The organism is Neisseria mucosa, from assembly GCF_003044445.1.
Lineage (GTDB): Bacteria > Pseudomonadota > Gammaproteobacteria > Burkholderiales > Neisseriaceae > Neisseria > Neisseria mucosa_A.
Map to the genome: position 1 here is coordinate 1 of NZ_POWX01000013.1, position 57,671 is coordinate 57,671.

The 57,671-nt window shown below is 50.3% G+C and carries 45 protein-coding genes, 8 tRNA genes, 1 other RNA gene and 2 pseudogenes (1 of these 56 running past the window's edge); 22 read left to right on the forward strand and 34 right to left on the reverse strand.

Annotated features, from left to right (window positions below; all coding sequences use genetic code 11):
- Positions 1-243 precede the first annotated feature (243 nt).
- From DBY90_RS08140 to ccoG, 11 genes are all read right to left on the reverse strand, one after another.
- Positions 244-333: transfer RNA gene (locus DBY90_RS08140), tRNA-Leu, on the reverse strand.
- Between the two features lie 23 nt (positions 334-356).
- Positions 357-434, reverse strand: a tRNA-Cys gene (locus DBY90_RS12885).
- A 10-nt stretch (positions 435-444) separates the two neighbouring features.
- Positions 445-518 (reverse strand) — tRNA-Cys (locus DBY90_RS08145).
- 27 nt (positions 519-545) lie between these two features.
- Positions 546-621: transfer RNA gene (locus DBY90_RS08150), tRNA-Gly, on the reverse strand.
- 22 nt (positions 622-643) lie between these two features.
- Positions 644-719, reverse strand: a tRNA-Gly gene (locus DBY90_RS08155).
- A gap of 26 nt (positions 720-745) precedes the next feature.
- Positions 746-821: transfer RNA gene (locus tag DBY90_RS08160), tRNA-Gly, on the reverse strand.
- 39 nt (positions 822-860) lie between these two features.
- Positions 861-936: transfer RNA gene (locus DBY90_RS08165), tRNA-Gly, on the reverse strand.
- 85 nt (positions 937-1,021) lie between these two features.
- Positions 1,022-1,582, reverse strand: a complete 561-nt coding sequence (gene pgsA / locus DBY90_RS08170) for a CDP-diacylglycerol--glycerol-3-phosphate 3-phosphatidyltransferase (RefSeq protein WP_019270169.1) — start codon at positions 1,580-1,582, stop codon at positions 1,022-1,024.
- Between the two features lie 104 nt (positions 1,583-1,686).
- The gene (locus tag DBY90_RS08175) at positions 1,687-2,232 is read right to left on the reverse strand and encodes a type IV secretion protein Rhs (RefSeq protein ID WP_107986972.1); all 546 of its coding nucleotides are present in this window, start codon (positions 2,230-2,232) and stop codon (positions 1,687-1,689) included.
- A gap of 351 nt (positions 2,233-2,583) precedes the next feature.
- Positions 2,584-3,153: a FixH family protein gene (locus DBY90_RS08185; RefSeq protein ID WP_070492374.1), complete on the reverse strand. Its 570-nt coding sequence runs from the start codon at positions 3,151-3,153 to the stop codon at positions 2,584-2,586.
- Positions 3,154-3,156: 3 nt separating this feature from the next.
- Complete coding sequence (gene ccoG / locus DBY90_RS08190; protein WP_070492375.1) at positions 3,157-4,677, reverse strand: cytochrome c oxidase accessory protein CcoG; 1,521 nt, start codon at positions 4,675-4,677, stop codon at positions 3,157-3,159.
- Positions 4,678-5,271: 594 nt separating this feature from the next.
- On the opposite strand from ccoG, the gene tkt reads away from it, so the two are divergent.
- From tkt to DBY90_RS08280, 13 genes are all read left to right on the forward strand, one after another.
- Positions 5,272-7,251, forward strand: a complete 1,980-nt coding sequence (gene tkt / locus DBY90_RS08200; RefSeq protein WP_070491408.1) for a transketolase — start codon at positions 5,272-5,274, stop codon at positions 7,249-7,251.
- 292 nt (positions 7,252-7,543) lie between these two features.
- Complete coding sequence (locus DBY90_RS08205; RefSeq protein ID WP_070491409.1) at positions 7,544-9,556, forward strand: LTA synthase family protein; 2,013 nt, start codon at positions 7,544-7,546, stop codon at positions 9,554-9,556.
- A gap of 158 nt (positions 9,557-9,714) precedes the next feature.
- Complete coding sequence (gene yaaA, locus DBY90_RS08210) at positions 9,715-10,494, forward strand: peroxide stress protein YaaA (protein WP_070491411.1); 780 nt, start codon at positions 9,715-9,717, stop codon at positions 10,492-10,494.
- Between the two features lie 80 nt (positions 10,495-10,574).
- A tRNA-Ser gene (locus tag DBY90_RS08215) sits at positions 10,575-10,665 on the forward strand.
- Positions 10,666-11,456: 791 nt separating this feature from the next.
- A complete protein-coding gene (locus DBY90_RS08225; RefSeq protein WP_107986976.1) occupies positions 11,457-12,821 on the forward strand; it encodes a replication initiation factor domain-containing protein in 1,365 nt (454 codons plus the stop codon).
- Positions 12,822-12,835: 14 nt separating this feature from the next.
- Positions 12,836-13,153: a hypothetical protein gene (locus DBY90_RS08230; RefSeq protein ID WP_107986978.1), complete on the forward strand. Its 318-nt coding sequence runs from the start codon at positions 12,836-12,838 to the stop codon at positions 13,151-13,153.
- 3 nt (positions 13,154-13,156) lie between these two features.
- A complete protein-coding gene (locus tag DBY90_RS08235; protein WP_070492800.1) occupies positions 13,157-13,357 on the forward strand; it encodes a hypothetical protein in 201 nt (66 codons plus the stop codon).
- Between the two features lie 225 nt (positions 13,358-13,582).
- Positions 13,583-13,813: a hypothetical protein gene (locus DBY90_RS08240; RefSeq protein WP_107986980.1), complete on the forward strand. Its 231-nt coding sequence runs from the start codon at positions 13,583-13,585 to the stop codon at positions 13,811-13,813.
- Positions 13,814-13,832: 19 nt separating this feature from the next.
- The gene (locus tag DBY90_RS08245) at positions 13,833-14,138 is read left to right on the forward strand and encodes a hypothetical protein (RefSeq protein ID WP_070492798.1); all 306 of its coding nucleotides are present in this window, start codon (positions 13,833-13,835) and stop codon (positions 14,136-14,138) included.
- A 411-nt stretch (positions 14,139-14,549) separates the two neighbouring features.
- Positions 14,550-16,271: an IgG-binding virulence factor TspB family protein gene (locus tag DBY90_RS08255; RefSeq protein WP_185952199.1), complete on the forward strand. Its 1,722-nt coding sequence runs from the start codon at positions 14,550-14,552 to the stop codon at positions 16,269-16,271.
- Between the two features lie 465 nt (positions 16,272-16,736).
- Positions 16,737-17,021: a DUF2523 domain-containing protein gene (locus DBY90_RS08265; protein ID WP_070491351.1), complete on the forward strand. Its 285-nt coding sequence runs from the start codon at positions 16,737-16,739 to the stop codon at positions 17,019-17,021.
- Entirely contained in the window at positions 17,021-18,229 is a 1,209-nt protein-coding gene (locus tag DBY90_RS08270) for a zonular occludens toxin family protein (protein ID WP_107986982.1), read from the forward strand. The genes DBY90_RS08265 and DBY90_RS08270 overlap by 1 nt, the downstream gene beginning before the upstream one ends.
- A gap of 317 nt (positions 18,230-18,546) precedes the next feature.
- A complete protein-coding gene (locus tag DBY90_RS08280) occupies positions 18,547-19,503 on the forward strand; it encodes an IS110 family RNA-guided transposase (RefSeq protein WP_107986986.1) in 957 nt (318 codons plus the stop codon).
- Between the two features lie 165 nt (positions 19,504-19,668).
- Here DBY90_RS08280 and DBY90_RS08285 read toward each other — a convergent pair whose 3' ends face one another.
- The 5 genes from DBY90_RS08285 to ffs all read right to left on the reverse strand — a co-directional run bounded on the left by DBY90_RS08285 (position 19,669) and on the right by ffs (position 23,917).
- On the reverse strand, positions 19,669-19,839 hold the full coding sequence (locus DBY90_RS08285) for a rubredoxin (RefSeq protein ID WP_003744701.1): 171 nt from the start codon (positions 19,837-19,839) through the stop codon (positions 19,669-19,671).
- A gap of 87 nt (positions 19,840-19,926) precedes the next feature.
- Positions 19,927-21,015 carry an acyl-CoA dehydrogenase family protein gene (locus DBY90_RS08290; RefSeq protein WP_070491413.1) on the reverse strand — a complete coding sequence of 363 codons (1,089 nt, stop codon included), beginning with the start codon at positions 21,013-21,015 and terminating at the stop codon, positions 19,927-19,929.
- Between the two features lie 153 nt (positions 21,016-21,168).
- Positions 21,169-21,717 carry a carboxymuconolactone decarboxylase family protein gene (locus DBY90_RS08295; protein ID WP_070491415.1) on the reverse strand — a complete coding sequence of 183 codons (549 nt, stop codon included), beginning with the start codon at positions 21,715-21,717 and terminating at the stop codon, positions 21,169-21,171.
- A gap of 182 nt (positions 21,718-21,899) precedes the next feature.
- The gene (gene dld / locus DBY90_RS08300) at positions 21,900-23,591 is read right to left on the reverse strand and encodes a D-lactate dehydrogenase (RefSeq protein WP_070491417.1); all 1,692 of its coding nucleotides are present in this window, start codon (positions 23,589-23,591) and stop codon (positions 21,900-21,902) included.
- Between the two features lie 229 nt (positions 23,592-23,820).
- Positions 23,821-23,917: signal recognition particle sRNA small type (gene ffs / locus DBY90_RS08305), an RNA gene on the reverse strand.
- Between the two features lie 332 nt (positions 23,918-24,249).
- On the opposite strand from ffs, the gene DBY90_RS08310 reads away from it, so the two are divergent.
- Positions 24,250-28,083 (forward strand): DUF3683 domain-containing protein, encoded by a 3,834-nt coding sequence (locus tag DBY90_RS08310; protein WP_107986988.1) that lies wholly within the window; start codon positions 24,250-24,252, stop codon positions 28,081-28,083.
- Between the two features lie 310 nt (positions 28,084-28,393).
- On the opposite strand, the gene DBY90_RS08315 is transcribed toward DBY90_RS08310, so the two are convergent.
- The 3 genes from DBY90_RS08315 to DBY90_RS08325 all read right to left on the reverse strand — a co-directional run bounded on the left by DBY90_RS08315 (position 28,394) and on the right by DBY90_RS08325 (position 32,485).
- Positions 28,394-30,055 carry an electron transfer flavoprotein-ubiquinone oxidoreductase gene (locus DBY90_RS08315; protein ID WP_070492408.1) on the reverse strand — a complete coding sequence of 554 codons (1,662 nt, stop codon included), beginning with the start codon at positions 30,053-30,055 and terminating at the stop codon, positions 28,394-28,396.
- 152 nt (positions 30,056-30,207) lie between these two features.
- The gene (locus DBY90_RS08320; RefSeq protein ID WP_070492407.1) at positions 30,208-31,113 is read right to left on the reverse strand and encodes a metal ABC transporter solute-binding protein, Zn/Mn family; all 906 of its coding nucleotides are present in this window, start codon (positions 31,111-31,113) and stop codon (positions 30,208-30,210) included.
- A gap of 643 nt (positions 31,114-31,756) precedes the next feature.
- Positions 31,757-32,485, reverse strand: coding sequence for a YebC/PmpR family DNA-binding transcriptional regulator (locus DBY90_RS08325; protein WP_003744719.1), 729 nt, complete (start codon positions 32,483-32,485; stop codon positions 31,757-31,759).
- A gap of 368 nt (positions 32,486-32,853) precedes the next feature.
- Here DBY90_RS08325 and DBY90_RS08330 point away from each other — a divergent pair, with 368 nt between their 5' ends.
- Positions 32,854-34,272, forward strand: a complete 1,419-nt coding sequence (locus tag DBY90_RS08330) for an alanine/glycine:cation symporter family protein (RefSeq protein ID WP_070492406.1) — start codon at positions 32,854-32,856, stop codon at positions 34,270-34,272.
- Positions 34,273-34,332: 60 nt separating this feature from the next.
- Here the strand turns inward: DBY90_RS08330 and DBY90_RS08335 are convergent, their stop codons facing one another.
- Together DBY90_RS08335 and DBY90_RS08340 are read right to left on the reverse strand one after the other, a co-directional pair.
- Positions 34,333-34,818, reverse strand: a complete 486-nt coding sequence (locus tag DBY90_RS08335; RefSeq protein WP_070492405.1) for a disulfide bond formation protein B — start codon at positions 34,816-34,818, stop codon at positions 34,333-34,335.
- A 229-nt stretch (positions 34,819-35,047) separates the two neighbouring features.
- A pseudogene (locus DBY90_RS08340) lies at positions 35,048-35,158 on the reverse strand (IS5/IS1182 family transposase); the annotation flags it as partial.
- A gap of 242 nt (positions 35,159-35,400) precedes the next feature.
- Between DBY90_RS08340 and rpsO the strand changes: the two are divergent.
- Positions 35,401-35,670, forward strand: a complete 270-nt coding sequence (gene rpsO / locus DBY90_RS08345; RefSeq protein ID WP_016687799.1) for a 30S ribosomal protein S15 — start codon at positions 35,401-35,403, stop codon at positions 35,668-35,670.
- A 113-nt stretch (positions 35,671-35,783) separates the two neighbouring features.
- Here rpsO and greB read toward each other — a convergent pair whose 3' ends face one another.
- Positions 35,784-36,275 (reverse strand): transcription elongation factor GreB, encoded by a 492-nt coding sequence (gene greB, locus DBY90_RS08350; RefSeq protein ID WP_039407314.1) that lies wholly within the window; start codon positions 36,273-36,275, stop codon positions 35,784-35,786.
- A gap of 226 nt (positions 36,276-36,501) precedes the next feature.
- A complete protein-coding gene (locus DBY90_RS08355) occupies positions 36,502-38,043 on the reverse strand; it encodes a surface lipoprotein assembly modifier (RefSeq protein WP_070492404.1) in 1,542 nt (513 codons plus the stop codon).
- Positions 38,044-38,604: 561 nt separating this feature from the next.
- On the opposite strand from DBY90_RS08355, the gene DBY90_RS08360 reads away from it, so the two are divergent.
- The 4 genes from DBY90_RS08360 (at position 38,605) to DBY90_RS13370 (ending at position 43,450) form a co-directional block, all read left to right on the forward strand.
- The gene (locus tag DBY90_RS08360; RefSeq protein WP_107986990.1) at positions 38,605-39,603 is read left to right on the forward strand and encodes a Slam-dependent surface lipoprotein; all 999 of its coding nucleotides are present in this window, start codon (positions 38,605-38,607) and stop codon (positions 39,601-39,603) included.
- A gap of 234 nt (positions 39,604-39,837) precedes the next feature.
- Positions 39,838-42,075: a TonB-dependent hemoglobin/transferrin/lactoferrin family receptor gene (locus tag DBY90_RS08365; RefSeq protein WP_411713478.1), complete on the forward strand. Its 2,238-nt coding sequence runs from the start codon at positions 39,838-39,840 to the stop codon at positions 42,073-42,075.
- A gap of 115 nt (positions 42,076-42,190) precedes the next feature.
- Positions 42,191-42,364 carry a hypothetical protein gene (locus DBY90_RS13360; RefSeq protein ID WP_234405122.1) on the forward strand — a complete coding sequence of 58 codons (174 nt, stop codon included), beginning with the start codon at positions 42,191-42,193 and terminating at the stop codon, positions 42,362-42,364.
- A gap of 105 nt (positions 42,365-42,469) precedes the next feature.
- Positions 42,470-43,450 carry a PBECR3 domain-containing polyvalent protein gene (locus DBY90_RS13370; protein ID WP_267894291.1) on the forward strand — a complete coding sequence of 327 codons (981 nt, stop codon included), beginning with the start codon at positions 42,470-42,472 and terminating at the stop codon, positions 43,448-43,450.
- 127 nt (positions 43,451-43,577) lie between these two features.
- Here the strand turns inward: DBY90_RS13370 and DBY90_RS08375 are convergent, their stop codons facing one another.
- Positions 43,578-45,833 carry a nitric-oxide reductase large subunit gene (locus tag DBY90_RS08375; RefSeq protein WP_070490832.1) on the reverse strand — a complete coding sequence of 752 codons (2,256 nt, stop codon included), beginning with the start codon at positions 45,831-45,833 and terminating at the stop codon, positions 43,578-43,580.
- Positions 45,834-46,307: 474 nt separating this feature from the next.
- On the opposite strand from DBY90_RS08375, the gene nirK reads away from it, so the two are divergent.
- Positions 46,308-47,510, forward strand: a complete 1,203-nt coding sequence (gene nirK / locus DBY90_RS08380) for a copper-containing nitrite reductase (protein ID WP_070490834.1) — start codon at positions 46,308-46,310, stop codon at positions 47,508-47,510.
- A gap of 420 nt (positions 47,511-47,930) precedes the next feature.
- Positions 47,931-48,683: a formylglycine-generating enzyme family protein gene (locus DBY90_RS08390; protein ID WP_070492721.1), complete on the forward strand. Its 753-nt coding sequence runs from the start codon at positions 47,931-47,933 to the stop codon at positions 48,681-48,683.
- Between the two features lie 188 nt (positions 48,684-48,871).
- Here the strand turns inward: DBY90_RS08390 and DBY90_RS13175 are convergent.
- From DBY90_RS13175 to cmk, 10 genes and pseudogenes are all read right to left on the reverse strand, one after another.
- Positions 48,872-48,979: pseudogene (locus tag DBY90_RS13175) on the reverse strand (IS5/IS1182 family transposase); the annotation flags it as partial.
- Between the two features lie 61 nt (positions 48,980-49,040).
- Positions 49,041-50,306 (reverse strand): flavodoxin-dependent (E)-4-hydroxy-3-methylbut-2-enyl-diphosphate synthase, encoded by a 1,266-nt coding sequence (gene ispG, locus DBY90_RS08395; protein ID WP_070492709.1) that lies wholly within the window; start codon positions 50,304-50,306, stop codon positions 49,041-49,043.
- A 2-nt stretch (positions 50,307-50,308) separates the two neighbouring features.
- Positions 50,309-51,181, reverse strand: coding sequence for a helix-turn-helix domain-containing protein (locus DBY90_RS08400; protein WP_070492708.1), 873 nt, complete (start codon positions 51,179-51,181; stop codon positions 50,309-50,311).
- Positions 51,182-51,185: 4 nt separating this feature from the next.
- Positions 51,186-51,941, reverse strand: a complete 756-nt coding sequence (gene pilW / locus DBY90_RS08405; RefSeq protein ID WP_070492707.1) for a type IV pilus biogenesis/stability protein PilW — start codon at positions 51,939-51,941, stop codon at positions 51,186-51,188.
- Between the two features lie 2 nt (positions 51,942-51,943).
- Entirely contained in the window at positions 51,944-53,038 is a 1,095-nt protein-coding gene (gene rlmN / locus DBY90_RS08410; RefSeq protein WP_070492706.1) for a dual-specificity RNA methyltransferase RlmN, read from the reverse strand.
- 267 nt (positions 53,039-53,305) lie between these two features.
- The gene (gene ndk, locus DBY90_RS08415) at positions 53,306-53,731 is read right to left on the reverse strand and encodes a nucleoside-diphosphate kinase (protein WP_003744626.1); all 426 of its coding nucleotides are present in this window, start codon (positions 53,729-53,731) and stop codon (positions 53,306-53,308) included.
- 118 nt (positions 53,732-53,849) lie between these two features.
- Positions 53,850-54,986 carry a cell division protein ZapE gene (gene zapE, locus DBY90_RS08420; protein ID WP_107986992.1) on the reverse strand — a complete coding sequence of 379 codons (1,137 nt, stop codon included), beginning with the start codon at positions 54,984-54,986 and terminating at the stop codon, positions 53,850-53,852.
- Between the two features lie 306 nt (positions 54,987-55,292).
- Positions 55,293-55,607 (reverse strand): integration host factor subunit beta, encoded by a 315-nt coding sequence (locus tag DBY90_RS08425; RefSeq protein ID WP_003744632.1) that lies wholly within the window; start codon positions 55,605-55,607, stop codon positions 55,293-55,295.
- A gap of 10 nt (positions 55,608-55,617) precedes the next feature.
- Complete coding sequence (gene rpsA, locus DBY90_RS08430; RefSeq protein ID WP_003744633.1) at positions 55,618-57,303, reverse strand: 30S ribosomal protein S1; 1,686 nt, start codon at positions 57,301-57,303, stop codon at positions 55,618-55,620.
- A gap of 155 nt (positions 57,304-57,458) precedes the next feature.
- Positions 57,459-57,671 carry the 3' end of a (d)CMP kinase gene (gene cmk / locus DBY90_RS08440; protein WP_107986994.1) on the reverse strand. It continues 447 nt past the right edge of the window, so the window shows 213 of its 660 coding nt (coding positions 448-660); the start codon falls outside the window, past its right edge; its stop codon occupies positions 57,459-57,461.

Below are 57,671 nucleotides of genomic sequence, written 5' to 3' on the forward strand. Positions count from 1 at the left end.
TTTTCCCTGTTTCGGCGGGCTTGGCGTTTTTGATTTGTCAGTCGTTCAGCTTCATTTTTACGGTATTTTTTCGAGGTATTTTTCAGATACCGCAAAAGATACCGTAAATTTTAGGTTACTTCAATTAGGCTGAATTAGATGATAAATAGATGCCAAAACCAGCGGAAAGCCTTGTATTTCTTGGCTTTGGTTTACAGCATTAGACTGCGATAGACAAAAAAATAACCGCTCTAAAAGCGGTTGTGGTGCCCGGAGCCGGAATCGAACCGGCACGGCCGGTTTAGGGCCGACGGATTTTAAGTCCGTTGTGTCTACCTATTTCACCACCCGGGCGCAGACTGTTTTATATTGAAATTTGGAGGCGGGGGCGCGGATTTGAACCGGCCTGTATAAGGGTTGCACCCCTTATAGCATAAACACTCTGCCACCCCGCCATGAAATGAGTGGAGGCGAGAGTCGGAATCGAACCGGCGTAGACGGATTTGCAATCCGCTGCATAACCACTTTGCTATCTCGCCAAACAAACTACCAAGTAGTGTTCAAACTGGAGCGGGAAACGAGTCTCGAACTCGCGACCTCAACCTTGGCAAGGTTGCGCTCTACCAACTGAGCTATTCCCGCATATCCAAATGTGCCTGAAGTATGGAGCGGGAAACGAGTCTCGAACTCGCGACCTCAACCTTGGCAAGGTTGCGCTCTACCAACTGAGCTATTCCCGCATGGGACACATCTGAAAATTAAACTGTGGAGCGGGAAACGAGTCTCGAACTCGCGACCTCAACCTTGGCAAGGTTGCGCTCTACCAACTGAGCTATTCCCGCATCGGAGAAACTTTATAGCAACTTAAGACAGGATTCGTTTGGAGCGGGAAACGAGTCTCGAACTCGCGACCTCAACCTTGGCAAGGTTGCGCTCTACCAACTGAGCTATTCCCGCCGAACGTCTGTTTTTACTGCTGTTTCCGAAGAAGACGCAATTATTATGGATTTGAAACTTGTCGTCAAGGGGTTTGTTTTATTTTTTATTTAATTTCCTGCCACGCCATTTTCAGATAATAGAACATTGACCAGAGGGTTAATACAGATGCGATAAACATCAATATGTTACCTGTCAGGTAAAAAATATTGTCAAACTGATTGGAGGCTAAGAGCAATAAAAATATGGCGACCATTTGCGCGGCGGTTTTAAATTTGCCGATGGTGGCAACGGCAACGCTGCTGCGTCTGCCCATTTGCGCCATCCATTCCCTCAAAGCGGAAATGGTGATTTCCCTGCCGATGATGATGATGGCGAAAATAACATAAGTACGGCCAAGGCTGACCAGCAGCAATAATGCGGTCGCTACCATCAATTTATCCGCAACGGGATCGAGGAATGCGCCGAAATCGGAGGTTTGCTTCCAAAGCCTTGCCAAAAAACCGTCAAACCAATCGGTTACAGCGGCGAGTGCAAAGATGATAGCGGCGGTCCAATTGACGGTTTCCGGTGCAATCCACCCTTTGGGTAGGAAAAACAGCAACGTAAAGACCGGAATCAGCAAAACGCGCATCCAAGTCAGAAAAATCGGTATGTTCCAAGGCATGATTTACCTTTGATGTGTTTATGATAGTTAATTTGCCTATTATAACGGACTTGCTTGTCTGTCTGAAAGCTTGTATTCGAACCATCTTCAGCCAATAAAATCTCTCAAGTCTGTTTGTTTTTTCGATAAAACCTGCATTGAGGCAGCCATTCTTTTTGGCACGGGTCGTCAATAAATGACTTTAAAACGCTTTGAAAGGTTTGATTTTTGGCGTTGTATATGTTGCCTTTTAGATAACACGACGCGTAATAATGCGCCAACAAATCCGCCTGCTGCTCCATATTCAGCATACTGAAATGACAAATATCGGACAGCTTGGGATAGAGATAGGCACGACGCCGGCGATAGCCTCCGCTGACAAACAAAAACAATCCGCCCAACCAAGTTTTAAAGCCTTGCTGATACTGCCAAACATGGGTCAATTCATGAATCATCCATATTTGATAGGAAGCAGAAGCGAGGGCGAAGTCGTCAGGGCAGTTATTACGCGGGAAATAGATGTTTCCATTGGGTGAAACGGCAACCTGCATGGTTGGCAGACAAGGAATGCCGCGATAGATTTTGACGCGCGCGTAATCGATACTGTCGGCAAAAATCAGCTTTGCCATTTTGATTTCGTTGTCCGTCAGCCTGCGCCAGCGTTTGCTCATATCTTGTCCTTGTTTCTTTCATGACGACAGAGGTTGTCTGAAAACGATTGTTCTGCCTTAACAGTCATTCAGCTACGTTTACAACCGATACTGCCATATCCCCTACCCGCTTTATAGTGGATTAAATTTAAATCAGGACAAGGCGACGAAGCCGCAGACAGTACAAATAGTACGGAACCGATTCACTTGGTGCTTCAGCACCTTAGAGAATCGTTCTCTTTGAGCTAAGGTGAGGCAACGCCGTACTGGTTTAAAGTTAATCCACTATATTTGCGCCAACATCATCACAAACCTTACAGCATGAAGGTCGTCTGAAATTTTTCAGACGACCTTTTGAACGTGTCAAACAAACTATTGTCCTGAATCTTTCGGTTTCTGATCGGCATTACCAAACAATTTGTCCATAGGGGTCAAATTGATCGCATTGCCTTGGCTGACGATCCATTTGTCTTCCACCCGCCAAACACCTGAACTGTCTTCCACGCGCAGATACCAATGGTTGGTCGGTGTCAGGGGTTTGAAAGTTGCTTCATACTCCATACGGCCGTTTTGGGCTTCCGTACTGACGGCGCGCAGTTTGACGGTTTGGTCTTCCGATTTTTTAGTCGGGTGCATCAAGAGAAGATTCAAAGGCTGCTTGGAATCGAATTCTCCGCTGACGAACACTTTGGCAGCATCCTTATCCGGACTGATCAGCACTTGCACCTGTATATGACGCTTCACCGCTTCTTCATCGCGGTGAAGCTGGATGTCGATGTGTTTGCCGTCTTTGTAATAGTCGTCCGTTACCAAGTCGGTTGTATGCTCTTTGGCAACAAAGAACATGGAGACACTGGCAATCACGACAAAAATAGGACCCGCCATCAATACCCACGGCCAAATGTGTTTGTACCAAGGTTTGACTTGTTTTTGCTCGGACACGTTTTATTCTCCGATAAAGGTTGCTTCTTCTTCCAAGATGATGGGTTCACCATCTGCTTTGCCGGTTTCGCGATAAGTGAAGGTAAACTCAATTGGATGGCTGCCCTTGTTTGCATATTCAGGAATAGTGGAAACTTGGACGGGAATGGTCAACGTTTCGCGCGGTGCGATTTTTACGCCACCTTCCGGCAGTCCGGTCAGGGCAATTTCTTCAAAGCCTTTGACTGCCGCAGTCATCACTTGTTCGTTTTCGCTATTGTTGATAATGCGCAGGTTGTAAGCGTTTTCCAGCCAACCTTTGCTGTTTTCGCGCACCATCACGCCGCGGTCTTTCAAAATATCGACTTCGACCATTTTACGGGTCGAAAGTCCGACCAAGAAAGCGATGATGACCACCAACAAAACAGCACCGTATCCCGCTACACGCGGACGTTTCAAGCGTTTTTTGATGTCGCTTTCAGGATATTCGTGTTCCAACGCGCCTTCGGTCGTATAGCGTATCAAACCGCGCGGATAACCCATTTTATCCATGATTTCGTCACAGGCATCGATACACGCCGCACAGCCGATACATTGGTATTGCAAGCCGTTACGGATGTCGATACCGACCGGGCAGACTTGGACGCACATGGCACAGTTAATACAATCGCCCAACCCGCTTTCTTCTTTATTGACGGTTTTCTTGCGTGCGCCGCGCGGTTCGCCGCGTTCGGCATCGTAAGAAATAATCAGCGTGTCTTTATCGAACATCGCACTTTGGAAGCGTGCATACGGACACATATGCAGACACACTTTCTCACGCATGATGTGGGCAAAGAAGAAAGTGACGAAGCCGTAGAACGCTGCGGCAAACATCGCTCCGCCACCTGCCATCCCGGTAAACAAGTCGGGAACAAACTGGCGGATCGGAACGAACCAACCGACAAAGGTAATACCTGTCCACGCGCAAAAGAGGAAAATCAGCAGGGCTTTAGTGGCTTTGATGCGGATTTTAGTGAAATTCCACGGCGATTTTTCCAGCTTCAGGCGTTTGTTGCGGTCGCCTTCAACCAAGTTGTCGATCCACAGCATGATTTCGGTGTAAACCGTCTGCGGGCAGGAATAGCCGCACCACAAACGTCCGGCAATCGTCGTCCACCAAAACAGCCCGAAAGCGCAAATCATCAGCAACAGGGCGAGGTAAATCAAGTCGCCCATACCCAGCGACAATCCGAAAATGAAGAAATGTCGGTCCGGAATATTGAAAAGCACCGCCTGACGGCCGCTCCAGTTGAACCACGGAATCACATAAAACACAAACTGGGTCGCCAATACGGCGGCAATACGCAATTTGGCGAACCGCCCTTCCGCTTTTTTCGGATGGATGCGCTCGCCTTCCGGATGGATTTGAATCACGCTGGCTCTGGGATTAATCGGCTTGGGAGGCGCCATTTTCGCAGGTTTTGCCGGTTTTTCAGACGGCTCTTTGGGCGCAGCCGGCGTTTCTTCTGTGGCAGCGTTTTCAGCTTGGTTTTCTGTTGACATTTTCGGTGTTCCTTCAGGTGTTTTTCAGAGGCCTTTTATTCTGATTACTGGCTTGATTGGTTTTTCAGACGACCTTTTGTTTACGTCGGAATCATATCATTTGCACTTTATCAAAGCAAAAAGCCATCTTTAGCTTTTATATGCCGTCCGTCTTGATTTTTCTGTCGTTTCAGTCCGAAATCGGCGATATTCAAGCAGTTGCATATAACCGATAACACTATATTTATAGCCAATTGCTATATATCCGATAAAAATTTATAAACTACTGTTTCAAAACGAAATAACAGTTAATCTCATCTACTTTGTCTGTTTCAGACGACCCCTTATGCGGGCAACTTTTAAAACAGGACAAGGCGACGAAGCCGCAGACAGTACAGATAGTACGGAACCGATTCACTTGGTGCTTCAGCACCTTAGAGAATCGTTCTCTTTGAGCTAAGGCGAGGCAACGCCGTACTGATTCAAAGTGTTTCCACCAATATGCAGAAAGGTCGTCTGAAAGCCGCCCGCGTCCTTGAAAGCCTGCCCGAATCGGGCGATAATCAGCGGGATTTTCTTTAACGTTTCAAACCAATACAGCAAGGAAGGTACAAAATGTCTCAACTGGCAAACGCAATCCGTTTCCTCTCGGCCGATGCCGTTCAAAAAGCAAATTCCGGCCACCCCGGCGCGCCGATGGGTATGGCCGAAATGGCGGAAGTATTGTGGACGAAATTCCTGCACCACAACCCCGCCAACCCCAAATTCTACAACCGCGACCGCTTCATCCTCTCCAACGGCCACGCGTCCATGCTGTTGTACAGCCTGCTGCACCTGACCGGCTACAACCTGAGCATTGAAGACCTGAAAAACTTCCGCCAGCTGCACAGCAAAACCCCCGGCCACCCCGAATACGGCTACACCGACGGCGTGGAAACCACGACCGGCCCGTTGGGACAAGGCATTGCCAACGCAGTGGGCATGGCATTGGCAGAAAAAATCCTTGCCGCCGAATTCAATAAAGACGGTTTGAACATCGTCGATCACTACACCTACGTCTTCATGGGCGACGGCTGCCTGATGGAAGGCGTATCCCACGAAGCCTGTTCGCTCGCCGGCACCTTGGGCTTGGGCAAACTGATTGTTTTGTATGATGACAACAATATTTCCATCGACGGCAAAGTGGACGGCTGGTTTACCGAAAACATCCCGCAACGCTTTGAAAGCTACGGCTGGCACGTCGTTCCCAACGTAAATGGTCATGACACCGCCGCCATTCAAGCCGCCATCGAAGCTGCACGCGCCGAAACCGGCAAACCGTCCATCATCTGCTGCAAAACCTTAATCGGCAAAGGCAGTGCCAACAAAGAAGGCAGCCACAAAACCCACGGCGCACCTTTGGGCGCGGACGAAATCGAAGCCACACGCAAACATTTGGGCTGGACTTACCCCGCATTTGAAATCCCACAAGAAATCTATGCCGCATGGGATGCGAAAGAACAAGGTGCGAAACTGGAAGCGGAATGGAACGAGCTGTTTGCGCAATACCAAGCCAAATATCCTGCCGAAGCCGCAGAATTTGTGCGCCGCATGGATAAAAAACTGCCGGACAATTTCGATGAATATGTTCAAGCCGCATTGAAAGAAGTGTGCGCCAAAGCAGAAACCATCGCCACCCGCAAAGCCAGCCAAAACAGCATCGAAATCCTCGCTAAAGAGCTGCCCGAACTGGTAGGCGGTTCTGCCGACCTGACCCCGTCCAACCTGACAGACTGGTCAAACAGCATCTCCGTTACCCGCGAAAAAGGCGGCAACTACATCCACTACGGCGTGCGCGAGTTCGGCATGGGTGCCATCATGAACGGTCTTGCCCTGCACGGCGGCGTTAAACCGTTTGGCGCGACCTTCCTGATGTTCAGCGAATACGAACGCAACGCCCTGCGTATGGCGGCACTGATGAAAATCAACCCCGTCTTCGTCTTCACCCACGACTCCATCGGTCTCGGCGAAGACGGACCGACCCACCAACCCGTCGAGCAAACCGCCACCCTGCGCCTGATTCCGAACATGGACGTATGGCGTCCGTGCGACACTGCCGAATCCTTGGTAGCGTGGGCTGAAGCAGCAAAAGCCAAAGACCACCCGTCCTGCCTGATTTTCAGCCGTCAAAACCTGAAATTCCAAGCGCGCAACGAACAACAACTGAACGACATCAAACGCGGCGGCTACGTCATCAGCGAAGCCCAAGGCAACGCCCAAGCCGTCATTATTGCTACCGGCTCAGAAGTCGAGCTGGCTTTGGAAGCGCAAAAAGCACTCGCCGCGCAAAACATCACCGTGCGCGTCGTTTCCATGCCGTCCACCAACGTGTTCAACCGCCAAGACGCCGCCTATAAAGCCGCCGTCCTGCCCGAAGGCCTGCCGCGCGTTGCAGTAGAAGCCGGACACGCCGACGGCTGGTACAAATACGTCGGACTGAACGGCGCAGTCATCGGTCTCAACCGCTTCGGCGAATCCGCCCCTGCCGATCTGCTGTTCAAAGAATTCGGCTTTACGGTGGACAATGTTGTCGATACTGTAAAATCAGTGTTGTAAACATAAACCATCGCATCAAAGGTCGTCTGAAAACGGAAGATAAGGTTTTCAGACGACCTTTTTCATTCAAAACTGCCAAAGCTGATTAAACGAAAAATCTAAATACCCATACAGCGGCGCAACCCTTTCTGCGCAAATGAAAGTAGCGTAGAAATGTTGGATAAAGCATCGTCTCCCCCTTCATTCCCGATAATCTTTCGCCATATCTTGAAAGCTGCACCGCCAAACCATAAAATCACGCCTTACCCAATTTGATATAACTTATACATCCAACCCGTCTTACTCGCCAATCATGATTACCCGCCTTGCCGCCTACCGGAAAACCCTCCTCACCTGCCTGATTTTATGGGTATCTATCGTCGCCGTTTTTTCCGCCGAACGTTTCTTCATGCTGCACCATTTTGTTTCAGACGACATCCGCAGCCGTTATGCGGGCGATTTGGCGGCTTTGTTTGTCAAAGGGCTGCTGTTCGACATTAAAATCGCTTCCATTACCGCCGCTTTCCCCTTCCTGATCGGGCTGTTCGGACTGACTTCGCAAAAAACCGCCGCCTTTACTCTCCGCCTCCTGCCTACCGTCGCAACCGTCCTCTCCCTGACACCCTTTGCCGCCGCGCTGGGCAACTGGTTCTATTACAGCGTTTACGACCGTCAATTTGACGTCTTCGTCTTCGGACTGGCGGAAGAAGACACCAGCGCCGTCCTGAAAACCGTCTGGTCGGACTATCCCGTTATTTCCTGTCTGGCAGCCTTGATTGCCGCAGCTTTCGTTTTTAGTAAAATGTTCAGCCTCATCCGCCGCAGCACCCGCTTTCAGACGACCTCATGGGGAAAAACCGCTTGGATTGCCGCCATCCTCTTGCCCACTCTTGCACTTGCCGCAGGCATACGCGGTTCGTTCGGCAAATTCCCCCTACGCCAGACCGCCATGCAGATTTCCGCCGCACCCCAAATCAACAAACTCGTCCCCAACGCCCTGACCTCACTAAGCTGGGCGGTCAACGAATACCGCAACAGCAACGACTTCCATCCCGTATCCGACGAAGACGGTAGCCGGCTCATCAGTACCCTGCTCGATAAAAAAACCAATGCCGACTTGACGCAGCTATTTGCTCAAACCGCCCCCAATCCCGCTGTCGAAAAACACCGTCCCAACGTCGTTTTCACCGTCATGGAAAGCATGAGCGCACACCTCTTGAACATGGATAATCCCGAACGTGATCTCTTGGGCGAACTGGGCAATCATTGGCAGCAAGACTGGGTATACCGCAAATTCGTTTCCGAGGGCGACGGCACCAGCGACTCCCTGCACCGCTTCTTCGTCCGTAGCCCGCGCCTCAACCTCAGCCAATCCCTTGCCAAAAACAAAACCTTCCCCGGCAATATGTTCAACCCCTATCTCGATGCCGGCTACCGCGTCGTCTATATTACTGCGGGCAACGGCGGCTGGCGCGATTTCGACACCTTCCTGCGGCACTTGGGCGTCAATGAAATCATCGATGAAAACACCCTCAAAACCCGCTATCCCGAAGCAAAATCCGGCACATGGGGCGTACCCGACGAATTCATGTTCCGTTATGCCGAAGAAGAACTCGCGCGCGCCGAAAAAAGCGGCACACCCGTATTCATCATGATGATGTCCGTGACCAACCATCCACCCTACCACCTGCCCGCACCGCACCAGCTCAAAAACTTCCGTTTGGAAGAACAAGAGCAAAAACGCCTTGCCAATCTCGCCTCAGGCAAAGAGTTGAATGAAATTTTCAACACCTTCCGATACAGCAACGACCAACTCGGACGCTTTATCGGCAAAGTGAAAACCATCGCACCCGACACCATTATTGCCGCCACCGGCGACCACAATATGCGCGCCATCGGCTATCCCGAATCCGCCGATGCCGCACTCGGTCACAGCGTCCCCTTCTATCTTTACGTTCCGCAAGCCTACCGCGGCAGTGCCGAATACCATCCCGAACGCGCAGGTTCGCACAAAGATATCCTGCCGACCCTCTACAACTTAAGCCTGTCCAAAGCGCGTTACTACCAAACCGGTTGCAACCTCACCGCCCCGCAACCCGATTCCCCTTGGTGCGGCTACGGCTACAACCCCGAAGTCATCATCACCGAACGTGGCTTCTATCACCAACACAGCAAAGCATTCCACAAATGGGACAACCAAAACATCCAAACCGCCGAAAGCCGCCCAAGCACACCGGACGGCGAAGACCAAGCCATTATCCGCCGCGCCTCGGCATATACGCCGTTTCTTGAATGGCAGATCAACCGGATTGTCAGTACCCAATAAATCTGTTTATAAACATCAAAGGTCGTCTGAAAAGTTTCAGACGACCTTTTTATACCCAAACCGCCTTTGCTATAACGGCATTTACTTCACTTATCAAACTTGCCCATAAAACATTTTAAACCTACAATGCCGCTGTTTATCACATCTCCGAGCCAATCATGTTTTTCGTTCTATCTCCCGCCAAAAACCTCAATGAAAAAGACCCCGCGCCCGTCAAAGAATTTACCCAACCCGACCTCTTGGCGGAAGCCGAAATCCTGATGCGCCAACTGCGTAAACTCGCCCCACAGCAAATCGCCGAGCTGATGCATGTCTCTGACAAAATCGCCCTCTTAAACGCCGAGCGCAACGCCGAATGGCATACGCCGTTTACCCTCGACAACGCAAAACAGGCAGTCTTTATGTTCAACGGCGACGTTTACGAAGGCATCGCTGCAGACACGTTAAAACCTGAACAAATCCAATATCTGCAACAACACGTCCGCCTGCTTTCCGGTCTCTACGGCGTCCTACGCCCACTGGATTTGATGCAGCCCTACCGCCTGGAAATGGGAACGGCGTTTGCCAACACGCGCGGCAAGAATCTGTACGAATTTTGGGGCGACACCATTACTAACCTGCTAAACGACACCCTTGCCCAAGCCGGCAGCGACACCTTGGTTAACCTCGCTTCGCAAGAATATTTCAAATCCATCAACACCCAAAAACTCAAAGCCCGCTTGATTACTCCCGTTTTCAAAGACGAAAAAAACGGCAAATACAAAATCATCAGCTTCTACGCAAAACGCGCGCGCGGACTGATGGTGCGCTATGCGGCGGAACACAATATCGCCGACCCGGAAATGCTGAAAAATTTCGATTACGAAGGCTACTCATTTAACGCAGCGGCGTCCAATGAGTCCGAATGGGTGTTCATGCGCAAAGAACAAACCAAGTAAAAACAAAAAACTAAATATTAACCCTAAAATTTCGCTTGGCAAACCCGACAAATTTTATTATTATTCCTGCTTCAAGAGACGGAAGCGTGGCAGAGCGGTTTAATGCAACGGTCTTGAAAACCGTCGAGGGTTGATAGCCCTCCGTGAGTTCGAATCTCACCGCTTCCGCCATTTCTTGAAAACAGCAAAACCAAATAAAAATGAATTGAAGCCTTGTGCAACAGCATTTTTATTTGGTTTTACTTTATTCTAGGGAAACGTGGCAGAGAGGCTAAATGCAGTAGACTCGAAATCCGCTGAGGGTGCAAATCCTGCTCGAAGCTTCCCTAATCCCACCATATTGCCAAATTAAAATAACAAGCTGCCGTAAAATGGTAGCTTTTTTGTTATCCGACTTATTGGTTTTTATTGTGTGTTCACATAGAAAATATTCACCTGCCGTCACTTCTGATTAAAAACAACATACTATATAAAAGGTCGTCTGAAACCGTTTGACTCAACGTTTTCAGACGACCTTATATATTACGCCCCGTGAAAGGGGCAATTAACCAAACTTAACAAACCCTTTTCATTAGCCAAGTGAAAGGGGCTTTTTTATGTCAGCAAACATTATTTTCAGTTCGTCTTACTGGCGAATATTCAAATCAAAAAATTCATGTGTTTTGTGCTTTTACCGATTCCAAGTAGGAAAATCCCATGAACTGGAAACGCAAGAAACGTTTCCCGATTTATTGGAAACACTGAAACAAATAGATTCGGCAGGCTCTTACTATCCTGTCATTTTAACTTCGGACGGTTCGCCGTTTATTGTTCTTTAACAGTTTGTCGGAATGAAGGGCTTTCGGTCGCAGACCGTCGGACGCGCGCCAGCGCGGCAGACGGGAAGCGGCAGAAAGCCCCCCCCTTGACTAACAGGGGGGGAGCAAAAACCAAAGCCCCGAAATTCCAAAAGAGGGGAGCAGATGAGCCAAATAGAATATTTCTCCCATTTCATCACAGATGAACGGGGGAAACTAATTGAAGTTCCGCAAAGGCGGGGCATACAGGACGGCGTTTTCATAGACTGGCTTTCTATAACATTCCATGAAGACACATTGGTAAAAATCGCCGGATGTCCGTTGGTATCAGATACCGAATACATGTACGTCTTGAGCAGGAAGTTGGAAGAAATTTTAGGTTTCGGTATTACCCGAAAATGCAAGTCCAAAGGTAACAAGTTTTACGAATCCATGTATCGGCTCGGATCGGACGATGTGGATTACGGTGAAGTCCATTATGGTGGACAGCGGGATACCGTTTTGATTGAGTTGAAAGGCGTCGGGTGCAATCTCGCACAAGCGGGTTGGGAAGCAAGGATGAGGCAGTTTTTAGAAAACGCCGTTCGACCCCGAATAACCCGAATCGATTTGGCTTTAGATTTTTTCGACGGCCAATACACCCCCGAACGAGCCTTGTTGGACCATGATAACGGCTTTTTCGACAATCACAATATGCGTCCGAAGTCCGAAATGGTCGGGTCGGCATGGCGTAAAGAAGACGGCACAGGTAAGACGTTCTATGTCGGTCGAAAGAAAAATTCCCGATTTGTCCGCGTATATGAAAAAGGTCGTCAGCTTGGGGACAAAGAAAGCCCGTGGGTCAGGTTTGAAATACAGTTTAACCACGGAGATATAGAAATACCGTTTGAGATTCTGACAGACGAAGGCGGTTACTTTTGCGGCGCATTTCCCATATGCAGCACTTTCAAAAATATGCCGCAAGAAAAAAGGTTTGAGCCCAGAAGCAAAGTACTGAATCTGACGTTCGGCCACAAATTGAAACACGCAAAGAACGCCGTCGGCAAGCTTGTCAATTTCATGTCCGATTTAGGTTTTACGGCTGAAGAAATTGTCAGGCAGCTAAAAGCAGAACAAGGCTATCCCAAAGGTCTTGAGCCTGAAAAATACGATTTGAATGAATTGAGGCAGGCAGAAAAAAGCGGGTTCATACACGAATCGGCGGAGGCGGCACTTGATTTTGAAGTCATGGCTTTAGATTTAGATTCGGTCGGTTTCAAGCTGTCAGACGGCTACGACCCGCATAAACGTCTTTTTGACGTCCAGTATGAAGCAGACAGAAAACGCAAAGAAGACGAAGCGTATGAACGATGGTTGCAGCGCAACTATGAAGAAGGTTTACCGCTCGCCGAGCAGATGAAGCGAAGGACGGCGCGATGGCATGAAGAAACAGCGCGAAACCGTCTTAAAAATTCCAAGTATCGGCAGTATCACGGTGAATATAGGGCTTATACCAAAAAGCCCGTCAAATTTGATTGGTATGATTTTTAAGAAAGGAAATATCCATGTTTAACCAAAACCAGATAATCACTTATCCCGCAACCTTTTTAGGTGCCAAAAAATTCAAAGGCGAAATTGACGGCTCGCAGATTGACAGTTGTTCCGTCTTGGTCGCCACACCGCTCCCGTCTCAATCGGGTAACGCCGTCGGTTTCACCGCCGCGCAGATGAAGTTCGGTTCGAGCGACAACTTTGCAAAGCTGGCAAACCTCAGTTTCCCTTGCGAAGTCATGATTACCGTAGAGATGACCTCGACAGGCAAAGGTATGGTTCCCACACTGAAAGAGTTCCAAGTTCAAACAGAGGCAAAGCCGAAAGGCTAAATCATGAAATATAAAGAACGGTTCATAGTTCAGGATTTGGAATCACACGAATTCATCTATCCCGATCCGTTTGGCGATACAGGTTTTACCCAGAACCTAAAATCTGCCGGGCATTTTGAAAGCTATGAAGACGCATTTAATGCCGGAATGGAAGAAATAGGCGGTGGATTTCAAATCTTTGCGTTTTACCTGAAAGAAGAATAAGTTGGCAGGCTCGGCGGGCGGTCTGTAAAACCTTTCACAAAGCCCGCACACAAGGAAGCAGCATGAAAATTAGTATTCCCGTATTAATAATCGGCTGGGTGGTCTGTATGTTTCTGTTTCTTGTCGCCCTGCTGTATTTCACGAATTAAGAATTCAGGTTAAAGGCTTCGCCTGAATCCAGTCTAAAGAAGCCGTCTTACTTTAAACAACCAAAAGGAAAAAACGATGAACATCATCAAAAAACACGCCGCAAAACTGGCAATCGCAACCGCATTACTGACACCGTTTGCCGCAAGCGCAGAAGGATTTGACGCAGCTGCAATCGGTACACAGGTTGCAAGCGTCATCATGGGTTTTGTCGCCATGGTTTCAGCCGTCGGCATGGCTGCTATTACTGTTATCTTGGCCATCCAAGGCTTCAAAATGGCTTGGTCTATGATTAAAGGCGTGAAATAAGTTTAAGGAGGGCGAACAGATGGGGTTTCGCGTTGGAATCAACTGTTTTGACACTCGATTACAGGCGGACGATTATCTGTTGTCAGCCCTCCCTCCGACCATAACGGCGGAAGGCAAAATCATCAGAGCCGAAAGACAGCAAAACGGTTGGACGCTTGAAGGCCAGCCGGTAAAGTTGAGTTATCCCGAATGCTCGGCGGTAGAGCAGGTAAAAGACGGCGCCTCGGTGGGTGCGGCGTTTCTGCTTCTTCTTGCCAGTATATACGCGTTCAGGTTGCTGGTCGGATTTGTGAAAGATTTCGGCAGGATACAGGGTGATTCGTAATGTTGATTGATTTTTGGTTTCTGCTGGGCTTTGCCGCTGTGGTATCGGTGGCATGGATATTCAAATGACGTGGCGATATAATCTAGACTTTCTGAACAATTACGAAAGTTAGGATTATGTTTTACATTTCGGAAGAAGAATTGAGATTCAAAAAAGATACGAATCCCGATTATTTGAATGAAAAATTGTGTCATGTGTTTATAGCTGAAATGTTCAGACTTAAAGAAATTTATCCAATTTCTGATTTTAAGAACATTGTAAAGAATGCAGCCCAATATTTTTTAAATAGAACATATCTTAATGATATGTTAGTTTTTTTTGAGGATGGCTCGTATTTGAAATTTCAGTTTCTAGAACATGGCTTTGAATGCAAAGAGTTCTACGATGGTCAAATTTCAACGGCTTATTATTATGGCCGTTATTCTATTAGGATTTAATTTCAAAGTTCAAGCGGAATTGGTTGTTGAGCCGAATGGAAGAATGCGCGTTCCGACAGGAGGTTTTAATCAAAATGGCGTCAGAACTTGGCGGTATTTGGATAATGGTCGTGGCGGTATGGGCGGGAATATGTTCTATCATGAGATAGGCAGTAAATCATTAGCTGTCCGCGAAGCCTCAACCGGTCTCCGTTCCGCCTCAACCGTACCCGTTACTATCGAACACCGCGTCTCCAAATCCACAGTCTTCAGAAACTTGCTCGCACGTGCAAGGGTCGGCGGCAAATACGCCGTCCAACGCGCCGCGGGCAAACTCGGTGCAGGTCTTTTAGGCGGTCCCGCCGGGTGGGCAATAACCGCCGCTCTAACCGCCTATGACCTTGCAGCCCCACACGCGGCAAGCGAAGGCTATTACTACGATGACAAATATCAGGATTTTGTAAAAACAAAGACCTTCGTATATTGCGTCGCAACATCAGGACTTTGTACAGACCAGAGGGTCGAAGAAACGGTCATGAATCCCAGAGCAGTATATGCCGATATGGAATCAAACCCATCAGATGCCGAAATCAATAAAAAACTGTGTTCTCAATTAGATGTTCAGCATTTCGGTTTTGAATATCCCGATCGTTTCAGCAAAAAAGACACAAAATTCAACAGAAAGAACAATACTTGTGTGGTTGAGTTTAATGTTTTGAAGGAAGTCGGATTTTTGCAGCTGGGCAAAACGACCACATCGGAAACACGTGTAATGGAACGCGTCCCAAAAGTCAAAGAACCCATACCGCAAAGCGTATTTGACAAAGCAGTCCAACCGTCGGCAGACGCCAGCCCGTCGAAATATGTCAACGCAACCGCCAATCAAGACGGTAGTGTACCCGGTGAGACGCAAGGCAATCCAACCGTACCGAATGGCACAGTCGTAACCCTTGGCCCGGCAACAGGGCAAGACGGCAGACCCTTTCAGATGACCATTAGTTTCATGACAGGCGCGAACGGTAACACATCGGCAACCGTAACTACAACCCCGCGACCAGACCTCACACCGGGCAGCCCTGCCGCACCAAAAACAAACCCAGTCCCCACACCGGGAAGCGGCAATCCAGGTGCAGACGGGAAGCCAGGTGCAGACGGGAAGCCAGGTGCAGACGGGAAGCCGGGTGCAGACGGGAAGCCGGGTGAGGACGGGAAGCCGGGTGAGGACGGGAAGCCGGGTGAGGACGGGAAGCCGGGTGAGGACGGGAAGCCGGGTGAGGACGGGAAGCCGGGTGCAGACGGGAAGCCGGGTGAGGACGGGAAGCCGGGTGAGGACGGGAAGCCGGGTGCAGACGGGAAGCCGGGTGAGGACGACAAGCCGAAAGAGGAAGACAAGCCAAAAGACGGCGGGCTGTTGTGCGAAGTGTTCCCAAACATTCTCGCGTGCGACAAACAGCCCGAAGCGGGTGAGGAGCCTGATTTGACGCTCCCGGAAGAAGTGATAAACGTCGAGTTTGAGAAATCCAGTGCCTTCCAAGAATCAGCGGAATGCCCCGCTCCCGTGACATTCAACGTTACGGTATTGGGCGCAAGCAAAACCTTCGCCTTCAGCTTCGAGCACGCCTGCGAGATAGCCTCAAGGCTGCGGTATATGCTGGTTGCGCTGGCGTGGGTGGTAGCCGCCTTCTTCTGCATTCGCGCGGTATCGCGAGAAGTGTAGGACGGCGGTGGAGAGGAAGCATAACCACGAAGCGCGGCAGACAGGACGACAGCCCGACCGTCGGGCAAAGGCAACATCGGAACAAGTCAAGGGGAGGATGTCTGTAAGGAATTGTAAAGACGGCTTTATCGTCTTTATAATTCCTTACGGATACCCCTTGACGCACGGACAAAGAAACACACTCTGCCCGTGGGCAGGGTGATAAGGCGCGCGCCTTTTGCGCCGTTCCCCCTGCCCGCGCGGCGTCGCAAGTGAGACGGTGGGGGTGCGGGGGCGGAAATCCCCCGCGAAACGTTCCGAAACGGCAACTTTTGCCAAAACAGGTAGCCGTTGAACACACAAGGCAAAACGCAACGAATCAAATCCATTTCAAATCAGACAGACACATTTCAGACGACCTCAAAAGGTCGTCTGAATCACAAACAGCCCTTAAAAAATAAACCGTAAATAAGAAAGGAAGCCCAAATGAAACTGCTCGCAGCACTGCTCCCGCTGCTTTTGAGCGTAGCAGGCAGAATCATGACAGCCTTAGGGCTGATGGCAGTAACCTATAAAGGCGTGGACATCATGGTGAGCCGTTTCCAACAGGCGATAACCGACAGCGTTACAGGCGCACCGCAGGCCATGCTGCAACTCTTTTACATCAGCGGCGGCGGTACAGTCCTGAACATACTGTTTGGCGCAATCGCCTTTATCCTGTCATTCAAACAAATGACGAAACTGGCCACAGCAATAGGGAAGAAAAAATAATGGCGGAAATATGCTTGATAACAGGGACGCCCGGTTCGGGTAAAACCCTGAAAATGGTATCCATGATGGCAAACGACAAAATGTTTCAGCCTGACGAGAATGGAATAAGCCGCAAGGTTTTTACAAACATTAAAGGCTTGAAGATACCCCATACCTACATAGAGACCGACGCCAAGAAACTGCCGAGGTCAACGGAAGACCAACTGTCCGCACACGACATGTACGAATGGATAAAGAAGCCCGAAAACATCGGCGCGATCGTCATTGTTGACGAAGCACAGGACGTTTGGCCGGCACGCTCCGCAGGTGCGAAAATTCCCGAAAACGTATCATGGCTGAACACACACAGACATCTTGGCATAGACATATTTGTCCTGACACAAGGTCCGAAACTGTTGGATACCAACTTGAGGACGCTTGTAAAAAAACACTACCACATAGCCGCAAATAAGATGGGTATGCGGACGCTCTTAGAGTGGCAAATTTGTGCAGACGACCCTATAAGAATGGCGAAGCAGGCATTCTCCAGCATTTACACATTGGACAAAAAAGTGTACGACCTGTACGAATCCGCCGAAGTCCACACGGTCAACAAAGTAAAACGTTCAAAGTGGTTTTACGCCCTGCCCGTGATACTGCTGCTTGTTCCCGTCTTTCTCGGATTGTCCTATACCATGCTGAAAAACTACGGCAAACAGCCCGAACAGGAACAGGCGCAGGAATTGGCGGCATCCGATGTAAACCAAGCCGCAAGCGGAGTACAAAGCGAAGAACAGGCACAAACCGCCGCACAGCAGACAGGCGGCGACCTGACAGCCGAAATGTTCGTTCCGAAACTTGCAGAAAAACCCGAAAGCAAACCAATCTACAACAGCGTCCGACAGGTCAAAACCTTCGAGTACATCGCCGGTTGCGTCGATGGCGGCAAAAGCGGCTGCACCTGTTATTCCGCACAAGGAACGCCATTGAAAGAAATTACTAAAGCCATGTGCAAGGACTACGCCAGAAACGGCTTGCCGTTCAACCCATACAAGGACGAACAACAGGCAGCACAACAGCAACAGAACACACCGCAGACCGCCTATACGCCTGAAAGCGGCCAAGTTCTTACAATGGGCGGACAGCCCCCAAAAAATCTAATGTATGACGGTTATACAGAAGCGGGGCAGCAGTTTGCGCAAAGAGGCGGAGTAGTCGCCACGCCATAGAAAAAAGGTCGTCTGACATATTTCAGACGACCTTTTAAGCAATAAAATTGCTTCCGGAAAGGATTAAAAAAGCAAATTTAGGCAAAATACAGCGCAACCGGAAGCAATAAAATTCCAAAGCAGAAACCCGCAAACCGTTTTAAAAAAGACGGTTTACGGGTTTTTGTTTATGCGCAAAACAAAGACCGGGACGGTTAGGCAGACGAACGACCCGGGCAGAAAAGCCGATAAAAAGAAATGCCGACCGTCTTTTACCATCCTTGAAATTGAATATCATCATAGCCGCAACAGGCTGAATAAATAAGGAAAATCCCATCATGAATACAATCGGATTGGACATATCGCAAAAAACCATAGACGCAACACTGCATAAGACCGACGGAAGCACATATCACACCAAGGTCGGCAATAATCGGGAAGGCTTCCAAAGCCTCAAGGACTGGATAAAGGCGAACAAGGTTAGAAAATGCGTCATCGGCATGGAAGCAACGGGCATATACTACGAAGCTGCCGCCGAAAACCTGTCCGAAACCCACACCGTTTACGTCATAAATCCCCTGAAAATCAAAGACTATGGCAAAAGTCAGTTTAATCGCACGAAAACCGACAAAGCCGATTCAAACCTGATCGCCGAATACACCAAACGGCACTCGGACAAAATCATACCGTATAGCAAACCCAAAAACCGCTACCTGCAAAAACTCATCACCCTGAAGCAGCAACTCAAAGACCATCAGAAACAAATCAAAAACCGCCTGCACAGTACCAAAGACGAACTGATACAGACAATACATGAAGACCTTATCGAAACCTATCAGGAAAAAATCGACCAAACCCAAGCCGCCATAGACGCACAAATCAAAGAACAGACCGCAACCGACAGCCACTACCGCAACCTGCAAACCATAGCAGGCATAGGCAAAGACACCGCCGCCATACTATATGCCCAACTGACAGACAAAACCTTTCAAACCGCAAACCAATTCGTATCATACGCAGGACTAAGCCCGCAGACCGAACAGTCCGGGACGAGCGTCCACAAGAAAGGCAGATTGAGCCGCTATGGACATCGCCGGGTTAAACGCTCCCTGTATATGCCCGCACTGGTCGCCTATCGGACGGGTGCATTCCCGCAGCTCGTCCGCAACCTGACGAATGCAGGCAAGCCCAAAATGGTCATCATCGTCGCCATCATGCGCAAACTGGCGAAGCTGGCCTATTACATTGTAAAAACAGGCAAGCCATACGACAGCACGCGGCACAAAGCGGCATAGGAAAGGCAAACCAAACAAAAAGAAAAACGGTTACAGAAATGTAACCGTGTATTGTCATACCGTCAAAAAGTGTAAAACAAAATAATCATATAAAATATAAAGTTACAAATATATTCCATTTGACTTGTTGACGGGCAACATATCATCTTTTTAGTTTGTCCAAAGCTATATCACGAAATCCAGCAGATAAAAGTCTTCTTTACCCACGCCGCATTCCGGGCATTTCCAATCGTCGGGGATGTCTTCGAATTTCGTGCCGGGGGCGATGCCGTGTTCGGGGTCGCCGAGGTCTTCGTCGTAAATCCAGCCGCAGGGGCCGCACATGTATTGTGCCATGGTTTGTTCCTTCTGATATTTGAGGTCGTCTGAAAACAGTTGGCAAAAGGTTTTCAGACGACCTTTTGTTTGGTCTGTTTCAAAACCTTACGCCGCTTCCAATGCCGCGATTTCTTTGCGCAAGTGTTTCAACGCGGGGGTAACGATGGCGACGAACATGGCTTCGCGGACGCGGCGTTGGGCGGGGCTGCGCATGAGATAGCCTTTTGCGCCCGCGTGTAAGGCGGCAGATTGGGCGGCGGCAAGCGTCAGCTCGGAGGCGGCGGCGCGCAGTTTCAGCGTGGCGAGGTTGTCGGGGGTGTTGTTCCACGCCAAGTCCGCCAGTTGCTCGGTGGTTTGCCATGCTTCGTCCAAAGCGGCTTTGAGGCTGTCGTAGCTGTCGTCGAGGTAGCTGTTGACATCGGCGTTGACGACGTTGGCGATGCGGATGATGCCGAGGCTGCCGTCGATTACGCCCGCGCCGATGCCGATTTGCAGCAGGATGAAGCCGGATTTGATGGTGGCGATGTAGTCAGAGAACTGTTCGGGCGAGGCAATTACGTCTTCGTCAGGAATGAAAACGTCTTTGAAATTCAGGCTGAACGTGCGCGTGCCTTCGAGGGCGCAGAATTCGGGGCAGGCTTGCAGGGTTACGCCTTCCCATTGTCCGCCGGTGATGAACATGACGTAGCTGTCGCCGATTTGGGCGGTATTCGCCCAGATGTGGTCTTCGCCGATGTTGGATACCCACGGCAGCGCGCCGTTGACTGTGTAGCCGCCGTCCACGCGCTCGGCTTGAAGATTGTGTTTTTCAATGCCGGCAAGGTGTTTGACGGTATTGGACATGCCCGTCCCCGCCAATACTTTGCCTTGCAGGATGTCGGCAAGGTATTTTTCTTTGACGGCTTGGTTGGGCGTTTGGTGCAGATACCACGCGCAAGCCGCCTGACACCATGCGCTGAACGAGGTCGCGCCGCATTCTTTGCCGACTTCGCGCAGGACGGCGATTTGCGCCGCCAAACCTAAGCCGTTGCCGCCTTCCGCTTCCGTACCGACTGCGCCGAATCCGCCGATGGCGCCGAGTTCGCGCATAAAGTCTTCGGGATACAAACCATTGCGGTCGATTTCGTCCACTAAGGGTTTGAGTTTGGCTTTGACGAGTTCGGCAACTTGAGACAATAAGGTTTCACGGTTCATGGTCTTATCCTTGAAAATGTGTGCGGACGGCGCGGGAGGGCGTTCCGTTTGAAAGGGGAAGTAGTCCGTTACAGGGACGGCATTTTTGAAAAAGGTCGTCTGAAAAGGGGCAAACGGTTTTGCCGACGCTTTTCAGACGACCTTCAGTCAGAATCAGGCGAATGCCTGCAATTCAGGGTTGATGTCTGTTTGCGCCACGTTGTTGACGTAGTTGCACAAAGTCGCCAAGGCAACGCCCATTACGACTTCGACAGCCTGCTGCTGGTTGTAGCCTGCGTCGAAGAAGGCTTTGAGTTCGGCATCGGATACCGCGCCTTTTTTCGCCATCACGGCTTGGGTAAACGCAGCGAGCGCGCCCAGTTTGGCATCGTCAAATTCGCCTGCCGCCAACGCGCGCGAGGCTTTGATGGATTGTTCGGACAGAAGTTTTTTCAGGGTTGCCAGCTTAGTGTGGCCTGCCACGCAGAAACCGCATTCGTTGGTACGGGCGGCGATGATTTGGATGACTTCGACTTCACCGGGAGTCAGGCTGTTGGCGGCGTTCAGTTTGCCGACTTCTTGATAGAACGCCAACGCTTCGGGCGCGTTTGCCAATACGCCGATGAGGTTGGGGATGAAGCCGTTGTTTTTCAGCGCGGCTTCGACGCGGGGTTTTGCTGCTTCGGGAGCGGTTTCGACGGTGTGTACAGTTAAGCGTGCCATAATTTATACCTTTGTTTTCAGTGTATTGAACGGAATGTGGCATACTACTCCGATTGTCGTTTTTCGGGAAAGACTGATTGGTTATGTGCTGCAAACCAAAAGTTATAAGCAAAAAAAGGTCGTCTGAAAACCGAATACAGTTTTCAGACGACCTTTCATTCACTTATACCATCCCAACCTTATCATTCAACCCAGTTTTTCTTCTTACTGGTTTTGCCTATACCTGGATTGAAGCTGTTGGTCGGGTCGAGTTTTCGGTAGAACTGTTTGAGCGCGGGTTTCGCTTCGTATAAATGGCCGACGTTGTGTTCGGCAGGATACTGCGCGCCGCGTTGGTCTAAGAGATAAAGCATTTCGTGTTCCAATGCCATGCAGTCGTTGCCTTTTTTGATGATGTAATCCTGATGGAAAACGTGGCACATGAAATGTCCGTAGTAGAGTTTGTGGATGATTTTATTGTCGATTTCTGACGGCAGTTTTTCAAACCAGTCGCGGTCGTCGCGGCGCAGGGCGATGTCCAGCGCGACCAAATCTTCCACCTCGTCGTCATGCACGGCACGATAGCGGATGGCGGCGGAAGCGACGGCAAAACGGTGCAGCATGGCAGCTTGGGTTTCTTCTGCGTTGCATTCGAAAAACGCGCCGCTGTGGTGTGCAAAATACTCTTTCAGGAACGCGCGCGCTTCATCGACGCCTTTTCCGCCCATTTTCAGAATCAGATGGTGTTCGTATTTGTCGCGGTAATCGCGCATGGATTTGGGCAGGTGATCGGGCAGGTATTTGCTGACGAACTGCATGACCTTGTCGGAAAAATGTTTGGGCAGGAAGCTGACTTTTTTGCCGAAGCGGTCAACTTTGGCTTTGAAATCAAATAATTTCGGCAGTTGGTGCGTACCGAATTTTTTGATGACGTAGAACGTGTCTTTGCCGTACACGTCGGCAATATCGAAAGCGTCGCGATGGATGTATTCGCCGGAAACGGGCAGGCTTTCAAATTCGCCCAAGGCAGCGCGGCGGATGTCGGTCAACTCGTTGATGTCGTTGGTGCCGATGTAGAACACGGCGGTTTGTTTTTCTTGCGGGAAGGTGTCCAAGCGGACGGCGAATACCATCAGTTTGCCCGCGCAGCCGGACGCTTCGTAATGGCGCGCCGGGTCGGCATTAAAACGCGCGGCGGTCGGCTCGTCCACTTGGCGAACATGGTCGCAATAGGCGTGGTCGTGTCCTTTACCCGCGTCTTGCGTGATGTCTTTTCTCTGATAATGATGACCTTGAAGGTTGGTCAGGATTTCTTCGGGCGCGTCGCCCAAATCTATGCCCAAATGGTTGACCAGCTCCAGTTTGCCCTCTTCGTTGATTTGGGCAAACAGCGCCATTTCCGTGTAGGCAGGGCCGCGCTGCACCAATGCGCCGCCGGAGTTGTTGCACACGCCGCCCAAGACGGACGCGCCGATACATGAAGAGCCGATGACCGAATGCGGTTCGCGCCCCAAAGGTTTCAGCAGCAATTCGAGCTGGTTCAAGGTCGAACCGGGCAGGCAAACGACTTGTTCGTTGTTGTTGATGGTTTGGATGATGTTCATCCGCATGGTGTTCACGATCACGATGTCGCGGTCGTAATCGTTGCCGTCGGGGGTCGAGCCGCCCGTCAAACCGGTATTCGCCGCCTGCGTAATCACAATCACGTCCGCTTCGACGCAAGCCTGCAAAATTTTCCACATTTCCAGAATGGTTCCGGGGCGCACCACCGCCAACGCCCTACCCTCGCCGAAACGGTAGCCTTGGCGGTATTGTTCAGTTTTCGCGGGGTCGGTGATGATGTATTTTTCGCCGACGGTTTGGGTCAGGCTGCTGATTAATTGCGAGGCGGTCATGGCACTCTCCTAAATAGTCTGTTTATATTACTTCGGACATCGAAATCGAAACATTGTAGTAATGCCCAAGGGTAAAGTAAAGGTCGCCTGAAAACGAAATCCGGCTGGAAAACAGGCATCGTAAGCCTATTGAAGCCAAGTTCCGCCTTTTCAGACGACCTTTCCCCATCCCGAATTCTGCAAAAGCAAAAACACCGAAGACCAATCAATCTTCGGTGTTTTTTAATAGGGTGGCGAGCCAGACCCCCGGCACTGACGCATCGGAGTGGGCTGCTGGCTTCCGCCCCTGACCCGTTGTTCCGAATTACCATGCGGGGAGACCCGCCGTAAGAGATTGGGATTATAACTGTTTTACGGGAAAACTCAAGCGCGCCGGTGTCAAAGGTCGTTTGAAAAGTTTGTTTGCGGTAAAATTGTCAACAATATCCGCCTTTTTAAAAATCATTCCTATTGAAACATTTTCGCCTTTGACGTTGAAAAACATCGAAATTTAAACTACATTAACACTTTCTACCAAGTTGTCTGATTGGCCCGAAAATCGTTTTAACTTCGTTGAAGCTGCGCTTTCAGACGACCTTTTTCCTAAAAACACAGCGAAATCATGCAGCAGTTTCGTGTAATTTCGCCGTACCAATAATCTTACGGACACACCGCCACCATGACCACGACTACCGCCCCGCAGCGTATTCGGGAAATTCCCTACAACTATACTTCCTACACCGACCGCGAAATCGTCATCCGCCTGTTGGGCGATGAGGCGTGGCAAATCCTGCAGGACTTGCGCGGACAGCGCAGGACGGGGCGTTCGGCGCGGATGCTGTTTGAAGTGTTGGGCGACATTTGGGTGGTCGTGCGCAATCCGTATCTGGTCGATGATTTGCTGGAGCATCCGAAACGCCGCGCCGCGCTGGTGCGCGAAATGCGCCACCGTTTGAACGAAATCCGCAAACGCCGCGACGACAATCCGCAAGTCGATGTATTGGTTGCGGAGGCGGAAAAGGCGGTCGAGCGTTTTGACGGCGGCTTTGACGAAACGCGCCAAAAGCGGCGGCAGATTTTGGAACGTTTGAGCAAAATCACCAAGCCGCACAATATTATGTTCGACGGGCTGGCGCGGGTGACGCACGTTACCGATGCGACCGACTGGCGCGTCGAATATCCGTTTGTCGTCGTCAATCCCGATACGGAGGCGGAAGTCGCGCCTTTGGTGCGCGCCTTAATCGAGCTGGATTTGGTCATTATCCCGCGCGGCGGCGGCACGGGTTATACCGGCGGCGCCGTGCCTTTGGATGCAAACAGCGCGGTCATCAATACGGAAAAGCTGGACAAGCATCGCGGCGTGGAATTTGTCGAACTGGCGGGCTTGGACGGCAAACATCCGATTATCCATTGCGGCGCGGGCGTGGTAACGCGGCGGGTGGAAGAAACCGCGCATCAGGCGGGTTTGGTGTTCGCCGTCGATCCGACTTCCGCCGATGCGTCCTGCGTGGGCGGCAATGTGGCGATGAACGCGGGCGGCAAAAAAGCCGTGCTGTGGGGGACGGCGTTGGACAACCTCGCCTACTGGCAGATGGTCAACCCGCAGGGCGAATGGCTGCGCATCGAGCGCGTGCGCCATAATTTCGGCAAAATCCACGACGAAGAAACCGCCGTGTTCGACGTGCATACACTGGATTCAGACGGCATTAATGTTGTTAAAACCGAACGTTTGGAAATCCCCGGCCACAAATTCCGCAAAGTCGGTTTGGGCAAAGACGTTACCGACAAATTCTTGAGCGGCCTGCCCGGCGTGCAGAAAGAAGGCACGGACGGCATCATCACCAGCGTCGCCTTCGTGTTGCACAAAATGCCGAAATACACGCGCACCGTGTGTATGGAGTTTTTCGGCACAGTCGCCACCGCCACTCCTTCTATCGTCGAAATCCGCGATTTCCTGCTCGCCCACGACAGTGTGCGGCTGGCGGGTTTGGAACATTTGGACTGGCGTTATGTCCGCGCAGTCGGCTACGCCACCAAAGCGGCAGGTAAGGGGCGGCCGAAAATGGTCTTGTTGGCGGACGTGGTTTCAGACGACGAAGCCGCCGTAGAGGCAGCCGCCGAACACATCTGCGAACTTGCTCGCGCCCGCGACGGCGAAGGCTTTATCGCCGTGTCGCCCGAAGCGCGCAAAACTTTCTGGCTAGACCGCAGCCGCACCGCCGCCATCGCCAAACACACCAACGCCTTTAAAATCAACGAAGACGTGGTGATTCCGCTGGAGCGGCTGGGCGAGTATTCGGACGGTATCGAGCGCATCAACATTGAGCTTTCCATCCAAAACAAACTCACCTTGTGCGCCGCATTGGAGCAATATCTTTCGGGCAAACTTCCCATCGACAAAATGGGCACGGACCTGCCGACCGCCGAACTTTTGGGCGAACGCGGCAAACACGCCCTTGCCCACGTTTCCGCCGTCAAAGAGCGTTGGGACTGGTTGCTCGCCAATCTCGACACGCCGCTTGCCGACTACAAAGCCCGCTACGGCGCTGCCGTTCATGCCGCACCTGAAGCCAAAGACGACGAGAGCTGTTTCACCGCATTCCGCGACTTCCGCCTGCGCGTGTCCGTCAAAGACGACGTAATGAAACCGCTCGCCGAAATCTTCAGCGGCAAAACCGACACCAAAATCATCGAAGGCTTGGGCAAAATCCACGCCAAAACCGTACGCGGTCGCGTCTTCGTCGCCTTGCACATGCACGCCGGCGACGGCAACGTCCACACCAACATCCCCGTCAATTCAGACGACGCCCAAATGCTTCAGACCGCCTACCGTTCGGTCGAACGCATCATGAAAATCGCCCGCTCGCTCGGCGGCGTGATTTCGGGCGAACACGGCATCGGCATCACCAAGCTCGAATTTTTGACCGATGAAGATTTGCAGCCGTTTTGGGACTACAAAAACCAAGTCGATCCCAAGCACACCTTCAACCGTCACAAACTGATGAAAGGTTCGGACTTACGCAACGCCTACACGCCGTCTTTCGAGCTTTTGGGCGCGGAATCGCTGATTATGGAAAAATCAGACCTCGGCACCATCGCCGATTCCGTCAAAGACTGCCTGCGCTGCGGTAAATGCAAACCCGTCTGCTCCACCCACGTCCCACGCGCCAACCTGCTGTACAGCCCGCGCAACAAAATCCTCGGCGTGGGGCTACTGACCGAAGCCTTTTTATACGAAGAGCAAACCCGCCGCGGCGTTTCCATCAAACACTTCGAAGAACTCATGGACATCGGCGACCACTGCACCGTGTGCCACCGCTGCGTCAAACCCTGCCCCGTCAACATCGACTTCGGCGACGTAACCGTAGCCATCCGCAACTACCTTGCCGATTCCGGTCATAAACGCTTTGCACCCGCCGCATCGATGGGTATGGCGTTCCTGAACGCTACCGGCCCGAAAACCATCAAAGCCCTGCGCGCCGCCATGATACAGACCGGCTTCCCCGCGCAGAACTTCGCTTACAAAATCGGCAAACTCCTGCCCGTCGGCACCAAAAAACAAAAAGCCGAACCCAAAGCCACCGTCGGCACCGCTCCGGTCAAAGAACAAATCATCCACTTCATCAACCGTCCTTTGCCCAAAAGTGTGCCTGCCAAAACACCGCGCTCCATGCTCGGCATAGAAGACGACAAAAGCATCCCCATCATCCGCAACCCTGCCGCGCCCGAAGATGCCGAAGCCGTGTTCTACTTCCCGGGCTGCGGTTCGGAGCGTCTGTTCAGCCAAATCGGACTCGCCGTCCAAGCCATGCTCTGGCACGTCGGCGTACAAACCGTCCTGCCGCCCGGCTATATGTGTTGCGGCTATCCGCAGGACGCGGGCGGCAACAAGGCAAAAGCCGAACAAATGAGCACCAACAACCGCGTGGCTTTCCACCGTATGGCGAACACCCTCAACTACCTCGACATCAAAACCGTCGTTGTCAGTTGCGGCACCTGCTACGACCAGCTCGAAAAATACCGCTTCGAAGAAATCTTCCCCGGCTGCCGCATCATCGACATCCACGAATACCTGCTCGAAAAAGGCGTGCAACTGAACGGCGTGAAAGGTCAGCAATACCTCTACCACGACCCCTGCCACACGCCCATCAAAACCATGAACGCCACCCAAATGGCAAGCAGCCTCATGGGGCAAAAAGTCGTCTTAAGCGACCGCTGCTGCGGCGAATCCGGCATGTTCGCCGTCAAACGCCCCGACATCGCCACCCAAGTCAAATTCCGCAAACAGGAAGAAATCGAGAAAAACCTCAAAGAGCTGCCGCAGGGCGAACCCGTCAAAATGCTCACCTCCTGCCCCGCCTGCCTGCAAGGTCTGAGCCGTTACGCCGACGACAACAACATGCCCGCCGACTACATCGTCATCGAAATGGCGAAACATATTCTCGGTGAAAACTGGCTGGACGAGTTTGTGAAAAAAGCCAACAACGGCGGCGTGGAGAAAGTGTTGCTGTAAGGTTTGTATGGTTTCAGACGACCCCAAAGGTCGTCTGAAACTGTTATCCAAGAAATCGGCGGATACGATTGGGAAGGATAGGGGGAGGCGGTCATGTTTTGGTTCTGCCTACAATCCATGTTCCGAAACAATCCATTCTCGATTTTCAGACGACCTCTACGTTTGAAACAGACAAAACACCATTCCTTACTCCATACTTCCGACTATAAAAAAAGGTCGTCTGAAAACCTTAAACCAAGATTTTCAGACGACCTTTCTTTATCCAAGGCGGCAAATGTTTGCCCAATTCAGCAAAGCTACTGCCTAAAGCTTACATCCCGCCGTAATTCGGTCCGCTTGCGCCTTCGGGGCAAATCCAAGTGATGTTTTGCGTCGGGTCTTTGATGTCGCACGTTTTGCAGTGGACGCAGTTGGCGGCGTTGATTTGCAGGCGCGGGCTGCCGTTTTCTTCGACGATTTCATACACACCGGCCGGGCAATAGCGCGTTTCGGGCGAAGCGTATTCTTTGTAGTTCACGTCTATCATCGTTTGCGGATTTTTCAGCACCAAATGGTCGGGCTGATTTTCTTCGTGCGCGAGGTTGGCGAGGAAGACGCTGCTTAAGCGATCGAAGGTCAACACGCCGTCAGGTTTCGGATAATCAATCGGCTTGCACGCGGCGGCTTTTTTAAGCTGCTCGTTGTCTTTGCCGTGATGTTTCAAAGTCCACGGGGCTTTGCCTCTGAAAATCATCTGATCGATGCCGGTATAGATCGAACCGAGGTAAACGCCCCATTTGAATGACGGACGGACATTACGCGCGGCGTAAAGCTCTTGATACAGCCAGCTTTGTTCAAAACGTTGCTGATAATCCGCTGCCTCTTTGCCGCTATCGAAACCCTCCACTTCTTCAAGGTTTTCCAACAAGGGGAACACTGCTTCGGCGGCGAGCATGGCGGATTTCATCGCGGTATGAATGCCTTTGATGCGCGGCATATTGAGGAAACCCGCCGCATCGCCGATTAAAACGCCGCCTTTGAACGAGAGCTTCGGCAGGCTTTGCAAACCGCCTTCAATCAGCGAACGTGCGCCGTAAGCGATACGGCGACCGCCTTCGAAGGTTTTGCGGATTTCGGGATGGGTTTTGAAGCGTTGGAACTCTTCAAACGGCGACAGATAAGGGTTTTGATAATCCAAACCGACCACAAAACCGACGGCGACTTTGTTATCGTCGAAATGGTAAACAAACGCACCGCCGTAGGTTTTGCTGTCCAGCGGCCAGCCCGCGCTGTGTACCACCAAACCGGGCTGATGTTTTTCAGACGTCACTTCCCAAATCTCTTTGATGCCCAAGCCGTAAGTTTGTGGCTGGCTGTTTTGGTCGAGTTGGAAACGTTCGATGACTTGTTTGGAAAGCGAACCGCGGCAACCTTCGGCAAACAGGGTTTGCTGCGCCCAAAGCTCCATGCCGGGCTGGAAACTGTCGGTCGGCTCGCCGTCTTTACCCACGCCCATATTGCCGGTTGCAATGCCTTTGACCGAACCGTCTTCGTGATACAGCACTTCGGCGGCGGCAAAGCCCGGATAGATTTCCACGCCCATATTTTCCGCCTGCTCCGCCAACCAGCGCACAACTTCGCCCAAGCTGACGATATAGTTGCCGTGATTGTCGAAATTGGGGGTAACGGGCAGATTGAACGCTTTTTTCTCCGTCAGGAACAACACTTTGTCCTGCGTTACCGCACGCGTCAGCGGCGCGCCTTTTTCTTTCCAGTCGGGAATCAGCTCATTCAGCGCAATCGGATCAATGACCGCGCCCGCCAGCGAATGCGCACCTGCCTCCGAACCCTTCTCCACCACGCAAACGCTGATTTCGCGCCCGTTTTTTTCGGCAAGCTGCTTGAGTTTGATGGCGGCGGACAAACCCGACGGGCCTGCGCCGACAATCACGACATCGTATTGCATACTGTCGCGGGTGATGGATTCTGTCATGGCGGTTCCTGTATGTTTATTATTGAATTGCAAACTTGTGATTATACAACGGGAACATATAGTTACAAAATACAACAAAGGTCGTCTGAAAACCATGTTTTCGGTTTCAGACGACCTTTTGACTTTTTTCTATTTAAACCAATCAAGCGGTTTTATTTTTTCATCGCATCAGTCAAGGCTTTGACGTTGTAGCGGTACATGCCGATATAAGTATTGGCAGGTGCGCCGCCGAGTGCGTCGGAGTAGAGTTTACCGCTGACGTTGACGCCGGTTTCTTTGGCGATACGGTCAACCATGCGCGTGTCTTTGATGTTTTCAGTGAACACGGCTTTGATGCCTTCGCGTTTGATTTGGCGGATGATGGAAGCCACTTGTTTGGCGGACGGCTCGGCTTCGCTGCTCACGCCTTGCGGGGCGATGAACTCAATATTGTAGCGTTTGCCCATGTAGGAGAAAGCGTCGTGTCCGGTCAGAACTTTGCGCTTGGCGGCGGGAACGGCGTTAAAGGCGGTTTGGGCGTCGCTATGCAGTTTTTTCAGCTGCACTTGGTAGTTGCCCAAGCGTTGTTGGTAGTAGGTTTTGCCTTCGGGGTCTGCCTGAATCAGAGCGTTGGCGACGTTTTGGGCGTAGGTCGTCATCAGGACGGGGTCGGTCCAGACGTGCGGGTCAAATTCGCCGTGGTCGTGGTGGTGGCCTTCGTGATCGTGGTCATGGTGATGACCGCCTTCTTCGGCTTTAAGCGCCTGTATGCCTTTGGTCGCTTCGGCAAAGGGAACTTTGCTTTGTTTGACGGCGCGCTGAACATCAGCCGCTTCCAAACCCAAGCCGTTGAGCAGGACTAATTTCGCACTACGGATTTTTTTGATGTCGCCGCTGGTCATGTGATAGGCGTGGCTGTCTTGGTTGGCACCGACCAAATTTTGCACGGCAACACGGTCGCCGCCGATTTGTTTGGTAACGTCGCCCAAAATGCTGAAGCTGGTGACGACGTTCATCGGGGCTGCGTAAACTGCGCCGGACATTAATGCAGCGATGACGCCGAGTTTCCAATGTTTCATGTTTTTCTCTCTCCAATTGATATAACGTAACAATCCGTCATTTTAAAACAGCAAGACGGAATCTTCAAGCAGCCCCACTTATAGATACTTCCCTAGCCTAAAAGTTTTTATAGTGGATTAACTTTAAACCAGTACGGCGTTGCCTCGCCTTGCCGTACTATCTGTACTGTCTATGGCTTCGTCGCCTTGTCCTGATTTTTGTTAATCCACTATAGATACTGCAATTTTAAGTTTTCAGACGACCTTCGAGCCTATTGTTTTCGTGGACGGAGTCCACGCTACGGCACTTGTGTTGCCAACAGACCGCGTAGCGTGGGCTTTGCCCACGAGCCACTCAAGATTTCAGACGACCTGTCCGTCAATTATCTTCGTGGGTAGAACCCACGCTACCGATATCCCGCGCCAGTGAAAACCGATAGCCAACCCAAAAACAAAGGTCGTCTGAAAACCCGATTTTTGAGTTTTCAGACGACCTTTTTGTCTATCGTTTTCGTGGACGGAGTCCACGCTACGGTGCTGGTGTTTCCAACAAACATCGTAGCGCGGGCTACGCCCACGAACTATTAAAGATTCCAGCAAGCAACCCACCAAAAATCTCAGACAAAAAAAGCAGACCCATCAGGTCTGCTTTCAATCTTTCCGATTAATCCAGATTCAAAACGGCGGAGGTGTAAACGTCCTGTACGTCGTCCAAATCTTCCAGCGCGTCAATCAATTTCTGCATTTTGACGGCATCGTCGCCGGAGAGTTCGGTTTCGTTTTGGGCGCGCATGGTGACGTCACCGTCAACGGATTTGTAGCCTGCGGCTTCCAATGCGGCTTTCACGCCCGCCCAGTCGTTCGGGGCGGTGATGACTTCGATGGAGCCATCGTCGTTGGTGATAACGTCTTCCGCACCGGCTTCCAGAGCGGCTTCCATCAGCGCGTCTTCGTCAACGCCGGGTTCGAACACCAAATACCCCTGATGCACGAAGTTGAACGCTACGCAGCCGTCGGTACCCAAGTTGCCGCCGTTTTTGGTGAACGCATGGCGCACGTCGGCGACGGTGCGGGTTTTGTTGTCGGTCAGGCAGTCCACCATCAGCGCCGCGCCGCCGATGCCGTAGCCTTCGTAGCGCAACTCGATGTATTCCACGCCTTCCAAGTTGCCCGTACCTTTGTCGATGGCGCGTTGTACGTTGTCTTTGGGCATATTGTTTTCAGCAGCTTTTTCCAAAGCCAGACGCAGGCGCGGGTTGGCGCCGGGATCGCCGCCGCCCATGCGGGCTGCAACGGTGATTTCTTTAATCAAACGGGTGAAGATTTTGCCGCGTTTGGCATCTTGACGGGCTTTTTTATGCTGGATATTCGCCCACTTACTGTGACCTGCCATGATAAATCCTTTCGATTTTCCGCCTTATCCGGCGGGCTTTTGCTCATTTTCAAAGGGCGCATTTTAACATAGGTTGGATATGCCTAAAATATTTCAGACGACCCTCATCCTGCCAAAGGGTCGTCTGAAAACGCTGCCTGCGCCTGAAAAACGCAAAAATCTTGTCTTTGCCCAAACCTGATCTTTTTTTCGTTTGCCTCACAAAAGGTTTACGGTATCATGCAGACCTGCTTCAGGATTGTTGACAACTTGGGGCGAAACGGACGAAACCGGCCTGCTCGCCGCGCCGTCCGACACAACGGCATTCAACGGAGTAACCGCCGCAGAATGCCGTCATCTGTTCATTTTTCAATATAAGGTTTGTAATTATGGAAGAAACATTGTCTGCACTGGTGGGCGCAGTCAATCTGATTCTGTGGGATTACATGCTGATTTACGCCCTTTTGGGCATCGGCCTGTTTTTCACACTCTATCTAGGCGCGCCGCAGATTACCAAATTGGGGACGGGGTTTAAATCCGTCTTCGGCGGTTTGTTTTCCCAAAAAGACAAAGACGATAAATCTTTGTCGCAATTCCAAGCACTCGCCGTCGCCGTCTCCGCACAAATCGGCACGGGCAACGTCGCCGGTGTGGCAACCGCCATTACCGCAGGCGGGCCGGGCGCGATTTTTTGGATGTGGCTTTCCGCCGTTTTGGGGATGTCTACGATTTTTGCCGAAGCCCTGCTCGCGCAAAAATACCGCGTCGTCAGCCACGGCAAATACATCGGTGGTCCCGCGTTCTACATCACGCACGGTCTGACCCCGAAAATCGGGCGCGGCGCGGCGCGTTTCTTATCGGGCTTCTTCTCCATCGCCCTGATTATCGCGCTGGGCTTTATCGGCAACGCCACGCAGGCGAACTCCATCGCCTCCTCCGTTACCATCGCCTTTAACGTACCGGCATTGGCAGTGGGCATCGCCCTCGCCGTCCTCGCGGGCATGATTATCGTCGGCGGCGTCAACCGCATCGCCAACATCGCCCAATTCGTCGTGCCGTTTATGGCGATTATCTATATTTTGTGTGCCGTCGTTATCCTGTTCAAATTCTCCGACCACATCATACCGATGTTCAACCACATCTTTACTGCCGCCTTCAATCCTGAAGCCGTTTTAGGCGGCGCAGCCGGTATCGGTATGCGCGAAGCCGTCCGTTTCGGCGTGGCACGCGGCTTGTTCTCCAACGAAGCGGGTATGGGTTCGACACCGCACGCACACGCCACCGCCGACGTGAACCACCCTGTTCAACAAGGCTTGGCGGCATTTATCGGCGTATTCATCGACACCATCTTGGTCTGCACCGCCACCGCGCTGATTATCCTCCTGACCGATGCCAACCTTTCCGGCGAACAAGGCGCGGCGGTGACCCAATTCGCCTTCAGCAAAGCCTTCCCCGGCTTCGGTTCGCAACTGCTCGCCGTCTGCCTGACCTTTTTCGCCTTCACCACCATCATCGGCTGGTACTACTTCGGCGAGTCCAACATCCGCTTCCTCTTCAGAGGCAAACACTTGGGCATTTACCGCGCGCTCGTGCTGCTGGCTATCGTGTTGGGCACGCTGGGTAAGGTCGATTTGGTTTGGAGCCTGTCCGATATGTTCAACGGCTTCATGGTCATCCCCAACTTAATCGCCCTATTCCTCTTGCGCAAAGAAATCCGCGCCGTTTACGACGATTATCTGGCACAGAAAAAAGCCGGCAAAGACTTGTCCTACCAATATGAATTCCACGAATTCCACGACAAGGCTTAATCCGCAATCGTAAAAAGGTCGTCTGAAAATTTTCAGACGACCTTTTTAAATTCCGAACATTTATTTTGTTTTCAACCAAGCAAACCAAACCAATACGACAACGAAACAAAAATAAGCAATGCTCCAAACCGGCAGCGCGATACCCAAAAAATAATCCGGTACGGCGCAATTACCAAAGCCGCGCACGATGGGTTCGAACCAGTCAAACAACGGCCAGTCCTTCAGGCGGAACGTCCACGGAGCACCGCAGGAAGGTGCCGTACCCGGCGGCAGGCTTTGCAACCACAACTGATAAGTCGCCGTCCCTATCCCGTACACCGCAGGCGCGCTGATAAGCAAAGCGGAAAACGTCCGCCCCACTTTGGAAGACTGGCGGAAAAATACCGCCAGCAAAGCCGCCACCCCGACCGCCAATACGCACAAACGCTGCACGATGCACAATACGCAGGGATTCATCCCTAAAACATATTGCGAAACAAACGAACCGCAGGCAGCCAATACGGACAAAACGAGCAAAAACAAGGCTGTTTTTCTAAAAAAATTCATAATATCAAAGCTCTTTGCAAATTTCAGACGACCTCTTCATGCCATCGATCAGCGTCTATTTTACTACAAAACCAATCCCTTCCCGAAAAGCCCTGCCCATTCGCTTAAATTCAAAAAAGTACCCTCGTCGCCATTTCTGTTCAGGCGGCAATCCGCAATAATCGCTGAATCTTGCCAAAATCAGAAGCCCGGATTCACGCTTATACAGGAATGATGAAAATGTTTTCTATAGTGGATTAACTTTAAACCAGTACGGCGTTGCCTCACCTTGCCGTACTATCTGTACTGTCTGCGGCTTCGTCGCCTTGTCCTGATTTAAATTTAATCCACTATATTTTAAGCTGCTATAAAATGCACCGAATCAAAACTTCTCGCGCATACTTTACGCCACACCTCGATACTTTTTCAGACGACATTTCCACAATTTCGTATAAAAAACAGGATTCAGCCGTGCAAAACAGATGAAACTGTGGCATAATCCGCCCGTCTTCACAAAAAGACTTCAGGAGTTTGAACGGGTTCGCGCTCGTCAAACTTGTCCGAACCGAATAACGGTTCTTTTATTTTTCGGAGTTATCCATCATGGCATTGACCGTAGAACAAAAAGCACAAATTGTTAAAGATTTCCAACGCAAAGAAGGCGATACCGGCTCTTCTGAAGTACAAGTCGCTCTGTTGACTTTCCGCATCAACGATCTGACTCCTCACTTCAAAGCCAACCCTAAAGACCACCACAGCCGTCGCGGTCTGTTGAAAATGGTTAGCCAACGTCGCCGTCTGTTGTCTTACTTGCGCCGTACCCAACCTGATACATACCGCAACCTGATCACCCGCTTGGGTCTGCGCAAATAATTTATGCTTTACCGGACACCGCTTGCAAAAGCGGTGTTTTTTTATAGAAAAGGTCGTCTGAAAACGTATTGGTAAAGTTTTCAGACGACCTATCTCTTATGCTTACGAGAGATTTAATCTATCCGTATATATTCCACCGACAAAATCTCAATCTCCTCGCGCCCCTCCGGTGTATTCAAGATGACTTCGTCCCCTTCTCTCGCTTTAATCAAACAACGCGCCAACGGGGAAATCCAAGAAATTTTGTTTTGCGCGGTATCGATTTCATCGACGCCGACGATTTTGACGGTTTGCTCGCGCCCGTCGCCGCGCAACAGTCCGACGGTTGCGCCGAAAAACACTTGGTCGGTCGCTTCGCGCAATTCGGGATCAACGACGACGGCGGCTTCCAAACGCTTGGTCAGAAAACGGATGCGGCGGTCGATTTCGCGCATACGGCGTTTGCCGTAAAGATAGTCACCGTTTTCGCTGCGGTCGCCGTTGCTTGCCGCCCAGTTGACGATTTGGACGATTTCGGGACGTTCTTTATTGACCAGTTGATACAGCTCGTCTTTCAACGCCTGCCAACCAACGGGCGTAATGTAGTTTTTGGTTTCGGTACTCATGATATATATCTGATTATTTAGGATATACGGCAGTTTCAACAAAACTTCGAACTGCTGCATTGAAATGACTGATTCTACCGTCCTTAAGACGGAAGGTTCAAGCTGTCCATCTTGATTGCAAAACCATATCCATCGGCTTGAAAATGCCGCAAAGGTCGTCTGAAAAACTACGATGCCCGTTTTCAGACGACCTTTATTGATTAAGTATTCGAATTTTAGGCTGTTTTTAAAAATTCCATTCAGCTCCCAACGACCATTGACGGCTGCTGCGTCGTGCATAAGGGGCATTGCTGCGGATACGGCTGTATCCGTAATTCAAGGTCGGCGTGATGCCTTTATAGGACAATTTGTCATGACTGAGGCTGACGGAGAGGGAGCGCTCGCGGTTGCGTTGCGGCTCTATACCGAATGCCATAATGCCTTTATAGCGGCGGTTGGCAAATGAAGCGGTCAGGCGGCTGTTCAGCCCGCCCAGAAACGGCCATTGCTGTATCCAGCCTATATTGAACCCGTTGCGGCGGTAGGCGGCATTGTTGACGGCATTGCGTATGTTTTTGTTTTCAGGAACAAAGCGGTTGTATTGCCAACCACCGAACAGGGTCATTCTGCCAAAACGGCGCGCCAGGGAGAGATAGGTACTGTCGTGCCAACCGTCGTTGCGCAGCGCACGATCAGTTTCCCGATAGTTTTGGCGATAGCGTTCCAGCGAGTAATAAAGTTGTGTCGCGTTGCCGAGATTGAGCATATGCGAAAGCTGTACGCCGACCCCGTGTGCCAGCATATAAGGCGCGGCGCGGCGGTTGTTTTCTTTTTTGCTGTCAAACTCGCTGCTGCCTGCCAACTGTACCTGATAAAACGGTAAAACGCTGACGGTTTGTTTGCCGTCCTTGCGCTGCCAGCCCAAATAAGCCCTGCCGAACGCATCGTCGTAAGCCGATTGGCGGTCAAAAAAATAGCTCGTTCCGCTGAGGTTGGCGCGGAATTTGACGGCGTGATGCCCGTACAACGGGGTGAGTTTTTCGGTGTTCAATTCGTAATTCAAGCCGTTGGCACTGACGGGCAAAGTAACGCTGCATGCGGTTTGCCCCCTTGTTTCGATGCAATAACGCGGAGCAGCGTTGTTGGCGTTATCGCGATGCACGGGACTGATTCCACCAGACCATTTCCATTCTGTCTGCCGCTTGACGGCTTCTTGAAAGCGTTTGACGTTTTCCAAAACGGGGGCAGGTATATCGCGCTGCGCGGCATGGCGGAAATGCGCCGCTGCTTCGCCCAAACGATAATCCTGAAACTCTACCGCCGCTAAATCCAACAATATACGGTCGTCTGAAACGTCGGATTCATAAAGGGTACGATAACGTTCGACCGCTTCGGAAGTCCGCCCTTTCAACTTTGCCAGCAAAGCATCGGCACGTGCAATCAGCTTGGGATTGTGGTTGGGCTGTTTGCGGTAAAGTGCGGCAAGCGAAGAAACCAAATCTGCGCTATTGCCGTTCAGTGCTTGAATCAGCGCGTCCTCAAGAATATGCGGGTTTGCCGCTAAAAAATCATCGCCGACCACAGTCGGTTCGCCGACATTCTCATTCTTTTCAGACGACCTTTCTTCTTCGGACAAAATATTCAGCCATTGTTTTTGCTGCACTTGTACGGCAGCATCCTGAGAAGGCGCATCCTGCCGGACACCACCTTCGGGCAATTGAGCCAAGACTGCGGAAGGCAACAGGCAACACAAAGATGCCGAAACTATTTTTTGTTTTATTCTTAACATTCAAAATCATCCGAAATATATGTGTGTATATCACAGGGGTAGCCAAATGCAAACTACCATGCCCTACTGATTCCCCCAGTCAGGGATTTATGGCTGTCAAAGGTCGTCTGAAACTTTTCAGACGACCTTATTTTTGCGTAAAAGCAACAGATTCGCATTAAGATGCAGCATTATAGAGGTAAATTTCCAAAACAAACATAACTGATTTATTTTTATGGTCTTATAAATTATTCAAATGTTATTCATTAGTAGATTCATAGGATTAATCAAGCCAACCCACTAAACACGCCTGCAATATATCTTGCGAATCCAAAGCAATAGTTTGATTACACTATCACCCGATATTCTTCATCAGTAATAGATAACAATATCAAATCAGATATTTATAACAAATATTCAACTCTATGTCATTAATTGATTTATTTCTTAATATTTACTTCAGAAATCATAAAAACTCCGCGCGGATATTGCCAAAACGCCATAATTATTACAAAATATTACAACAAAATTGGTAATCCTTATCATTAATTTATAAAACATCAATATTAAGAGAGATTCATCATGAAAATCAAAGTACCCGCGATTTCTGCGGCAGCGACCCTTATTCTGACTGCCTGCGCTGGAGGAGGCGCATCCGAACCCAAAGTCCCCGTTGCCATACCTACGGCGCAGCCTATCGCCAATGTCAAGCTGAGTGATGAGAGCAATGCAATAAAGACCATCAACACCCTTTCCGGTAAAGGCGGCAGCCTGCATGAAGCGGAGCTCGAAGTAAAAACATCATGGGGCAGCAGCTATACCGATAAGCAATATGTCTATCGAACCCCTTCGGGCAACTATTACAACATCAGCTCATATTCCGATCCGATTGTCCCCGACTCTTTCAGCCCATCTTATGCCCTGCGTACCCGCCACGAAGGGCAACCTTTGTCTGAAGGCGGTAAGCTGTTTGTCTGTTGCAGTAGTTCTGGGCAGTTCACCTATGCCCCGGCAACCAAACATGACCACCTCAAATTCGGCGCATGGATAAGTGCAGACGGTACGGCAGACCTGTTTGTCGGCGGCAAACCTGTCGGCACGACGAAACCGTCTTATTACACTCCGTCAGACAGTACTGTGGCAAAAGGTAAGACTACATACGAAGTTTGGGCAGTACGCGTCCGCAACGGCAATTTCGTTACCTCTACCTACGATCCCAAAAACACCAATAAGCTGTCTGAAAAAATCGCTCCCAAGCTTTCACTGCTGACAGCCAATTTCAACAACAACAAACTCGGCGGCACAATCTTGGGTAATGCGGATTACGGTCCGGATGTTGTGATGAAAGATGTTGACATCAACGGCGTTGATTTCTCGGGCACTGCCGAATCCGACGGCAAAAACGGCAAAGTCGAAGGGAAATTCTTCGGTCAGTTCAATAGCAGTTATAAAACAGAGGTCAGCATAGGCGGCAAAGTAACCTTCGATGCTGACAAATCGTTAGATACTGTATTTGGCGGCGTAGAAAATTCATCAGACCACAATACGACAGATACAAGCTTGACACCTGTCAGCCAGTAACTGCACATCAAGCATTCCAATAATAGATAATCAATATATATTGAGAGGCAAAAAATGTCCTTCCATTTTAAACCTGTACTGCTGGCAGCTATTGTCAGCCAAACTTTCCCTGCCTTCGCTGCCGACCCCGTACCACAAGCCCATCAGGACTTGAATGAAGTCAAAGTTATCGGCGGCCGCAAAGTCCAAAAACTCGGTGAAGAGAAAGTCCGCCGTCAGGCATTGGACAAACAGATGGTGTCCGACGAAAGCGACTTGGTGCGCTACGATCCGGGCATCAGCGTCGTCGAAGGCGGACGCTCCGGTTCCAACGGTTTTACCATACGCGGTGTCGACAAAGACCGCGTTGCCATCAACGTGGACGGACTGGCACAAGCAGAAAGCAGGTCGTCTGAAGCATTCCAAGAGTTGTTCGGCGCATACGGCAACTTCAATGCCAACCGCAACACTTCCGAGCCGGAAAACTTTTCCGAAGTTACCCTCAACAAAGGCGCGGACTCGCTTAAATCCGGCAGCGGCGCATTGGGCGGTGCCGTCAACTATAAAACCAAATCCGCAAGCGACTATGTTTCCGAAGAAAAGCCCTACCATTTAGGCATTAAAGGCGGCTATATCGGACGAAACAGCCAAAAATTCAGCAGCATAACCGCCGCAGGAACCTGGTTGGGTCTGGACGCATTGATGGTCTACACCCGCCGCTTCGGTAAAGAAACCAAAAACAACAGCGATGCTGCCGATACTGTCATCACCGACAACAAACAAAGCTGGAGCCCGAATGCCGGCAGTACCAACTACGGCAGTCGCGGCATAGCGCGCAGCAAACCTGATCCTCAAAATTGGGAAAACATAAGCACCCTGTTCAAACTGGGTTACAACTTCAACGATAAAAACCGTATCGGCTGGATTTACGAAGATTCACGCACCGATCGCACGACGACTGAATTGTCCAATATGTGGGCGGCAAACTGGAAAGGCGAGGCACTAGGCGATACCCGTTCCCGCCAAGACATCTCCTACCGTAAACGCATAGGTTTCGAATACAAAAACCAACTTGACAAAGGACCATGGGACAACCTCAACCTGCGTTACGACCGTCAAACCATCGACATGAGCACTTGGACCTGGGACTTGCCGACGGATTATAATCGCAGCGGTGTGAACAGCGACGTGTACCATATGTTCCGCAACATCCGTCAAAAAAATACCCAATTTGGTGCCGATGCTGAAAAACAAATCGACTTTTCCAAATTGGTATGGGCAATGCAATACGGATTGGGTGGTTCCCAAAACGACAACGACAATAGAGATCATAGCTATTGGGTACGCCTATACGACCCGAAATATCAAACGTCCAACAACCAAGAATTGACTATGCTGGTCGAAAGCTCCTCCAAAAACCGTTTTGCCTACTGGAACAACACATTCCAATTCGGCGACAGCAGCCAATACCGCCTCAATGCCGGGCTTCGCTACGACAACAGCAGCAGCAAAGCCAAAGACAATCCCAACTACACTCCTGCCATCCGCGGTCAAATTCCTTATCTCGGCAGCGAGCGTAAACACAGCGGTTTCAGCTACGGTTTAGGATTAGACTGGAAATTCACGCCGCGTCTGAATCTTTTGGCAAAATATAGCACTGGCTTCCGCGCGCCGACTTCAGACGAAACCTGGCTATTGTTCCCGCATCCTGACTTCTACCTTAAAGCCAATCCTAACCTGAAGGCGGAAACCGCCAAAAACTTCGAGCTGGGACTTGCCGGCAGTGGCAAAGCCGGAAACTTTAAACTCTCCGGCTTCCAAACCCGCTACCGCAACTTTATCGAGCTGACCTACATGGGTGTGTCCTCAGACAACCCCAACAGCCCTAATTATGCGCCGATTTCCGACGGTACCGCATTGGTCAGCTCACCCGTTTGGCAAAACCAAAACCGTTCCTCCGCATGGGCGAAAGGTTTGGAATTTAACGGCACATGGAACCTTGACAGCATCGGTTTGCCGCAAGGCACGCACGCAGGTGTCAACGTCAGCTACATCAAAGGCAAAGCCAAACAGACCAACGGACAGGAAACCCCGATTAACGCCCTTTCCCCGTGGTCTGCCGTTTACAACCTGGGCTATGATGCTCCTTCCAAACGCTGGGGCATCAACGCATACCTGACCCACACCGCAGCTAAAAAACCGTCTGACACCGTCCACAGCAGTGATGATTTGAACAATCCCTGGCCTTTTGCCAAGCACAGCAAAGCCTATACGCTTTTCGACCTGACAGGCTACGTCAACTTGGGCAAATACTTCACCCTGCGCGCCGGTGCGTACAACATCGGCAACAAAAAATACTATACTTGGGAATCGCTGCGCAGCATCCGCGAATTCGGCACAGTCAACCGCGTCGACAACAAAACCCATGCCGGTATAGAACGCTTCACTTCTCCGGGCAGAAGCTACAACTTCACGCTTGAAGCCAAGTTCTAAAAGCGTTTGAAGTAACAAGAAAGGTCGTCTGAAACTTGAAATCCAAGTTTCAGACGACCTTTTCCTATTGCTACACAACAATCGGCAGGCTAAATTCTCAACAAACGTTTATGGAATGAAACAACAAATAATGAACAAGACGCAGGCTGAAGCTAATGCAACACTGTACGCCCGCGAAATCGAAACCCTTGCAGGTCGTCTGAATATGGGAATCCGTGATTTTGATGCGGCATACGGCGGCTTGAACGTGGTCGGAGAAAGCCTAATTGACGACGGCGTATTGAATTAAGCATTAGCAAGCAACCCGCCGCGCGGATGGGTGCATAGCGAAAACCCGCAGGACGCGGCGGATTTGTGGAACGGCACAAGCAATGCATACACTATTTTCACGGAAATGACTGGAAGTAAGACAGAAAATACGTTTCCCGAACTGCACGGATATTCATATTCAATCGACCGTTCAGCGGTTAAGCATATTAAAAATCAGCATGGTAACGCCCAAACAGAAGCGAACCGTGGGCAGGTTGCCATTACGGAAAAAGACATCCAAAAGATAGGCGACATTTTGCGTGATTATGATGATGTTGCATATGAAGATATACCGGGGACAAACAATAGACGCTTTGCATTTGCAAAACAGTTTGACGATGGGTTGATTGTGTATCTTGCCGACAGCAGCAAAAAACGGCGCGATTTACGCACCGTTTCTATGTGGAAGTATCCCCAATCAGCCAATGCCCAAGACGTGCTGCAACACGCCGTGTCCCTAGCCCTAACGCCCGAAGCGGAAGGGGGCATATCCCACGACTCAAATTCTACCCCCAACGCCGACACCAATCAAGACATACTGTATCAAGGCGGCGCAGACCGCGGAATGTTCAGCCGCGAACATAACCTGATCGCCCTGTTGAAAAACGCCGACGCTTCTACATTCGTTCACGAGCTTGGGCATTTCTTCCTTGAAACGAATACCCGCATCGCCCGCGACCTGACCGCCAAGCCTTCTGAAAACCTGACCGAGCAGGAACGGCAATTCCTGTCCGACGTTCAGACGACCTTAGATTGGTTCGACGTGAAAGACCTTGCCGCATGGGACGCAATGAGCCTGAACGAGCAGCGCGAGAATCACGAGAAATGGGCGCGCGGTTTTGAAGCCTACCTGTATGAGGGCAAAGCACCAAGCGAAGAATTGCGCGGGTTGTTCCGCCGTTTCCGTTCATGGTTGAAACAGGTATATCACTCACTGAAAAACCTGAATGTCAAATTGACCGATGAAGTCCGCAGCGTGTTTGACCGAATGTTTGCCGGCGACGAGCAGATTCAGCAAACCCAATACATCAACGACATGACTCCGTTGTCTGATAATAAGGCGTGAGCGAGCATGAACCAAGCTAAGCTGCCCCCCTTTCAGGCAACTCTCCATCAAGTTTCTTCTATCTTCCAAAAGAAAAGGTCGTCTGAAAATTTTCAGACGACCTTTTGCATGGTATTCAAGCTAGGATTTATTTATCGCGGCTGAATACGATTTTGGTTGCTTGGATGGCTACGCAGATTGCACCGCCGATGAAGATCAAGTCAGCTGCTGTGCGTACCCAGCGCAGGGTGTCGAGGATTTCCATTTGCAGGAATTCTTCGCTACGGGCATACCACAGGCCATGAGTGATGGAAGCGTATGCTTGGATCGCGCCGACAGGCAGCAGGCTGACGACGATCATGCCGACCAAGCCGCCGTTGAGCAGCCAGAAGCCCCAAGTCATGAGTTTGTCGTCGAAATGTGCATTTGGTTTCAGGTAGCGGGCAACCAGTAATACGAAGCCCAGTGCCAAGAAGCCGTACACACCGAACAAGGCTGCGTGTGCGTGAACTGCGGTAGTGTTCAGACCTTGGATGTAGAACAGGGAAATCGGCGGGTTAATCAGGAAGCCGAATACGCCAGCACCGATCATGTTCCAGAAGGCAACTGCTACGAAGCACATCAGCGGCCAACGCAGGCGTTTCGCCCAGTCGGACAGGTGTTGGTAAGACCAGTGTTCGTAAGCTTCACGACCCAGCAATACCAGCGGTACGACTTCCAATGCGGAGAAGCAGGCGCCGATTGCCATAGAGGCGGAGGTAGAGCCGGAGAAGTACAGGTGGTGCAGCGTACCCGGGATACCGCCCAACATGAAGATGGCGGCGGCAGCCAGAGTGGATGCGGTAGCGGTACTGCGGCGGACGAAGCCCATGTTGTAGAAGATGAAGGCAAAGGCTGCGGTAGCGAATACTTCGAAGAAGCCTTCTACCCACAGGTGAACTACCCACCAGCGCCAGTATTCCATGACGGCAATCGGGGATTTTTCGCCGTAGAACAGACCGGGTGCGTAGAACACGCCGACACCGACCATGGAGGCAACGAAGATTGCCAGCAGGTTTTTGTCCACGCCTTTTTCTTTAAAGGCGGAGACGGTGCAGCGCAACATCAGGAACAGCCACAACAACAGACCGACCATCAGCAGGAGTTGCCAGAAACGACCCAAATCGAGGTATTCGTAACCTTGGTGTCCGAACCAGAAGTTGAATTGTGGCGGAAGGACGTGGGTCAGGGCGAAGAAGTTACCTGCGTAAGAACCGCCGACTACGATGAACAGGGCGATGTAGAGGAAGTTCACGCCGGCGCGTTGGAACTTGGGATCTTTGCCGCCGTTAACAATCGGCGCCAAGAACAGACCTGCTGTCAGGAAGCCGGTTGCAATCCAGAAGATGGCGGATTGGATGTGCCAAGTACGGGTCAATGCGTAAGGGAACCAGTCGGACATTTCGAAGCCCAGTGCTTCGTCGATGCCGTAGAAACCTTGACCTTCGACGGTGTAGTGCGCGGTCAGACCGCCCAGCAACACTTGTACCACAAACAGGGCAACTGTCAGGAAGACGTATTTGCCCAATGCTTTTTGGGAAGGAGTCAGTTGTACTTTGGAAATCGGGTCTTCAGTCGGAACTTCTACTTCTTCGTGTTTGGTCAGGAAGGAGTAACCCCACATCAGCAAGCCGATACCCATCAAGAGCAATACAACGCTGGTGAACGACCACATATAGTTTTCAGTAGTCGGTACGTTGTTGATCAAAGGCTCGTGCGGCCAGTTGTTGGTGTAGGTGAAAGTTTCGTCGGGACGGTTGGTCGAAGCAGACCATGAAGTCCAGAAGAAGAAGTTGAACAGTTTTTCACGCGCTTCTTTACTTGGCAATGTGTTGTTTTTCATTGCGAAGTGTTCGCGTGTTTTCTGAAGGGCGGGATCATCGCCGTATACGCCGTGGTAGTAAGGCAGGATGCTCTCAATGGCTTTGACACGGGTGTCGCTGATGACGACGCTGCCGTCTTCTTTAATACGGCTTTGATTGCGGTATTCGTCGGCAAGGCGGGTTTTCAGCACGGCTTGTTCTTCGGGAGAAACTTCGTCGAATTTTTTGCCGTAAGTCTCTTGCGCGGTCAAATCCAACCATGCGGCCAGCTCGCGGTGCAGCCAGTCGGCTGTCCAGTCGGGAGCTTGGTATGCGCCGTGTCCCAATACGGAACCGACTTCCATACCGCCGGTGGTTTGCCAAGCTGATTGACCTGCCAAAATATCGTCTTTGGTCATCAGCTGCGTGCCTGATGCCGAAACGACTCTTTCAGGATAAGGCGGGGCTTTTTTATAGACCTCGCTGCCCATGTAGCCAAGAATGGTAAAGCAGACTGCCAGGACGGCAAACAGCAAGTACCATAACTTCTTGTACTGTCCCATTTCAGAACTCCTTATTTTGGTAAAAAGTGGTTGCTTATAAATTCATACTATATGAATGTTAAAGATTGTAGCACTCTTTTCAGGCAAAAGAAATATTCTCTTAACAACAATCTTTAAAAAACAGGGATATAGTCAATAATAATTCTTATTCTCAAAAATACAATGGCATTTTTGTAAAGAATCGGATAAAACATGTGAATAATAATAGACGATTTGATGTAGTTTTATCTAATTATTAAGTATTAATTGAGTATTAAATTAGGTAGTAAAAGTTCATCTTTAATGAATTAATTGATTTAAGTCAAGATATAGCGGTAAAACCGGCTACATAATCCTACAAAAGTTCACAAGAGATGCCTTTTCAGACGACCTAAATATGAAAGTTTGAAAGAGCTAAAAGCGGTATACCGCAGATAACAGAGTTTGAGAAATTACCCTAACCTTCTTAGATAATTACTAAAGGAAATGACAACTATGAAACACCAAGCTTTAGCTGCAATCATTGCTTCAGTTTTTGCTTTAGCCGCTTGTGGTGAGCAAGCTGCCCAAAAACCTGCCGAGCAAACCGCTTCCGCTACTGCAACTGCCGAAGCTCCTGCTTCCAGCACTCAGGCTGCTGCTGAAACTCCTGCAGCCGATCTGCCTGTTATTGATGCGGTAACTACCCACGCTCCTGAAGTTCCGCCTGCTATCGACCGCGACCATCCTGCACGTGTACGCGTCAAAATGGAAACCATCGAAAAAACCATGAAAATGGACGATGGCGTGGAATACCACTATTGGACATTTAACGGCGACGTTCCGGGCCGCATGATCCGCGTACGCGAAGGCGACACCGTAGAAGTCGAATTCTCTAACAACCCGTCTTCTACTGTACCGCACAATGTTGACTTCCACGCTGCAACCGGTCCAGGCGGTGGTGCAGAAGCCAGCTTCACTGCTCCGGGCCGTACTTCTACATTCAGCTTCAAAGCCCTGCAACCCGGTCTGTATATCTACCACTGTGCCGTTGCCCCTGTCGGTATGCACATTGCCAACGGTATGTACGGTCTGATTTTGGTTGAACCTAAAGAAGGTCTGCCTAAAGTGGACAAAGAGTTCTACATCGTACAAGGCGACTTCTACACCAAAGGTAAAAAAGGTGCGCAAGGCCTGCAACCGTTCGATATGGACAAAGCCATCGCCGAGCAACCTGAATACGTTGTATTTAACGGTCACGTAGGCGCTATCGCCGGCGACAACGCCCTGAAAGCCAAAGCAGGCGAAACCGTTCGTATGTACGTGGGTAACGGTGGTCCTAACTTGGTATCTTCCTTCCACGTTATCGGTGAGATCTTCGACAAAGTTTACGTAGAAGCTGGCAAACTGATCAACGAAAACGTACAAAGTACCCTGATTCCTGCCGGTGGTGCAGCGATTGTCGAATTTAAAGCCGACATCCCGGGCAGCTACACTGTGGTTGACCACTCTCTCTTCCGTGCGTTCAACAAAGGTGCTTTGGGTCAATTGAAAGTAGAGGGCGCAGAGAACCCTGAAATCATGACCAAAAAACTGGAAGACAAAGCCTATGCAGGTAGCGGTGCAGCTTCAGCCCCTGCCGCTTCAGCTCCGGCTGCCCCTGCATCTTCCGCAGCAGCGCCTGCTTCCGCAGCATCTGCAGGTAAAGGCGGCTACTAATCCAGTCATCTCGGCGTAGAGACAGAAAAAAGCCACTGCTGTTCCGGCTGATGCAAGGACAACAGTGGCTTTCTTCCACAACCAATCGAAAGATTGGTTTTTCAGACGACCTATCAAGTATCGAAGGTCGTCTGAAAAACCAGTTTCAAGTATAGTGGATTAAATTTAAATCAGGACAAGGCGACGAAGCCGCAGACAGTACAGATAGTACGGAACCGATTCACTTGGTGCTTCAGCACCTTAGAGAATCGTTCTCTTTGAGCTAAGGCGAGGCAACGCCGTACTGGTTTAAAGTTAATCCACTATATGCACGAACCGACAAGCCCAAAGCACAATAATCAGACGGCTTTTAAGGATTTTTATCCGGTTTCGCTATATAATCAGAGCCTAATACTCCGTATTCAGATGAGAAAGCCCGTTATGAAACTCATACCACTCCTCGCCTTCTTTACCCTTGTCGCAAGCGGCAGTGCAGCGGCGGCCGAAATGGCAAAAGTTGAAGGCGGCAGCTACCGCCCGCTCTATCTGAAGAAAGAAACAAGCCTCATTAAAGTCAAACCCTTCCAAATCGACAAATATCCCGTTACCAATGCCGAATTTGCAGAGTTTGTCAAAAAACACCCGCAGTGGCAAAAAGGCAAAGTCAGCTCCAAACAAGCCGAACCTGCCTACCTCAAACACTGGGTTAAAACCGGCAGCAACAGCTACGCGCCCAAACCCAACGAACTGAAATATCCGGTAACCAACGTATCTTGGTTTGCCGCCAACGCCTACTGTACTTCACAAGGCAAACGCCTGCCGACCATAGACCAGTGGGAATTTGCCGGACTCGCCTCCGCCACTCAGAAAAACGGTTCTGCCGAACCCGGCTACAACCGCACCATTCTTGACTGGTATGCAGACGGCGGCAGAAACGGCTTGCATGACGTCGGCAAAAGCAAACCCAACTACTGGGGCATTTATGATATGCACGGCCTGATTTGGGAATGGACGGAAGACTTCAACAGCAGCCTGCTGGCGTCAGGCAATGCCGATACGCAAATGTTTTGCAGCGGTGCATCCGTAGGTTCCAGCGACCCTTCGAATTACGCCGCTTTCCTGCGCTACGGCATACGCACTAGCCTGCAGTCCAAATACGTCCTGCACAACCTGGGTTTTCGGTGCGCGAAATAACCGGTTTCATCACCAAAGCAGCTTTGGCGGTACTGAAAGGTATCGCCTTTTTTTTGAGTTTGAAGTTGATTTGAAAATAGCGATTGTATAGAACCTCGCGCCTAACAAATTTAGCATGACCAAGTTTCTAACGGACTGAATATTCTAAGCAACTGGGCTGTCACTCTACCTCTTCCTAATTTTCATTAATATAGTGGATTAAATTTAAACCAGTACGGCGTTGCCTCGCCTTGCCGTACTATTTGTACTGTCTACGGCTTTGTCGCCTTGTCCTGATTTAAAGTTAATCCACTATAAATATACTAGCAAACCAAAAGGTCGTCTGAATGTTTTTCAGACAACCTTTATTCATGCCTATCAAGCTGACTGTATCGGGATGATACGATTTTGACTGCGTTTTGCACCGCCTTCGCAATAGTTGGTTTTGACGTATTCTTCGACAATTTCCAAGAATTCAGCTGCGATGTTGTCGCCTTTTAAAGTTACTTTGCGCTCCCCGTCAACATAAACCGGTGCAACAGGGGTTTCGCCGGTTCCGGGCAGGCTGATGCCGATGTCTGCCAGTTTGCTTTCGCCCGGTCCGTTAACAACGCAGCCCATGACGGCAACGTTTAAAGATTCCACACCGGGGTAAACAGTGCGCCATACGGTCATTTTTTGGCGCAGGTAATTTTGTACGTCTTGGGCAAGCTCTTGGAAGACTGTGCTGGTGGTACGTCCACAACCAGGGCAGGCAGTAACCATGGGGGTAAACGAGCGCAGTCCCATGGTTTGCAGGATTTCCTGACCGACGATGACTTCCTGCGTGCGCGAGCTGCCGGGTTCGGGGGTAAGCGAAATACGGATGGTGTCGCCGATGCCTTCTTGAAGCAGTACGGCCAAGGCGGCGGTAGAGGCGACAATGCCTTTGCTGCCCATGCCTGCTTCCGTCAAGCCTAAGTGGAGCGGATATTGGCAACGGCTGCCCAGCTCGCGGTAAACTTGAATCAAATCCTGAACAGAGCTGACTTTGCACGACAAGATGATTTTGTCTTCGGGCAAACCTAACAAAACGGCTTTTTCAGCAGACTCCAGCGCCGAAATAATCAAGGCTTCTTTCATGACTTCTTCGGGCGGTTTTGGAGAGGAAGACGCCAGATTGGCATCCATCATGCGCTTGGCAAGGCTTTGGTCCAGAGAGCCCCAGTTGACGCCGATGCGGACAGCTTTATTGTTTTCGGCGGCAGTCCGAATCATATAGGCAAATTTTTCATCGCCTTTTGCGCCTTTGCCGACATTGCCGGGGTTAATACGGTATTTGGACAAGGCTTTGCCGCATTCGGGAAATTCTGCCAACAGGCGTTCGCCGTTGAAATGGAAGTCGCCAATCAGCGGTGTGGTGTACCCCATGTCGTCCAAACGCTGGCGGATTTCGGCAACTTTGGATGCGGCTTCGGGGCTATTGACGGTAATACGCACCATTTCTGAGCCTGCATCACTCAATTCTTTGACTTGCAGAGCGGTCGCTTCTGCATCGGCGGTGTCGGTATTGGTCATCGATTGAACGACAACGGGTGCGTCTGAACCGACGATGAGATGATCAATTTGTACTTGATGGGTTCGACGGCGTTTGGGTGTGTTCATCTTTATTTTTTTCCTGCTACAAATGAAGCGGATTTTTCACCGGCGGCGCGGTATTCTGCCAGATTGATGGTTGTCCCGCCATAATTGGCTTGAGCACCTGCGGCGATGCCGATCCAGACGTTGTAAGGCGCTCCGCCTTTAAAGCGTTTTTCGCTGCCTGCGGGAATGATTCGGCTGAAAATCATGGTACCTTTCTTATCGGTAATAATCAGATTGCTTCGGTATTGGACTTTAATCCAAAGCTCGTCTGAATCGACTTTGACTTCAGGTTCGAATGCTGCTGATTCTGACGCTGCAACGCTGAAAGCTGCTTTTTCAACATTGGAGACTTCTTGTTTGCCGTTTTCCGCCATATTGGAAACGGCAACGTTTTCTTTTTTCAAGTCCGGCGTCTGCATACTGTTGCGTACTGCATCGCTGTTTTGTGCGACTTGTTGCTCGTTTTCATGATTGGACTTGCTTTGCCAAACATAAATACCGCCACCAAGCAGGATGAGCGCTGCTACACCCAAAACCCATTTTGGAAAACCGACTTTTTCACCATCTTGGTAGTTCAAGCTGGTATTTTGTTTGCGATCCACCAGATAGACATGTTCTTCTTCCGGCGCAGAAATGGCTTTCAGACGACCTGTAATGCTTGCTTCATCGATTTTCAACAGGCGTGCATAAGAACGCAGATAGCCCATAACGAAGACCAATCCTGAAAAGAACGAATAGTCTCCTTTTTCGAGTGCTTCAATTTGTTCGGCAGACAGTTTCAACCGTCGCGCTACTTCGTCAATATCCCAACCTGATTTTTGTCTGAGTTGTCCCAGCTCATCACCCAATGATTTGGCAGCTTGAATGTCGTATTCGTTTTTCTTTTGATTTTCCATGTAGTTACTTACCTGTGGTTACTGCCTGTAATTGTTCCGAATAGGGGAAGTTTGCCCTTAACTGGGCTTCGTATTCGTAGGCTGCCTGGCTATTGCCCAAAGCGGTCGCCAATTTCCAACCCAGCAGCAAATCATCTGCCTGTAAGACATCGACTTTGCTTTGATATTGGCGGAAATAATAATCCGCTTCGTTTAAATTGCCTGCCAGCATTTTGGTTCTTGCCAATTCTTTAAACGCAGGCGGGAACTGAGGTTGTGCGGCCAAAGAGCGTTCGAGATAAGCCTCCGCCAACGAATATTGCCCCATCTTTGCGCTGCAAATGCCCTTGTTGAGGTTGGCGATAAACGGGGAAGGATAAGTCGGATCGGCTAGGGCTTTGTCAAAATAACTGATGGACTGGGCGGGATTGTTCATCTCGCTGCACAAGAACCAGCCGTAGTTATTATTAATTTCCGCATTGTCAGGTTTCAAGGATAGGGACTTTTGGAAGCTTTCCTGTGCTTTGTCGCGCACTTTGAGATATTGATAGATTTGCGCGCGAACCAGCCATGCATCTTCATTGCTGCTGTCCGCTTTCAATGCCTCTTCAATGCTTACCGTTGCTTGACGGTAATCGCCCCCGCGCATGTATTCGATAGCCAACTGGGTTTTAATATTGGCGACCTGTGTCGCACGTTCCGCTCTGCTTGGACCTTTCGGGCCGGCGCATGCGCCCAAAACCAAAGTTAAAATAATGGGTTGCCAAATGTTCAGTTTCATAATCAGCTCTGTTGTTCAACCAAAATTTGCTGCCATTTTTGTTGGCGGCGTGTTTTATCTTGTACTTGTCCTGCCAATTGACCGCAAGCTGCGTCAATATCGTCGCCACGTGTTTTGCGGACGGTTACCACGAATCCCGCCTGCTGCAAAATATCGCGGAAAACGCGGATATTTTCATTGGTAGAGCGTTCGTAGCCGGAATTTGGGAAGGGATTGAACGGAATCAGATTGAATTTGCACGGTACGTCTTTTACCAGCTCAATCAGTTCACGCGCATGCTGCGCCTTGTCATTGACTCCGTCTAGCATAACGTATTCAAAAGTAATGAAATCTCTTGGTGCTTTGACCAAATAGCGTTGACATGCCGCCATCAATTCTTTCAACGGATATTTTTTATTCAGCGGAACGATTTGATCGCGTACTTCGTCATTGGAAGCATGAAGGGATACTGCCAGCGCGACAGGCATCGCATCGCGCAACCTGTCCATTTGTGGCACCATACCTGATGTGGAAACGGTAACACGGCGGCGGCTTAGGCCGTAGCCATGATCGTCCAGCATGATGCTCAATGCAGTAACGACGTTATCAAAGTTCGCCATCGGCTCGCCCATGCCCATCATCACCACATTGGAAATCACACGTTCGTTTTTCGGCGTAACGCCCATCGCTTTGTTTGCCCACCACAATTGCCCGATGATTTCGGCAGCAGTCAGATTACGATTGAAACCTTGGCGGCCGGTAGAACAGAAGGTGCATTCCAATGCGCAGCCGACTTGCGAGGAAATACACAACGTACCGCGTTCTGCTTCGGGAATAAACACCGTTTCCACGCCGTTGCCCGTTCCTACATCCAGCAGCCATTTGCGCGTACCATCGGAGGATTCTTGCGCCATCATCAGTTTGGGCACATCCACGCTTGCCTGTTCGTTGAGTTTCAGGCGCAGGGATTTTGCCAAATCGGTCATTTCATCGAAACTTTGCGCACCGGCTTGGTGAATCCAGCGCATGACTTGTTTGGCACGGAACGGTTTTTCGCCCATCTCGGCAAAATGATGGGTCAGACCGTTTAAATCGTAATTCAGCAGATTGGTTTTCATGTGGTTTATTTCTTGGTAAAGCTTTTGAATAAAGGCTGCCGTTGGTTATAAGTCTTGTGAATCTGATGGAGAAGGGAGCTTCGCAACAGTCTGGAAAATTTCCCCAATCCTTTTTTAGCAAACAGCTTTTATTCTCAGCCTTCTTCTATCATATTTTCAGACGCCCCCCCATTTTAGAAAGGTCGTCTGAAAACAGATTGAGACAAACAATATCGACAAAACCGTCCAAACGCCCGACCCGGTCGGACGCTCGAACGGCATTTATCGTTAACGCGGGCAGATTTCGCTTTGGCTGAAGAAGTAGGCAATCTCGATTGCTGCGTTTTCCAGACTATCAGAGCCATGTACAGCGTTTACGCTCAGGGATTCTGCAAAATCCGCACGTATCGTACCGGGAGCAGCTTCGGCAGGGTTAGTCGCGCCCATCAGCTCACGGTTTTTTGCAACAGCATTTTCACCTTCCAATACCTGAATCATCACAGGACCGCTGGTCATAAAGGCAACCAAGCTGTCGTAAAAAGGACGCTCTTTGTGCACAGCATAAAACTCTTGGGCTTCGCGCACGCTGAGGTGCTTCATTTTGGCAGCGACAATACGCAGTCCGTTGTCTTCAAAACGGCTGTAAATTTTGCCGATTACATTTTTACCTACAGCATCGGGTTTAACGATGGAGATCGTGCGCTCAATAGCCATATTATGTCCTTGTTTTTATTGCGTTGTGCAATAGTCTGAGGTTGAGGAAAATGAACTGCTATTTTATCAAATTTCAGTTTGCTTTGGGAAAAGCTACTCTTTTTTCTTTGCCTAAATCTTATTTTTTCAACGTCAGATGCGGCTGTTCCAAATAGACTTCCGATTGCATTTCCACCATACGGCTGGCAGTGCGGGTAAATTCTTCGGCAAAATCGCCCTCGACATAAATATCGTTTACGCCTACCGCGCTGGTTGCACAGAGTTTCACTCGGAAATCGTACAGTACATCAATCAGCCAAGTAAGGCGGCGCGCTTCGGCTTTTTCCTGCGGAGTCAGGCGCTCCAATCCTGATACGAACACCATTTCATAATGTTCGGCCAGATAGAGGTAATCGGCTTGCGAACGCGGTCCAAAGCATAAAGCGCGGAAATCGAACCAAATGGCGCGATCGGATTGGGCTTTGTGCGGAATTTCTCGCCCGTGTATCACGCTGACGCCGGGATTCAATTCGGCAATTCCCGCCATTTCTTTAAATAACGCAGCCAATTTTTGCTCATTTTCTTCATTGTTGGGAACGAAGAAAATCTCGGCAGGACGTAAAGTGCGCAAACGGTAGTCTTCTCCGCCATCAACATTTAAGACGGTCAGGCTGGATTCAATCAGCGCAATGGTCGGCAGAAAACTGCTTCTGTTTTGACCTTGGGGATAAAGTTCAGACGGAGCATAGTTGGAAGTTGCCACCAAAACTACGCCTTCGCTCAACAAGTTTTCCAGCAGGCGACCCAGAATCATCGCATCTGCAATATCGCTGACGTGGAATTCGTCAAAACACAATACACGGGTTTCTTTGGCGATCTCGGCAGCTACTGCCTTTAAAGGATTAGCTTCGCTTTTCAAGTCTTTCAAACGCTTATGGATTTCCGCCATAAAAGCATGAAAGTGGACACGGCGTTTGCGGCGGTATGGTAAGCAGCCGAAAAAAGCGTCCATCAAAAAACTTTTGCCGCGACCCACGCCGCCATAAAAATACAAACCTTTCGGCACTTGAGGAGAGCGCAGGCTGCGTCCTAGAAAGCGATTGCGTTTGCGTTTGAACATCATCAGTTCCGTCCACAAACGATCCAAATATTCAATTGCCCGCGCTTGTGCTTCATCGCGGATAAAATTTGGTTGTTCGGCTGCAGCCTGATACCAAGTCAGCGGGCTGTGGTTCTCAAACGGAGGGGCGACAAACAGTTGACCTCTATCACTCATATCTGACCTTTATTATGTTTTTGGGTTTGACAATTACGTTTTATAGTAGATTAAATTTAAACCAGTACGGCGTTGCCTCGCCTTGCCGTACTATTTGTACTGTCTGCGGCTTCGTCGCCTTGTCCTGATTTAAATTTAATCCACTATATCAACGGGCAATCATTAAAAGAAACGTATTATAGATGATTTCAGACGACCCTATGAATTTTCCATTACAAATTCCACACAAATTCCGAAAACAATAGAGAACCATATTTTCAGACGAAAAAAAAACGCCGCATTTCTGCGGCGTTCGTTTATTCAGGTTTAGTTGGCATTTTCTTGTAAAGCCAAGTCCACTCGTTCGCGCAATTCCTTGCCGGGCTTGAAGTGAGGGACGTGTTTTTCAGGCACTTCCACACGTTCGCCGGTTTTGGGGTTGCGACCGATACGGGCCGGGCGATGGTTCAAATCGAAGCTGCCGAAGCCACGGATTTCAATACGCTGACCGCGAGCCAGCGAGCGGGTCATGGTATCAACCAAAACCTTTACGCTGTATTCAACGTCTTTTGCCAGCAATTGGTTACCGTTTTTCTCGGCAAAAACTTCTGCCAAACGAACCATTAATTCAGACTTCGTCATGTCTGCAACCTTATTCTTGGTCGCCGGACAGTTTCGCTTTCAGCAAGTCGCCGAGGCTGGTAGTACCTGCGCTGGCGGTTGCAGCAGCGTTGACTGAATTCAGGGCTTCGCGGTTTTCTTTAGCGTCTTTAGCTTTAACAGACAGGCGGATGCTGCGGTTTTTGCGGTCGACGGTTACGATAACGGCTTCAACCTCGTCACCTTCTTTCAGTTTGGTGGTCAGGTCTTCAACGCGGTCGGCTGCGAATTCGGAAGCAGGCAGGTAGCCTTCTACTTCGTCAGACAGGGCAACAACGGCACCTTTGGCATCAACAGATTTCACAGAACCTTTAACCAAAGAACCTTTGTCGTTTACGCTGATGAAGTTACCGAAAGGATCGCCTTCCAGTTGTTTGATACCCAAAGAGATGCGCTCTTTGTCAACGTCGATTGCCAATACAACGGCTTCAACTTCTTCGCCTTTTTTGTATTTGCGTACAGCTTCTTCGCCGGCTTCAGTCCAAGACAGGTCAGACAGGTGAACCAGACCGTCGATACCGCCGGGCAGACCTACGAATACGCCGAAGTCAGTGATGGATTTAACTGCGCCGGAGATTTTGTCGCCTTTGTTGTGGTTGGCGGCAAATTCTTCCCAAGGATTGGCTTGGCATTGTTTCATACCCAAAGAGATACGGCGGCGGTCTTCGTCGATTTCCAGAATCATGACTTCGACTTCGTCACCCAGTTGAACAACTTTGCTTGGGTGTACGTTTTTGTTGGTCCAGTCCATTTCGGAAACGTGTACCAAGCCTTCGATACCTTGTTCGATTTCAACGAACGCACCGTAATCAGTCAGGTTGGATACTTTACCGAACAGGCGGGTACCTTGTGGGTAACGACGGGTCAGACCGCTCCAAGGATCTTCGCCCAGTTGTTTCATGCCCAAAGAAACGCGTTGTTTGTCTTGATCGAATTTCAGGACTTTGGCTTCAACTTCTTGACCGACTTCCAAAACTTCGCTCGGGTGTTTCACACGGCGCCATGCCAGGTCGGTGATGTGCAACAGACCGTCGATACCGCCCAAGTCAACGAACGCACCGTAGTCGGTGATGTTTTTAACGATACCTTTGATGATAGAGCCTTCTTGCAGGTTTTCCAGCAGGGCTTTGCGCTCTTCACCCAAAGTAGCTTCCAGAACGGCGCGGCGGGAAACCACGACGTTGTTGCGTTTTTTGTCCAGTTTGATGACTTTGAATTCGATTTCTTTGCCTTCAAAGTGGGAAGTGTCTTTAACGGGACGTACGTCAACCAAAGAACCCGGCAGGAATGCGCGGATGCTGTTGATCATAACGGTCAGGCCGCCTTTGACTTTGCCATTGATAACGCCGGACAGGATGTCGCCGTTTTCCATCGCTTCTTCCAAAGCGATCCAGTCGGCAGCACGTTTGGCTTTTTCGCGGGACAGTTTGGTTTCGCCGAAGCCGTTTTCAACGGACTCGATGGTAACGGTAACGAAATCGCCAACTTTAACTTCAATCTCGCCCTGAGCGTTTTTGAATTCAGCAACGTCAATCAGAGATTCTGATTTCAGACCTGCGTTTACAGTGACGAAGTTTTGATCAATGCCGACTACTTCGGCAGTAATCACTTCACCTGGGTTCATCTCTTGCAGGGTAAAGCTTTCTTCAAGCAGCTGGGCAAAATTTTCCATAGTCATATATACTCTTTTCGGTACACCGCCAAGGGGTGCAGGGTAGGTTGGAGAATGCCTGCCGCCCTTGGCACGGCAGGCTTTGAAAATAAATATTTCAGACGACCTTTAGATGCTCCAAAGGTCGTCTGAAACAAAACGCAGGGATTATACCCTAATTTTTAAACTTTATGATACCAATCAAGCACTTTTTTTACAGCTTCTTCGATACTCAGCCCGCTTGTATCCAAAAGCTCCGCGTCGGGAAGCTGCTTTAAGGGGGCGACACTGCGGCGGCGGTCCGCTTCATCGCGTGCTTCGATGTCCGACAAAATCCGTTCAAATTCCAAGCCTTCGCACGGAATGCCGATTTGTTTGGCGCGGCGTTCCGCCCG

Bases quoted from the DNA above. Each gene is read 5' to 3' on its own strand.
- pgsA (WP_019270169.1), bottom strand. From the start codon at position 1,582: ATGCCTTGGAACATACCGATTTTTCTGACTTGGATGCGCGTTTTGCTG.
- DBY90_RS08175 (WP_107986972.1), bottom strand. From the start codon at position 2,232: ATGAGCAAACGCTGGCGCAGGCTGACGGACAACGAAATCAAAATGGCA.
- ccoG (WP_070492375.1), bottom strand. From the start codon at position 4,677: ATGTCAACAGAAAACCAAGCTGAAAACGCTGCCACAGAAGAAACGCCG.
- tkt (WP_070491408.1), top strand. From the start codon at position 5,272: ATGTCTCAACTGGCAAACGCAATCCGTTTCCTCTCGGCCGATGCCGTT.
- DBY90_RS08205 (WP_070491409.1), top strand. From the start codon at position 7,544: ATGATTACCCGCCTTGCCGCCTACCGGAAAACCCTCCTCACCTGCCTG.
- yaaA (WP_070491411.1), top strand. From the start codon at position 9,715: ATGTTTTTCGTTCTATCTCCCGCCAAAAACCTCAATGAAAAAGACCCC.
- DBY90_RS08225 (WP_107986976.1), top strand. From the start codon at position 11,457: ATGAGCCAAATAGAATATTTCTCCCATTTCATCACAGATGAACGGGGG.
- DBY90_RS08230 (WP_107986978.1), top strand. From the start codon at position 12,836: ATGTTTAACCAAAACCAGATAATCACTTATCCCGCAACCTTTTTAGGT.
- DBY90_RS08235 (WP_070492800.1), top strand. From the start codon at position 13,157: ATGAAATATAAAGAACGGTTCATAGTTCAGGATTTGGAATCACACGAA.
- DBY90_RS08240 (WP_107986980.1), top strand. From the start codon at position 13,583: ATGAACATCATCAAAAAACACGCCGCAAAACTGGCAATCGCAACCGCA.
- DBY90_RS08245 (WP_070492798.1), top strand. From the start codon at position 13,833: ATGGGGTTTCGCGTTGGAATCAACTGTTTTGACACTCGATTACAGGCG.
- DBY90_RS08255 (WP_185952199.1), top strand. From the start codon at position 14,550: ATGGCCGTTATTCTATTAGGATTTAATTTCAAAGTTCAAGCGGAATTG.
- DBY90_RS08265 (WP_070491351.1), top strand. From the start codon at position 16,737: ATGAAACTGCTCGCAGCACTGCTCCCGCTGCTTTTGAGCGTAGCAGGC.
- DBY90_RS08270 (WP_107986982.1), top strand. From the start codon at position 17,021: ATGGCGGAAATATGCTTGATAACAGGGACGCCCGGTTCGGGTAAAACC.
- DBY90_RS08280 (WP_107986986.1), top strand. From the start codon at position 18,547: ATGAATACAATCGGATTGGACATATCGCAAAAAACCATAGACGCAACA.
- DBY90_RS08285 (WP_003744701.1), bottom strand. From the start codon at position 19,839: ATGGCACAATACATGTGCGGCCCCTGCGGCTGGATTTACGACGAAGAC.
- DBY90_RS08290 (WP_070491413.1), bottom strand. From the start codon at position 21,015: ATGAACCGTGAAACCTTATTGTCTCAAGTTGCCGAACTCGTCAAAGCC.
- DBY90_RS08295 (WP_070491415.1), bottom strand. From the start codon at position 21,717: ATGGCACGCTTAACTGTACACACCGTCGAAACCGCTCCCGAAGCAGCA.
- dld (WP_070491417.1), bottom strand. From the start codon at position 23,591: ATGACCGCCTCGCAATTAATCAGCAGCCTGACCCAAACCGTCGGCGAA.
- DBY90_RS08310 (WP_107986988.1), top strand. From the start codon at position 24,250: ATGACCACGACTACCGCCCCGCAGCGTATTCGGGAAATTCCCTACAAC.
- DBY90_RS08315 (WP_070492408.1), bottom strand. From the start codon at position 30,055: ATGACAGAATCCATCACCCGCGACAGTATGCAATACGATGTCGTGATT.
- DBY90_RS08320 (WP_070492407.1), bottom strand. From the start codon at position 31,113: ATGAAACATTGGAAACTCGGCGTCATCGCTGCATTAATGTCCGGCGCA.
- DBY90_RS08325 (WP_003744719.1), bottom strand. From the start codon at position 32,485: ATGGCAGGTCACAGTAAGTGGGCGAATATCCAGCATAAAAAAGCCCGT.
- DBY90_RS08330 (WP_070492406.1), top strand. From the start codon at position 32,854: ATGGAAGAAACATTGTCTGCACTGGTGGGCGCAGTCAATCTGATTCTG.
- DBY90_RS08335 (WP_070492405.1), bottom strand. From the start codon at position 34,818: ATGAATTTTTTTAGAAAAACAGCCTTGTTTTTGCTCGTTTTGTCCGTA.
- rpsO (WP_016687799.1), top strand. From the start codon at position 35,401: ATGGCATTGACCGTAGAACAAAAAGCACAAATTGTTAAAGATTTCCAA.
- greB (WP_039407314.1), bottom strand. From the start codon at position 36,275: ATGAGTACCGAAACCAAAAACTACATTACGCCCGTTGGTTGGCAGGCG.
- DBY90_RS08355 (WP_070492404.1), bottom strand. From the start codon at position 38,043: ATGTTAAGAATAAAACAAAAAATAGTTTCGGCATCTTTGTGTTGCCTG.
- DBY90_RS08360 (WP_107986990.1), top strand. From the start codon at position 38,605: ATGAAAATCAAAGTACCCGCGATTTCTGCGGCAGCGACCCTTATTCTG.
- DBY90_RS08365 (WP_411713478.1), top strand. From the start codon at position 39,838: ATGGTGTCCGACGAAAGCGACTTGGTGCGCTACGATCCGGGCATCAGC.
- DBY90_RS13360 (WP_234405122.1), top strand. From the start codon at position 42,191: ATGAAACAACAAATAATGAACAAGACGCAGGCTGAAGCTAATGCAACA.
- DBY90_RS13370 (WP_267894291.1), top strand. From the start codon at position 42,470: ATGACTGGAAGTAAGACAGAAAATACGTTTCCCGAACTGCACGGATAT.
- DBY90_RS08375 (WP_070490832.1), bottom strand. From the start codon at position 45,833: ATGGGACAGTACAAGAAGTTATGGTACTTGCTGTTTGCCGTCCTGGCA.
- nirK (WP_070490834.1), top strand. From the start codon at position 46,308: ATGAAACACCAAGCTTTAGCTGCAATCATTGCTTCAGTTTTTGCTTTA.
- DBY90_RS08390 (WP_070492721.1), top strand. From the start codon at position 47,931: ATGAAACTCATACCACTCCTCGCCTTCTTTACCCTTGTCGCAAGCGGC.
- ispG (WP_070492709.1), bottom strand. From the start codon at position 50,306: ATGAACACACCCAAACGCCGTCGAACCCATCAAGTACAAATTGATCAT.
- DBY90_RS08400 (WP_070492708.1), bottom strand. From the start codon at position 51,181: ATGGAAAATCAAAAGAAAAACGAATACGACATTCAAGCTGCCAAATCA.
- pilW (WP_070492707.1), bottom strand. From the start codon at position 51,941: ATGAAACTGAACATTTGGCAACCCATTATTTTAACTTTGGTTTTGGGC.
- rlmN (WP_070492706.1), bottom strand. From the start codon at position 53,038: ATGAAAACCAATCTGCTGAATTACGATTTAAACGGTCTGACCCATCAT.
- ndk (WP_003744626.1), bottom strand. From the start codon at position 53,731: ATGGCTATTGAGCGCACGATCTCCATCGTTAAACCCGATGCTGTAGGT.
- zapE (WP_107986992.1), bottom strand. From the start codon at position 54,986: ATGAGTGATAGAGGTCAACTGTTTGTCGCCCCTCCGTTTGAGAACCAC.
- DBY90_RS08425 (WP_003744632.1), bottom strand. From the start codon at position 55,607: ATGACGAAGTCTGAATTAATGGTTCGTTTGGCAGAAGTTTTTGCCGAG.
- rpsA (WP_003744633.1), bottom strand. From the start codon at position 57,303: ATGACTATGGAAAATTTTGCCCAGCTGCTTGAAGAAAGCTTTACCCTG.